Here is a 56118-nt window from a genome sequence, read left to right on the forward strand (position 1 = left end):
GCGATCCTGCAGGGCATGGTCGCCGCCGGCCTCGTCAACACGCTGACCTCGCTCATCCTGGTCTACACGGCTCAAGGGCTGCCGCTGGCGATCTTCATCCTGTCGGAATTCATGCGCACCGTTTCGGATGACCTGAAGAGCGCCGGCCGTATCGACGGCTTGTCCGAATATGCGATCTTCTTCCGCCTGGTGCTGCCGCTGGTGCGCCCCGCCATGGCGACGGTCGCGGTCTTCACCATGATCCCGATCTGGAACGACCTCTGGTTCCCGCTGATCTTGGCGCCAGGCGAATCGACCAAGACAGTGACCTTGGGCGCTCAGATGTTCATCGGCCAGTTCGTCACCAACTGGAACGCCGTGCTCTCGGCCCTGTCGCTGGCAATCCTGCCGGTCATGGTTCTGTACGTCATCTTCTCGCGGCAGCTGATCCGCGGGATTACGTCTGGGGCGGTGAAGTGATGGGTTTGAAATCCACAGAACCGTCGCTCCCCCTCATCCGCCCTTCGGGCACCTCCCCGAGGGGAGAAGAGGGTGGTGCGGCGAGGTCTCCGATCTTCCTCTCCCCTTGGGGAGAGGGTGGCCGAGCGAAGCGGAGGCCGGGTGAGGGGGCGATCCGGCACGCTGTCTCAAACAAGGAGACAAACACATGAATTCCACCCGCCCCATCCGCGTCCTCGTCGCCGGGCTCGGCAATATGGGTAGGAGCCACGCGCTCGCCTACCACGACAATCCGGGCTTCGAGATCGTCGGCCTCGTCAACCGCTCGCGGCGCGACCTGCCGGCCGGGCTCGAGGCCTATCCGATGTTTTCCGATTTCGAGCAGGCACTGCGCGAGACGAAGCCCGATCTCTGTTCGATCAACACCTATTCCGATACCCACGCCGACTATGCGGTCATGGCTTTCGAGGCCGGCTGCGACGTGTTCGTCGAAAAGCCGCTGGCGACCACTGTAGCCGATGCCGAACGCGTCGTGGCGGCGGCGAAAAAGCACGGCCGCAAACTCGTGGTCGGTTACATCCTCCGCCACCATCCCTCCTGGATGCGGTTGATCGCCGAAGCGCGAAAGCTTGGGCCCCCCTACGTCTTCCGCATGAATCTCAACCAGCAGTCCTCGGGGTCCAAGTGGGACGTCCACAAGGCGCTGATGCAGACCACCCCGCCGATCGTCGATTGCGGCGTCCATTATGTCGATGTCTGGTGCCAGATCACCGATGCGAAGGCCGTCGAAGTGCGTGGCATGGGCCTGCGGATGACCGACGAGGTCGCGCCGGACATGTACAATTACGGCCATATGCAGGTTCTGTTCGAGGACGGTTCGGTCGGCTGGTACGAGGCCGGCTGGGGACCGATGATGTCGGAAATGGCCTTCTTCGTGAAGGACGTGATGTCCCCGAAGGGGTCGGTGTCCATCCTCGTCGATGCCAAGGCGAAGTCCGACGATATCGATACCCACACCAAGACCTCGGTCATCCGCGTCCACTCGGCCGAGACCGGCCCGGACGGCCAGTTCGTCCGACGCGACGAGGACCTCGCCATGACCGGCGAGCCGGATCATCAGAAACTCTGCGATCTCGAACAGGCCTATGTGCTGAAAGCGATCCGCGAAGATATCGATCTCACTCGGCACATGGAAGACGCCGTCCAGTCGCTGCGCATCTGCCTTGCGGCGGACGAAAGCGTGCGCACCGGCGCACCCGTCCGCCTCTAGAAGTACGGTTTGTAAGGAAAACGCCCTTGGGTTCGCTTCAACTGAAATCCATCCGCAAGGCCTTCGGTCCTCACGAGGTACTGAAGGGCATCGATCTCGAGGTTCAGGACGGCGAGTTCGTGATCTTCGTCGGCCCGTCCGGCTGCGGCAAGTCCACGCTGCTCAGGGTCATCGCCGGCCTTGAGGATGCGACCAGCGGCAGCGTCAGGATCGATGGCGCGGAAGTCATCAATACACCGCCCGCCAAGCGTGGCATCGCAATGGTGTTCCAGTCCTACGCGCTTTACCCGCATCTGACGGTCAAGGACAATATGGGCCTCGGCCTCAAGCAGGCCGGTACCGAAAAGGCCGAGATCGACACCCGCGTCGCCAAGGCGTCCGGCATGCTGTCGCTCGATCCCTATCTCGCCCGCCGCCCGGCGGAACTTTCCGGCGGCCAGCGCCAGCGCGTCGCGATCGGCCGCGCCATCGTGCGCGAACCGAAACTCTTCCTGTTCGACGAACCGCTGTCGAACCTCGATGCGGCGCTGCGCGTCCAGACCCGCCTGGAAATCGCCGGCCTGCACCGGCGGCTCAAGGCGACGATGATCTACGTCACCCACGACCAGGTCGAAGCGATGACGCTGGCCGACAAGATCGTCGTGCTGAATGCCGGTGCGATCGAGCAGATCGGCTCGCCGATGGAACTCTATAACAAGCCGGCCAATGTCTTCGTTGCCGGTTTCATCGGCTCGCCGCAGATGAATTTCATCCCCGCCGAAAAGCTCAGCCAAATCGGCGCCAAGACGATCGGCGTCCGGCCCGAACACATCGCCCTCTCCCGCGAAAGCGGCGACTGGAAGGGCAAGGTCATCCATGTCGAACATCTCGGCGCCGACACGATCGTCTACCTGGAAACGGAGGCGACCGGCCTTCTGACCGTCCGCCTGTTCGGCGAACATGCCTATGCGCCCGACGACGTGGTGTTCGCGACACCGGACAGGGCGAGCCTGCACCGGTTCGACGCCAACGACCGCGCGATCGCCTGAAGGGCTTCATTCATTCGCAATTCCGGACGGAAAACCGCTCCACACTTTTCCTGGAATTGCTTAGTCGCCGCTTGCGAGCAGCTTGGCGCCGCCGGCTGCCTGGACGGCGCGGCTGCCGAACCGGATGCCGGCCCTCAGGCAGGCTTCATCCGATGCCTCGTTCAGCCAGGCATCGATAAAGCCGGCATTAAAGGCGTCGCCGGCGCCGGTCGTGTCGATCACCGGCACGGTCTCCGCTGGCGCATGCAGCATCCGGCCGTTCGACATCGCCCAAGCGCCCTTGGCACCGCCCTTCAGCAGGACCAGCGGAAAGGCCGGCGACAGCTTGGCAAGCGCGGCTTCAGGATCGGCCGAACCGGTGATCGCTTCCGCCTCTTCCAGATTGGGAAGGAAGAGATCGACGCCCTCGCAGGCGCGCAGCAGGCCGTGGTCATAGATCAGCGTTGCGTCCCAGCTCGGATCGAGCGAAACGGTGAGGCCCTTTTCCTTGGCGCGGGAAACGAGGTCCGGGATCTCGTGCAGCGTCGCATATTCGGCGATGTGCAGGTGGCGCGCTTCGTCCCAGTCGAGCGCGGTGTCGAGTGTCTCGGGCAGGGCAGGCCCGGCGCGGCGGGTGAGGAAGGCGCGGTCCTGGCCGACCACGGCCGCGACCGTCACCTGCGGTCCGGCATCGTCCGCATGTTCGATGAACCGCAGGTCGACGCCGCTGTCGCGGATCTGCTCCTCGACGCCCGTCGATAGCGAATCCGTGCCGAGCCGGGCGGCAAGCGCCACCTTGCGGCCCGCATGGGCAAGATGGGCGGCCGCGATGAAGGCGCCGCCGCCGGCGGCGATCTCCATGCCGCTGGCATAAATCTCACGCCCGAGTACCGGCAGGTGGCCGAGGCCCGTGAAAATCAGGTCGCAATAGATCCGCCCGATGCTGAGCACCGCGGATCTTTTCTCTGCATGCGTCATCATGAACGGCCCAGAAATCTCTCTGTGCTGGCATCGAAGAGGTAGAGGTCGCCGGGAGCGGCTTCGCAGGTGAGCGTGCTTCCGACAGTCGGCACGAATTTTTCGCGCACGGTGGCGATGATTGGGGTGTCGGCTACGTCCAGATGCACCAGCGTTTCCGGTCCCAACGGCTCGACGGCCGAGACCGTTCCGGTCACCGTGAAGCCGCTTCCACCGGTAACGGTCGCATGGGCAATCAGGTCATGCGGGCGCACGCCGATCAGGATATCGCCAACAGGCGCCATTACCGCACCCGAAGCGGTGCGACGGCCGCGCACGAGGTTCATCGACGGGCTGCCGATGAAGCGGGCGGTGAATACGTCGACCGGGCTGTCATAGAGTTCCGAAGGCGTGCCGACCTGCAGGATCACGCCGTCCTTCATCACCACGATACGGTCGGCCATGGTCATGGCCTCGATCTGGTCGTGGGTGACGTAGACGGTCGTGGTCTTCAGCTTTTGATGCAGCCGCTTGATTTCGATGCGCATCTGCGCACGAAGTTGGGCGTCGAGGTTGGAAAGGGGCTCGTCGAACAGGAAGGCTGAAGGGTCGCGTACCATGGCGCGGCCGATCGCGACGCGCTGACGCTGCCCGCCGGAAAGGGCGGCGGGCCGGCGGTCGAGCAGGGCTTCGAGGCCGAGTATCTTGCCGGCCGCCTCGATCCGCTTGTCCTTCTCAGCCTTGTCGAGCTTCGAGGTATATAGCCCGAAACCGATGTTCTGGCGCACGGTCATATGCGGATAGATCGCATAGTTCTGGAACACCATGGCGATGTTCCGCTGTTTCGGCTCGCGCTCGTTGACCACTTCCGAGCCGATCTTCAGCGTGCCGCCGGAGATTTCCTCAAGGCCGGCGATCATGCGCAGCGTCGTCGACTTGCCGCAGCCGGACGGGCCGACGAAGACGACGAATTCGCCGTCGGCAATCTGGAGGTCGATGCCCTTGACGGCCTCGACCTTGCCGTAGCGCTTCACCAGTTTTTCAAGTTCGATCGTCGCCATCAGCGGGCTCCCGTCAGGGCGGTGAATTTCTGGTTCAGTTCTGCGGCTGCCTTCGCCTCATGGTCCGCAGCCTTCTTGGCTTCGGCTTCGAAGGCGGCAAGCTTGTCGCGATAGGCAGCGATTGCAGCCTTCATGGGCTCAGGGGCGGGACCGCCGAAACGGGCGCGCACGGCGACGAAATGTTCGGGCGAAACGATCTCCTTGAACTTCTGGAGATCGACGGACGGCTTGCGACCGGCCGAATGTTCGAAAGCCTTGAGGAAGGGCTCGTAGCCGTCATTCGGAAGGTCGCCCTTCGACGCGACGACGCTCCTTGCCGTCGCTGCGGCAATCTCATGCGCCTCGCGGAACGAAAGCCCTTCGATGCGCACCAGCGAATCGGCAAGCTCGGTAATGGTGATGCAGGACCGGCGGATATTCTGGTCGACACGCTCCGGATCGATACTGATCTGGGCGATCAGCGCGGCGAGCAGGTCGAGCACGCGGGAGGCGGAGGCGAAGGCCTCGTAGCCCATGCTTTGAGTCTCGCCTTCGCTGTCGTTCATGTCGGTGAAGGGCGTGTTGTGCATCACGTCGAGCACCGTGCGGGCGCGGCCCATCGTCTGGCTGGCGAGATGGCGCAGATGCTCGATCGGCACCGGATTGCGCTTCTGCGGCATGATCGAGGAGATCTGCACCAGCGCGTTCGGCACGTAGATCTGGCCGACTTCGAAGCTCGTCCAGAACTGGAAATCCTGGATCAGGCGGCCGAGATGCAGGAACATCAACTCGATCGCCGAATAGGTCGAGGTCGTGTAGTCGACCGAGGCGATGCAGCTGTAGGAATTGCGAAGCGGTGCCGAGAAGCCGAGGAGGTGGGCCACGYGGGCGCGGTCGATCGGAAAACCGGACGTCGTGATCGCCGCCGCCCCCATGGGTGAAAGATCAACGATCTTGCGGGCTTCGGCAAACCGCTCGATATCGCGGATCAGAATTTCGATCGCGGCCGACAAGTAGTGGCCGAACGTCGTCGGCTGGGCCGGCTGGCCATGCGTATAGGCGACGATCAGGGTCGTCTTGTTGCGCTCGGCGGCATCGACCATCGCGGCCAGCAGCAGCCTAGCCTTGCCCATCAGCGCATCGATCTTGTCCTTCAGCCCGAGCTTGAAGAGCGTGTGGTCGATGTCGTTACGCGACCGGGCGGTGTGCAGGCGTCCGGCAATGTCGACGCCGATGCGGGCCTTCAGCTCCTTCTCGATCAGGAAGAAGAAGTCCTCGACCTCGCCGGTATAGACGAGCGTCGACGGATCGATTTCCGTGTCGATCGCCTCCAATGCGCCGGCAATCTTGGACGCGATTTCCTTGTCGAGGATTCCGGTCTCGACCAGCATCACGAGATGCGCCCGGTCGATTCGGCGGAAACCGTCCACATGGTGGCTCTTGGCGCCGTCGAAGAGCGGCCGGAGCACGGTTTCCTTGTAGACCGGATCGGGGAATTTGCTGGTGTCGGAAAGGCGCGGGTTGATGTCCGCCATGGCTTTATCCTTGCATTATCCCTTTAGGCCCGCCAGCATCACACCGCGGACGATGTAGCGCTGCAGGACGAGGAAGACGAGAAGCGTGGGAAGGGTGGCGATCGCCGCACCCGTCATGATCATTTCCCACTGGATGGATTGCTCGACCGCAAAGCTCGAAAGCCCGACCGGCAGCGTATAGAGTTCCTTGCTGGTGGTGACGATCAGCGGCCAGAAGAACGCCGTCCAGTTGCCGAGGAAGGTGAAGATCGCAAGCGCCGAAAGCGCCGGCGTCACCAGCGGCAGCGCCACTTTCCACCAGATCTGGAATTCGTTGAGCCCGTCGACGCGCGCCGCCTCGATGAAGTCGTTCGGTACGGTTTCGAAGAACTGCTTCATCAGGAAGGTGCCGAAGGCGGTCATCATGCCGGGAAACATGATACCCCAGTAGCTGTCCAGCCAGCCGAGCTGGCTCGACATCAGGTACCACGGGATGACCAGCATCTCGGTCGGGATCATCAGCGTCGAAAGGATCGCCAGGAAGATGAAATAACGGCCGCGGAACTCGAATTTCGCCAGCGTATAGCCGACAAGGCTGTCGAAGAAGCAGTTCGACAGGGTGACGATGACTGCGATCAGCGTCGAATTGAAGAACCAGCGCATGAACCGCCCGTCGGCGAGCACCGAGATATAGTTCGCAAGCGTCGGCGCGGCGGGAATGAGGCGCAGGTCGTAGATCTGGTCGGGGGTCTTCAGCGAGGTCGAAAACATGAAGGCGATCGGCGACACCATGATCAGGCCGCCGATGAACAGGATGGTCCAGGTGACGATCAGGCCGGGACGGACCTTGCCGTGGCTGAGGCGCGTGGCTTCGCTCATTTCTTTTCCCTCAGTATCCAGAGCTGCAGCAGCGATACGATCAAGAGGATGGTGAACAGCACCACCGTCTGCGCCGCGGCATAACCCATCGCATAGGAGTTGAAGGCGGTCTGGTAGATCATCAGAACCAGCGGCTTGGTCGATCCGAGCGGTCCGCCGGGATCGTTGGTGGTCATGTTGTAGACCTGGTCGAAGATGCGCAGGAAGCCGATCGACGAGAACACCACGAGGAAGACGGTGGTGGGCTTCAGAAGCGGCAGGGTGATCTTGCGCAGGATCGCCCATTCGCCGAGACCGTCGATGCGCGCGGCTTCGTAGAACGTGCCCGGAATGGCACGCAGACCGGCCATGAAGATGATGATCTGGAAGCCGAGGCCGGCCCAGATCGCCGTCACCATGATCGAGAACAGCGCTTGGTCGGTCGAGCGGATGAACGGCTGCTGCGGAATGCCGAGCATGCTGAACACGTCGTTGATGACGCCGATCGGCGGCGGCTGGTAGAACCAGCGCCAGACCCAGGCCATCGCCGCAGCCGTCGTCAGGAACGGCAGGAAATACAGCGCCCGGATGAAACTGTGCATGAAACGGACACGATCGAGAAAGAAGGCGATCGTAAACGCGGTGACGAGACTGATCGGCGTGCCGATGATCAGGTAGGTGAACGTGTTCTTGAACACCTTCAAGAACTGCGGGTCCTTGAAGAGCTTGATATAGTTGGCGAACCCGATGAATTTCGCCGGCCGCAGCAGGTCCCAGTTGGTAAACGACAGGTAGAAAGCCTGGAACGTCGGATAAAAGCGGATGATTGCGTAGAAGAGGATCGGCAGGGCAAGGAAACTCCAGACCCAGACGAGGCGCCGCGTTCGCATGGAAAAGCGGTCGCCAAAGGATGTCCCTGGAGATCCGCCGGGGCGGCCGGACGCCGCCCCCTGCTGTTCAATCGCTGCCATGACCGGCTCCGTATCTTACGGCTTGGCCGCGTCGATGATTTCCTGCTCGGCGGCGGCTGCCTGTTTGATCGAGTCCTCGACCGACTGACCTTGCAGGAGCACGCGGTTTGCCATGTCGATGGCGTTCTGGCGCTGGCCCTGCTCATCCATGAACAGCGTGGTGTGAGCGTATTCCAGACCCTTCAGGAACGGTGCGTAGATCGGGTCCTTCAGGTTGGTTTCGGTCAACGCTGCGGAACGGAGCGCCGGCAGTTCGCCGACGGTCCTCAGCCAGATGTCCATGGCCGCCGGCGAGGTGATGTAGGCCAGGAATTTCTTCGACGCTTCGAGCTTCTCGCCCTTCGCCTTGGCGCTGATGCCGTTGGCGAAATAGCTGGCATAGTTGGATCGCACGCCTTGAGCATTGGCCGGCAGTTCGGTCACGCCCCATTCGAAGTCCTTGATGCTCTTGAAGGCGCCGAGGCGGAAGGTGCCGTCGATGGTCATGCCGGCCTTGCCGCCGCGGAACGCCGCCTGGCCTTCGTCCATGAAGCCGGCGGCGCCGATCTTCTTTTCGAGCTGCAGGCTGGTGTAGAACTTCAACGCCTTGATGCCGGCTTCGCTGTTATAGGCAACCTTCTGGTCGTTGTCCGTATAGGGCACGCCGCCGAACTGGCGGATCAGCACTTCACGCCACCACTGGTGGTCCTGGCCGGCCATGTCGAGTGTCGAACCTTCGACGATGAGGTTGCCGGAAGCGTCGCGCTTGGCGATCTTCTGCGCGGCGGCGACATATTCGTCGAGCGTCTTCGGCGGGCTGTTCGGGTCGAGGCCGGCCTCGGTGAAGAGCTTCTTGTTGTAGAACAGGGCGAGCGAGCGCACGGCGGTCGGCAGGCCGTAATAATCGTCGCCGCGCTTCATCGCCTTGACGATCGGGAAGAACTCGCTTTCGATCTTGGCTTGCGGGAAGGCATCCTTCGGAAGCGGAGCGAGGAGGCCGCCGGCGACGAACTTGTCGAGCCAGCCATAGAACAGCTGCATGACGTCGGGACCATTGCCGGCCATGTTGGCGGCGATCACACGCGTCTGGTAGTCGGCATAGGGGAAGGTGACCTGCTTGACCGTGATGCCCGGATTGGCCTTCTGGAACTCGGTGATGAGCTGGTCCATCGCCTTCACACGCGTCTCGAAGACATACTGCCAGTATTCGATTTCGACCGCCTGGGCGGCATTAAATGCGAATGTGCTGAAACCGGCGACGAGACCGGCGAACAAAGTTGCCTTGCGCATGTGAGCCTCCATTTGCCCCGCCGGGTGCTCCGGTCTTGGGGTCTGATTGTTCCCTGCATTCGGATGCGACCTGCAGCCCGACGCGTTTATTGGTTTTCGGGAGGCGAGCCTCCCTTTGACGTGCTGCGGCGCTTTGCCCCAGCCCTGCCCCTTACGGTTTCCTGAGCGGGGTCGTTTGTCAATAAGATAATTTACTTGAATTATTCTATTGCAGCATGTCGCTTCCCGGCGTTATGAATTCTGCCAACCGAAGGTGGGCGAAATGACCATACACACGATCGGCACGCACCCGGTGGCTATCGGCAAGAACCCTGAACGCAGCCGTGAGCACAACCGTCGCGTCGTGCTGGATGTGGTGCGCCGCCACGGTTCGCTCGGCCGCGCCCATATTGCAAAGCTGACGCAACTGACGCCCCAGGCCGTTGCCAATATCGTCGACGAACTGGCGGGAGAGGGGCTGCTGATGGAAATGGGCCGGCTGAAATCCGGCCGCGGCCAGCCGCCTATCCAGTTCGCTGTCAATCCCGAGGGCGGCGCCACCATCGGCGTCGAAATCGCCGCCGACCATATGGTGACGGTGGCGCTCGACCTGTCTGGCGGACTTCGGGCAAAGCGCATCACGCCGCTCAAGGATACCACTCCCGGGCATATCCTTTCCGCATTTGCCGCGGAGCTTGCCGCCGTCACCGAACTGGTCGGTGCAAAGCTGCTCGGCACCGGCGTCGTCATGCCCGGTCCTTTCGAGATCGACGGCATGACCTCGGTCGGCCCGACGACGCTGCCGGGTTGGGCGGGGCTCGACGCCGCCCAGGCGCTCAGTGAAGCCTGCGGCCATACGGTGATCGTCGAAAACGACGCGACGGCGGCGGCCGTCGGCGAGCGGCTGTTCGGCGCAGGCCTGGCGATCTCCAATTTCTGTATGATCTATTTCGGTGTCGGTATCGGCCTCGGCATCATCCAGGACGGCGCGCCCTATCGCGGCGCCTTCGGCAATGCCGGCGAGATCGGCCATGTCACCGTCGTGCCGAAGGGCAGGCCCTGCCCCTCCTGCGGCCAACTCGGCTGCCTGGAAGGTTATGTTTCCGCCTATGTGTTGAAGGAAAAGCTGAGTTGCGTCGGTATTTCCGACACCGAGTTTTCCGATCTCGAGACGCTGCACGCGGATCGCCATCCGGTCGTCGAGGAATGGATCGACGAGGCGGCGACCTATCTCGGCCCGATGGTCGCCATGCTCGAAAACATCCTCGACCCACAGACCGTCATCCTCGGTGGAGCGCTGCCGGATGCGATCATCGAGGACATCGTCGCTCGCATGGGCAACCTGCCGACCTCGGTCGCCAGCCGCAGGCAGCGCGACCTGCCCCGCGTGCTGCGCGGYCAGACGGGACAATTGACGGCAGCGCTCGGCGCCGCCGCCCTTCCGCTTTTCGACATGGTGACGCCCAAGCTTGAAACCTCGCTTGCCGCGCTTGCCGATATTCCCGCATGACATATTGAGGAGAGTTTTCATGCTGACCGCCCGTGAACGCATCGAACGGCAGATGGCCGATCCCTCGCTCGTCCGGCTCCATCGCAAGCTTTCGCGGCTGAAGTCGACGGTCACGATGATGAACACCGGCGCCCATCCCGACGACGAGCAGAACGGCATGCTCGCCTGGTTCCGCCTTGGCCTCGGCATGCGTGTCATCATCGCCTGCTCGACACGCGGCGAGGGCGGCCAGAACGCGCTCGGCCCCGAACGTCTCGGCCCGCTCGGGGTGATCCGTTCCCGCGAACTGGAAGAGGCGGCCCGCGCGATCGACGGCGACGTCTCCTGGCTCGGCCACGGCCCCACCGATCCGGTGCACGATTTCGGCTTCTCCAAGGATGGCGACGCCACCTTCACCCGCTGGGGCGAGGCCCGCACGGTCGAGCGCCTGGTGCGCGCCTATCGCATGGAACGGCCCGATATCGTGATCCCGACCTTCCTCGACGTGCCCGGACAGCATGGTCATCACCGGGCCATGACCCGGGCCGCGGAGACCGCGATTACACTCGCCGCCGACCCCAATGCCTACCCCGAACATTTCGCCGAGGGCCTGAAGCCCTGGAAGGTCGCCAAATATTACCTGCCGGCCTGGTCGGGTGGCGGCGATACCTATGACGACGAAGTGCCGCCTCCGGATACGACGGTAACGGTCGTGGCCGAGGCGCGCGATCCCGCCACCGGCGCGGACTATGACCGGATCGGCGAATGGTCGCGTTATTATCACGCCTCCCAAGGCATGGGTCACTGGCCGAAACGTCCGGAGAAGGATTGGCAGCTGCACCTGAAGCTCTCCGCCACCGGCTCGCATGCCGAGCGATCCGTTCTGGAAAATCTGCCCGCATCGCTCGCGCTGCTTGCGGATATGCCTGACCTGACCGCCAATATCGCGGAAGCTCTGCGGTCCGCTGACGCCGCCATTTCCGTGGCCATCGCAGCCTTCCCGGACCGCGATGCGATCATCGAGGCGCTGACCGAAGTCGCCGGATGGCTGGATACGGTTGCGACCACCGCGACCCCGCGTTTCCAGGAACTGCATGGTCATCGGATCGCCCGCAAGCAGCGGGAAGTCGATGCCGCGATCATCGAGGCGGCTGCGATCTTCGAACGCGCCTATGCCGATCCCTCGGTCATCTCACCCGGAGGTTCCGCCACCCTCACCGTGGAGCTCGGGGAAGGCGCGTCGGATCATTGGGTGGGTATCCGCTCCGTCCTGCCGGCGGGCGTCTCGTCTTCCGTTCAGTCGCTTGCGGGCGACCGCGTGCTGTCGTTGACCGCGGCAGCGGATGCACCGCTCTCGAGCCTCTATCTGCCTGCATGGTCGGCGCTCGGCGGCAACGGCCATGCGCATATGGAGGTCTCGGCCGAGATCGGCGGGCGGATTGCCACCGCCGCTTTCGATCTCGAAGAGCCCTTTGCGGTGACGCCCGCCCAGTCGTTGACCCTGCTGCCGGATGCGTTGCTCGTGCCGCTCGGCACAAAGCAGACCGAATGGCCGATCAAGGCCAATGTTGCCGGCGCCAACGCACCGGTCTCCTTCAAGACGCCTCCAGGCTGGGTAATGAAGAAGACCGACGACGGCTGGATTGCCTCTCCGACCGATGCGGCCAAGCCCGGCCTCGTCGAGATCGAACCGCAGATCGATGGCCACCCGGCCTTCCAGGTCACGCCGATCGCCTACCGGCATATCGGCCGCACCAGTTTTCGCGCCCCCGCCACGCTGAAAATCCTGTCGGTTGACCTCAAGCTGCCCGAGGGCGCGCGGATCGGTTACGTCGGCGCCGGTGCCGACCGCGTCGGCCTGTGGCTCGCCCGCATGGGCCTCGACGTCACCGAACTCGACGCCCAGGCGCTATCCGGTGATCTGTCACGCTTCACCACCATCGTCGTCGGCATCTTCGCCTTCGGCATCCGCAGGGATCTTGCCGCTGCGACCGAGCGCCTGCACCGCTTCGTCGAAGAGGGCGGCCACCTCGTGACCCTGTACCACCGCCCGACGGATGGTTGGGACCCGAACGAGACCCCGGTTCGCCGCATCGAGATCGGCTCGCCGTCGCTGCGCTGGCGCGTGACCGATCCGAAGGCCGAAGTCACCGTGCTGGCGCCAGACCATATGCTGCTTAAAGGGCCGAACGTCACCGGCCCCGAAGACTGGCAGGGATGGGACAAGGAGCGCGGCCTCTATTTCGTCTCCCGCTGGGATGACGCCTATGAGCCGCTTCTGGCCATGCACGATGCCAACGAACAGCCGCTCAAGGGCGCGCTGATCTCCGCTGCCATCGGCCGCGGCCGCCACACCCATACCAGCCTCGTGCTGCACCACCAGCTCGACAAGCTCGTTCCCGGCGCCTTCCGGCTGATGGCGAACCTCGTACAGCCGGCGTGAGCACCGAGGCAGTCCCCGAAACGGATCGAGAGCGGGCTTCGAACGCGCGCATAGGCATCGGCTGGCTGCTTCTCGACATGACGCTGGTCTCCGGCGGCATGACGGCGCTGGTGAAGGCGCAAGGAGCGACCTATCCGGCCTTCCAGCTCGTCTTCATCCGGGCGATGATCGGGCTCCTGTTCATCCTGCCGCTGATCTGGCGGCATCGCGCCGAGATGCGCAGGGTCAAACATCCGTGGCGGAATATCTTTCGCATCTCCTGCAATGCGGTGGCGCTGACCAGCAATTTCCTCGCCATCACCATGCTGCCGCTCGCCATGGTCAATGCGGTCGGCTTCTCCCGGCCGCTGATCACCATGGCCATGGCGGTCGCCATGCTCGGCGAGACGGTGAGCCGCATCCGCTGGCTCGGCGCCGGCCTCGCCTTCATCGGCGTACTGATCGTCATGGCGCCCGGCACGTCGAGCTTCGATATCGAGGTGATCGTTGTGCTGGTTTCGGTCGTCTTCGGGTCGCTGGCGATCATCCAGACCCGGGCGCTGAAGGACGAGAACACCACCGTGATGATGGTCTTCTATACGGTCGGCCTCGCCATCATCACCGCCGTGCCCGCCGTCTTCACCTGGAAACCGGTCATGCCCTTCGACTGGATCCCGCTGCTCGGCATCGGCTTCCTCGCCCAGTTCGGACAATATTGTTTCCTGCGCGCCTATCGGATCGCCGATGCCAGCGTGCTCGCGCCCGTCGGTTACCTCTCGATCGTCTTCGTCACCATCACCGGCTACGTCTTCTTTGGCGAGGTGCCTGAGGTGAGGGTGGTGATCGGCGTGCTGATCATCCTGGCCGCACTGCAAGGCGCCGCCTGGCTCGACCGCCGCCGCCGCCGCGCCCGACTTTGATGGCGATATAGCGCAAATGCCGAGCAGGCGTTCTGGCCGGTCGATCTCTATATGTCTCGGAAAAAAATTGGTGGAGCTAAGCGGGATCGAACCGCTGACCTCTTGCATGCCATGCAAGCGCTCTCCCAGCTGAGCTATAGCCCCATCAGGGTGGTCCGGTATTTTCCGGTCCTGGGAAACTCCGCCGGGCGCCTGTAAGGGCTGCCCCGTTGGAGTGGCGGCTTATTACTTCCGGTTTACGGAGAGTGCAAGCCGTATTTTGTGCGCCCGGCAATTTTTATTGAATTGCCGGGCCTTAACTTCGATATCGGATCAGACTTCGTCGTCGTCGCCGGTCACGCCGATGATGCCCGACATGTCGTCATCATCTTCATCTTCGTCGGCTTCCAGGAAGGTATCGTCGTCGTCATCGCCGATATCGACATCGTCGTCATCGCCGATATCCGGGATATCGTCGCCGCTGGCGGCCTCGTCGCCCTCTTCGAGCGAGACGAGTTCGACTTCCGGATTTTCGGTATCGACTTCCTGGACGTCTTCTTCCTCGGCCTGTTCCATCTTCTTGGCGGCGCTGTGCTCCTCGAAGAAGGACAGCGGCCAGGATTTGCCGGAATAGGGGGAAACGACCGGATCGCGGTTCAGGTCGTAGAATTTCTTGCCGGTATCGGGGTCGGTCCGCTTGGTTCCGAGTTCCGCTTTTGCCACAGTCAGAGCCTCATGAGATGGCCGAATATTTCGGCGCGCCGCTTGGACAGCGGCCTTATAGGGTGAAAATCTAAGCCGGTCCCCATAAGGCCTGCGCTCTTTGATGTCAAAGACAAACTTTTCATGGACCTCATAAGAGCGAATACGGTGACCGGTGGCAGGCTTTATGTTAGTGACGACGGGAAAATTTTACCGCAAAGGGCCGGCCTGCCGTCTCTCCGGGCGGAAGCGACAAGAGGTTGAAAAACATGTGCCAGCCGCCGCATTTTCGCGAAAAGGATCTCGGAACTCAGCATGCGCTGATCGGGACCTATCCGATCGGTCTGCGGGTCACACCCGGGGCGATTCGGGAAGCATGAGTTTGACGTCCAAGCCAGCAATCGTCATCGCCATCGACGGTCCCGCAGCCGCCGGCAAGGGCACGCTGTCGCGGCTGATCGCCGACGCCTATGGTTTTCATCATCTCGACACCGGGCTGACCTATCGCGCCACCGCCAAGGCGCTGCTCGATGCAGGCCTGCCGCTCGACGACGAGAAGGTCGCCGGGAAGATGGCCCGTGAGGTTGAACTCGCAGGGCTCGATCGCGATATATTGTCCACCCACGCGATAGGCGAGGCGGCCTCGAAGATCGCGATCATGCCGTCCGTCCGCCGGGCTCTGGTGGAGGCACAGCGTGCCTTTTCCCTGAGGCAGCCGGGAACGGTGCTCGACGGCCGGGATATCGGTACTGTCGTCTGTCCCGATGCGCCGGTGAAGCTCTATGTGACTGCATCCGCGGATGTGAGGGCAAGGCGCCGTTACGACGAGATCGTCGGCAAGGGCGGCGAGGCGGATTACGAGGGCATCTTCGCCGACGTGAAGAAACGCGACGAGCGTGACATGGGCCGGGCCGACAGCCCCCTGAAGCCCGCCGACGATGCGCACTTGCTTGATACCTCGGAAATGAGTATAGAGGCCGCGTTTCGGGCAGCGAAGACCATCATCGACGCCGCCCTGCAGAGACAATCGAAATAGAATAGCCCGAGGTTCGGTCCCCGCGCCGGATTGCCTCCCCCGGATAACGCCGATGAGGGAGGCGGACCTGACCTTTGGGCATGTGCAACACGAACCACCGGCGCTGTATGGGCCCGTATCGGGTACCTCAGGAGATTTCATGGCAGTATCTAACCCCACGCGGGAGGACTTCGCAGCCCTTCTCGAAGAATCCTTCGCTTCCAACGATCTGGCGGAAGGCTATGTCACAAAGGGCATCGTCACCGGGATCGAAAAGGACATGGCCGTCGTTGACGTCGGCCTCAAGGTCGAAGGTCGCATCGCGCTCAAGGAATTCGGTGCCAAGGGCAAGGACGGTTCGCTGAAGGTCGGCGACGAGGTCGAAGTGTATGTCGAGCGCATCGAAAACGCGCTGGGCGAAGCAGTTCTGTCGCGCGAGAAGGCTCGCCGCGAAGAAAGCTGGGTCAAGCTCGAACTCAAGTTCGAAGCTGGCGAGCGCGTCGAAGGCGTCATCTTCAACCAGGTCAAGGGTGGCTTCACCGTCGATCTCGACGGCGCTGTTGCCTTCCTGCCGCGTAGCCAGGTCGACATCCGTCCGATCCGCGACGTCACTCCGCTCATGCACAACCCGCAGCCCTTCGAAATCCTCAAGATGGACAAGCGCCGCGGCAACATCGTGGTTTCGCGCCGCACGGTTCTCGAAGAGTCCCGCGCCGAGCAGCGTTCTGAAATCGTTCAGAACCTCGAAGAAGGCCAGGTTGTCGACGGCGTCGTCAAGAACATCACCGATTACGGTGCGTTCGTTGACCTCGGCGGCATCGACGGCCTGCTGCACGTCACCGACATGGCATGGCGCCGTGTGAACCATCCGTCGGAAATCCTGTCCATCGGCCAGCAGGTCAAGGTACAGATCATCCGCATCAACCAGGAAACCCACCGCATCTCGCTCGGCATGAAGCAGCTCGAGTCGGATCCGTGGGATGGCATTGCCGCCAAGTATCCGGTCGGCAAGAAGATTTCCGGTACCGTCACGAACATCACCGACTACGGTGCATTCGTCGAGCTGGAGCCGGGCATCGAAGGCCTCATCCACATTTCTGAAATGTCCTGGACCAAGAAGAACGTTCATCCCGGCAAGATTCTGTCCACGACGCAGGATGTTGACGTGGTCGTTCTCGAAGTCGATCCGTCCAAGCGCCGTATCTCGCTTGGCCTGAAGCAGACGCTCGAAAATCCGTGGCAGGCATTTGCCTACAGCCATCCGGCCGGCACTGAAGTCGAAGGCGAAGTCAAGAACAAGACCGAATTCGGCCTGTTCATCGGCCTCGAAGGCGATGTCGACGGCATGGTCCACCTCTCCGACCTCGACTGGAACCGTCCGGGCGAACAGGTCATCGAGGAGTTCAACAAGGGCGACGTCGTCAAGGCCGTCGTTCTCGATGTGGACGTCGACAAGGAGCGCATCTCGCTCGGCATCAAGCAGCTCGGCAAGGACTCGGTCGGTGAAGCCGCCGCTTCCGGTGACCTGCGCAAGAATGCCGTCGTTTCGTGCGAAGTCATCGCCGTCAACGATGGTGGTGTAGAGGTTCGTCTCGTCAACCACGAAGACATCACCTCCTTCATCCGCCGCAACGACCTGGCACGCGATCGCGACGATCAGCGTCCGGAGCGTTTCTCGGTTGGTCAGGTCTTCGATGCCCGCATCGTCAACTTCTCCAAGAAGGACCGCAAGGTCATGCTGTCGATCAAGGCTCTGGAGATCGCAGAAGAGAAGGAAGCCGTCGCTCAGTTCGGTTCGTCCGACTCTGGCGCTTCGCTCGGCGACATCCTCGGCGCGGCTCTGAAGAACCGCGGCAACAACGAGTAATCGACGCCTTTTAGAAATCGAAAACCGCCGGATGCAAGTCCGGCGGTTTTTTCATGCGCAGTTTTTGCGGGTCGAAATCAGGTCCAGCCGGCCATGCGCCAATAGAGGTCGTTTGCCCGGTCCGCATCGTCGGTGGCTTCCTTCGAAGCATCGTCGCCGGGGTGCTCCTGGGCGTGATCATCATCCGGACGTTCTTCGCTGAACGCCTGCTCGCCGGCGGAATGCTGCTGTTCGCCGTCCTCGTCGGTCTTTGAGATCGCCTTCGTCTTGCGCTCCTCGGGGTCCCGCTCGCGTTCTTCCGGCGGATAGGCGACATAGGGCAGGGCGACGCCTTCGCGAAACATCGGCGGCAGGGCGATCGGAAGAGCGAGCTGTTCGGCGACTTCCGTCGCACCCGTGGACGGACCGTTCGCGTTCGCAGAAGTACCGCCGGTGCGGCCCGTTGAACCTGTGCTTGACGGTTCGTCGGTGGCCGGCCGCGCAGGCTTTGCCATGGCGGCGCCCGCTGCCTCGCCCGCCTGCAGGGCCGATTTCCCGATAAGCTCCCTGTCGGTCAACTGCTGCAGCGCCTGTTGTTCCGGCAATTGTTTAGCCGCAACCGGCAGGCTGTCGAGAAGGTCGCTGGTGGCGTCGGCAAGCACGTCCGCAAGCCATATGGTCGTCGCGCCGTTCGCCATCTTCTCCGTATTGAGCGCACGCGCGCCGCCTTGCTGTTCTAGACCGCGCTGGGAAAGCCGGGCCAGCGCCGGCCCATCATAAAAGACGGGTTGAGAGCCGCGCCGATCGCCTGGAACGGCACTCGCGATCTGCCGACCTTCGTTGGCACGCGCCGCAGATGTGCTCTCCGGCGCATCTTCGGCCCGCACGGCAGCAAGCTCCGGGGTTTCGCTCTCGGCGACTTCGGCCGCTTCCTGCGCGGATGCCGAGACAGGTGCGGCGTCCGGATCTGTCTCGGCACTTACCGGCGAGGCATTCTCGTCGATGGGGCTCGGCAATGCGTCGATCTCGGCGGAAAGCATGGCCGGATCCTGAGCGGCGCCGGAAATTGTCGCCGCAACGGGCGCTGCTTCTGCATCCTGCGTAGCTGCTTCTGCGGCAATCGTCTGTGGCGAAGCTCCGCCGAGCGCGGCTTCGTCGCCGGTCAGCATGGCCTCCGCCTCAGCCGCCGCCGCGGGCACGGTTTCTGAAGGCGCTCCGGATGGCGCGGCATTCGCTGGCTGTGGCAACGGGCTCGGCGCCTGTTCCGCTCCGGCATTCTGCCGATAGGAGCTGACGACAGCCTTGGCGGCGAGATCGCGGTCGAGCAGCTGCGCGGTCTCCAGCTGTATGGCGATGCGGGCGGCTTCCGGACTTGTGGGATTGTTGAGGATTTCGACGAGCAGGCGCAGCGAGATGCCCTTGACGAGCTGGTTGAGCGTCCGTTCGAGGGCAGCCTTCTCGGCTGGGTTCATCGCCTTGACCGCGTCTGAGAGGCGCTGGGCATAATCCGCCAACGCTTCGCCTTCGCGGCGCGGCACCTTGATCAGCCGGCCGATGGTCTCGGCGAAGATGGAAAATCCCTGCGCGAGCTGAAGCTGTGCCGAGAGCGAAAGGATATCCAGCCGCCCCGCCGACATCGGCGAAGAACCGATCAACCCGCTGTTCGCCGCGGCATTGGCCACGTCGATCCGCTGACGCAGCATCGGTTGCTGCGAAGGTGTCTGGTAGTCGACGAATGAACTGGTACGAACCGGCGGCAGCATCGTCCGCTCCAATGTCTGATAGAGACGATAGGACAGCTCGGCCGAAGGGTTCTTGTCTTTTCGCAACGATACGGCGTTGCGACCGGAACGCCTCATGGCGTCGCCAGTGCCGATACACAGGATGACTGTGGGGCAAAAAGGTTAACAACTCGCTAACGCGATCCAGTCTTCGCTGAAAGGTCAGCGAAAATGATCCATTGCGATGCAGATGAGGGGGAGATTGGGGGTTATTACCGGATCAAGCAGCCAACTTCTTCTTCAGCAATTCATAAATGCCGATTTCGTCCAGCCGCACCGAAAAGATGTCGGCCTGGGATTTTTCGGCGCTGTCGGTGGCAAGCTCCTCGATTGCATTCGCCGCCATTTCATTGGTCGGCGCTTCATTGTCTGCCAGGGCTTCATCGGTAACGGAGTCGCCCTTGGCGGATTGATCGTCGGAAACGAGGCTGTCGGCCACATCGTCCGTATTGGTATTGGCGACCTGTTCGGCCGCCGCGGCGAAGAGGGCCAACAGTGCGGTGTCGCCGATGGCCGGCGTATCGCCGGTGCCATCGGCAGCCGGCGCGGCTGTCGCCTTGTCATTCGTCTTCTCGATGACGTCCTGAACCTTCTGAACGTCCTCGAGCTTCTTGCCGACCTCCGCCGCCGCGATGTCGTCCTGGCGCTCGGCGCGCGTCTCGGCATCTTCGACACGGGTCGGATCGTAGCCCTGCGGACCGAGCTTCAGTTCTTCGAGCGTCTTCGGATCGGCGACGTCTTCGAGCCGCTGCACGACGCGCTCGACTTCCGTGTCGAGCTTGCCGCCATTGGCCTTGCGGTTGAGGCCGTCCATCAAGCGCTGGTTGTCGTCGCCATAAGGGTTCTTGATCGCCGCCAGCAGCGTGTCCATGGAGACGCCGATGTCGTCGAGGCCGAGGTCTTCGGCGAGTTTGCCGACCTCGTCCGGCATCATCTCCTTCAGCGCATCTTCCAGCGCTTTCCCGAGCTTGTAGGAGGAGCGCGCCTCGTCGGTATCGATGCCGAGCTTGGTCGCCAGACGGTCGACGAGCTCGATCTTCAATTCGTTGGGATCGGTTTTGTTGACGCTGAAAAGGGCGGAGGCGATCTTGTCGCGGGCGCGCCGGGCGTCTTCGCTGGCGCTGATCCGTGCTTCGACAACCGGATCGCTCTTCTTGCCGGTCCGCTGCTCTTCGTCTTTCTTGCGCTGTTCCTCGATGCTGTCGAGCATCGACTGCATCATGTTGGTCGCGGCAAGCCCATAAGTCTGCTGGGTAGGAAGCAACATGGCCCGAAATCCGGTCTCGTCGAAAGGTGCACCGCCAAGCAAAACTAGATTTGAAGGGTTAACGAGACGTTACCGGGTGGCTAGAACCTATGTCACCCTTTATCTATTTAAGCGGCCGCGGCTTCGTTGCCTATCAGCTATGGGCGAAGATATCGGCTTCTTCCCAGCCCAGCAGGTCCAGCTTCGCCCGCGTCGGCAGGAATTCGAAACAGGCCTGGGCCAGTTCGGCGCGCTTGTCGCGCACCAGGCGGTAGGTCAGCTTGTCGCGCAGCGCATGCAGGTGGAGCACGTCGGAGGCCGCATATTCGAGTTGCGCCGGCGAAAGCACCTCCGCTGCCCAGTCGGATTGCTGCTGCGCCTTGGAAACGTCGACGTCGAGCATTTCCTTGAGATTGTCCTTGAGCCCGTGCCGGTCCGTGTAGGTGCGGGTCAGCCGCGAGGCGATCTTGGTGCAGAACACCGGCGTCGTGGTCACGCCGAACGTATGGAAGAGCACGGCGATGTCGAAGCGGCCGTAATGGAAGATCTTCTGGCGCGACGGATCGGCGAGCATGGCGACGAGATTGGGAGCTTCGTTCTGCCCGGCCGCGATGCGGATCACGTCTGCCGAACCGTCGCCCGGCGAAAGCTGCACGACGCAAAGCCGGTCACGACGGGGCACGAGGCCGAGCGTTTCCGTATCGATGGCGATCGCCCCGGTATATCGGGCTGCAGCGACTGCCGGAATATCGCCTTCATGATACCTGATCTCTGCCATGTCCGTCTCCGTCTGCCTGTCTGCAAAGATTCGCTATAAACCACGTTTTTCGTCAGGGATATGGGTGATCTTGGGAAGGCCGCACCGCCAGCGGTCAAATGTGTTTCATTACGCGACCGAATTCTGCGCGGGCATTAGCTCAGCCTTGCAGCTAATGCATTGCTGCATTGCAACCAAGTGGCTTGGCCTGCTTAAACGATTAGCCTATATCTTTGGGCATCGGGCGACGCACTCCTCCTCCCAGTGTTGCCTGATACGGATCGACAACATCCTCCTCCTCCCAGTTGTTGATCAAGTTTAAAGCCTGGCGCACCCTCCTCCCGCGCCAGGCTTTTTCCGTTTTTGGAGCAGGATTTCCTTCAAAACATTGCTTTTTGCCTTACGACAGCCGAGGTGCCGCGATCTGTGATTGGCGTCACGTAGGTGTCACGCACCGCCGATATACGAAACCTCGCCTTCCCTTTGAACTTTTCGTGAGGTTACTATGCGCAAGATTTTTGCCGCTCTGGTCGTTTCGACCGCGCTCGCCGGCGCCGCCCAGGCTGCCACCGTTTATCCGCTGGATCGCGCCACGATCCTCAGCGGCTCCCCCTTCGATTTCAAGGTCGAGTTCAACTCCGTCGTAAAGCCGGAAGACGTCAAGATCACCGTCAACGGCCAGGATTACAAGACTGTTCTCGGCAAGGAAGTCCAGTTCGTCGCGGAAGAAAAGAACAAGGACAAGATCCTCGGTTCTGCCGTCATCCTGCGCGGCCTGACCATCGCCACCGCCGGCGATTACAAGGTCGAGATTTCGGCCGGTTCCGAGACGAAGACCGTCACCTGGAATGTCTACGGCACGGGTTCTGCCCCGAAGGCCAAGAATATCATCTTCATGCTCGGCGATGGCCTTTCGGTCGCGCATCGCACAGCTGCCCGCATCATGTCCAAGGGCATGACCGAAGGCAAGGCCAACGGCCGTCTCGCCATGGACGACCTCGACCATATGGCCTTCGTCGGCACCTCGGCGACCAACGCTGTCGACACCGACTCGGCCAACACGATGTCGGCCTACATGACCGGTCACAAGACCGCCGTGAACGCGATCGGCGTTTATGCCGACCGCACGCCGGACTCGCTGGACGACCCCAAGGTCGAAACGATTGCTGAAGCACTTCGCCGCCAGACCGGCAAGTCGATCGGTATCGTCGCCACCTCCGAAATCGAGGACGCGACGCCTGCCGCCGTCGTCTCCCACACCCGTAACCGCAACGACAAGGCCGATGTCGTCGGCATGCTGCTAGGCGTCAAGCCGGACGTCCTGCTTGGCGGCGGTTCTGCGTATTTCCTGCCGCAGGCGACTGCCGGCTCGAAGCGCAAGGACGACAAGGATTATGTCAAGCTCTTCAAGGATGCCGGCTACACGCTGGCCACCGACAAGAACGAACTTGCAGCCGGCGCAAACGCCAATGGGTTGCTGCTCGGCCTCTTCCATCCTGGCAACATGGACGTCACGCTTGACCGCGAGTTCCTGAAGAAGGGCACCGTCGAGAAGTATCCGAACCAGCCGGGTCTGGTCGCCATGACCAAGGTAGCCCTCGATCGTCTCTCTAAGGATCAGGATGGTTTCTTCCTGATGGTCGAAGGATCCTCGATCGACAAGATGTCCCATCCGCTCGACTGGGACCGTGCCGTCATCGAAACCATCGAATTCGACCAGGCGATCGCGGTTGCCCGCGAATTCCAGAAGACCCATCCCGACACGCTGATCGTCGTCACCGGCGACCACACCCATGGCGTTTCGATCATCGGCACGGTTGACGACGACAAGCCGGGCACCGAGATGCGCGAAAAGGTCGGCACCTATGCCGAAGCCGGCTTCCCCAACTACAAGGACGAAAACGGCGACGGTTATCCGGACAAGATCGACGTTTCGCGCCGGCTCTTCCTTGCCGCCACCAACGGCCCGGACCACTACGAAACCTTCCGCCCGAAAATGGATGGCCCGTTCGTTCCGGCGATCCAGAACGAGAAGAAGGAATACATCGCCAACGAGCAATACAAGAACGTGCCTGGCGCGGTCTTCGTTCAGGGCAATCTCCCGAAGAGCAGCGACAGCGGCGTTCACTCCGTCGACGACGTCGTCCTGCAGTCGTCCGGCCCCGGTTCGGAAGGCTTCAAGGGCTATATGGAAGAAAGCGACATCTACAAGGTGCTCGCCGATACTTTCGCGCTCGGCACCAAGCAGACCAACTAAGGTCTGACGGCCTGCCGCACCCGTGGTAGAACAACGCTCCCGGCCGAGACGCGGCCGGGAATAGCGTTTCAGGAGGGTTTCATGGAAAAGCTCTTTTCAAAGGGTTTCAGCCGCCGCTCCGTGCTCGGCCTGGCCACCGCCGCAGCTCCGCTGCTTGCGGCAGCCCGTTCCGCCGCCGCTGCCGATGACCTCGGTTTTAACGAACTCTATGGCAAGTACAGCGTTCTCGGCCTGGAATTTTCCGACAAGGTGAAGAAGCTGGCGGGCCGTGAGGTGGCGATCCGCGGGTTCATGGCGCCGCCGCTGAAGGCGGAAGCGGCTTTCTTCGTGCTGACCGAAGTGCCGATGGCGCTTTGCCCCTTCTGCTCCTCCGACGCGGACTGGCCCGACAATATCGTCGTCATCTACCTCCACCGCAAGCAGACATTCACCCAGGCGAACGAAACGATCGAGGTGCGCGGCACCCTTGAGGTCGGCTCCTGGAGGGATCCAGATACCGGATTTGTCAGCCTCCTGAGGATCCGCGACGCGGCATATCAGGGCGCGTGAACATGCTTTCCCTGCGCATAGACAATCTGGCCATGTCGTTCCCCGGGCTGAACAGCCCGGTTTTGCAGGTCGATTTTCTGACGATCGCCGCCGGCGAGCGCGTTGCCGTCACCGGCGGCTCCGGTTCCGGCAAGAGCACCTTCATCAATGTGATCACCGGGCTTGAGCGCCCCACCTCCGGAAAGGTCGTCTGGAGCGGCGAGGATATCGCCCGGCTTTCCGAGACCGCGCGCGACCGCTGGCGGGCCGAACATGTCGGCCTCGTGATGCAGGATTTCCATCTTTTTCCCGGTCTCTCGGCGGTCGAGAACGTGCTTCTGCCGGCGCGGCTGGCCCGTGTCGCCGATGCGGCGCTGATCGCCCGCGCACACGACCTCCTCAAAAGCGTAGGCCTTTCCCGTCCGAGCCAGAAGATCGAGACCATGTCGCGCGGCGAGATGCAGCGTGTGGCGATCGCCCGCGCGGTGTTACGCAAGCCGGGCGTGATCGTTGCCGACGAACCGACCGCCAGCCTTGATGTGGAGGCCGGCGAGACGGTCGGCCGGCTGCTTCTGGACATGTCCGGCGAAACCGGAAGCACTCTGATCGTCGTTTCCCATGACCAGCGCCTGATCGACCGGCTCGATCGCCGCATCACGCTTAGCGCCGGCCGCATCGTTTCCGACAGTTTTCGCGAAGAGGTCGCGGCATGATCCGCTTCATCGCCGCCGATCTGCGCCGCCTCTGGCTTGGCGCTGTGGTCGTTGTGCTGCTGGTTGCGCTCGCCACCGCTCTCGGCGTCACCGTTACGCTGCAGGAACGCGCCCTGCGGCTCGGCAGCGCCCGCGCCGCCGACAAGTTCGACCTGGTGATCGGCGCGGCCGGCAGCGAAACCCAGCTCGTGCTCTCTTCGATCTTCCTGCAGCCGGCGCCGCTGCCGCTGATGCCGGGCGAGGTGCTGGCAAAACTCTCGAAGGATCCGCGTGTCGCCTGGGTGGCGCCGGTCGGGTTCGGCGATTCCTTTGCCGGCTACCCTTTGGTCGGGACGACCCGCGCGCTGATCGGCAGCACCGTTTCCGGCTTTGCCGCAGGCCGCATGTTCGAGAAAGAGGGCGAGGCGGTGGTCGGGGCGGCAGTGAAGCTGCCGGTCGGGGCCGAAATCAAGCCCATGCACGGCACGGCGGCGATGGGCGGCGAGACCCATACGGGCGTCGTATACCACGTCACCGGCAAGTTGCCGCCGACGGGGACGCCCTGGGATCGGGCCATTCTGGTGCCGATCCAGGCGGTCTGGCACGTCCATGGCCTCGGCCACGATCATGAGCATGAGGAAGAAGAGCACCACGAAGACAGAGCAGCACAGGTAACGCAGGCTGCGGCCGCCACGGATGAGCATGCTGACGAGGATCACGATCATCACGGTTCCATCGATGCGGATGCGGTGATCGATGAAAATTTCACAGCCGATGCGCAGGGCCTTCCGGCGGTCCTCGTAAAGCCCAAGACGATTGCCGATGCCTACAAGCTCCGCCAGGAATATCGCAACGGCAATACGCTCGCGGTTTTCCCGGGCGAGGTGCTCACCAGCCTCTATGCGACGCTCGGCGATGCCAAGATGGTGCTGAGCGCCGTGGCCGCCGGATCGCAGGGCCTGGTGGCGGCAGCCTTGGTCCTGGTCACCGTCACCCATATCGGCCAGCGGCGGCGCCAGATCGGTGCGCTACGGGCTTTTGGCGCGCCGCGGCTGTCGGTTTTCGCCATAGTCTGGTTCGAGCTCTTCCTGCTGGTCGCGCTCGGCATCGGTCTCGGCTTCCTGACCGGCCTCGCCGCTGCCCGGCTGATCGCCAACGCCTTCACCGTCAAGAGTGGCATCATCCTGCCGGTCGGCTTTGTCGGCGAGGACCTGCGCATGGCGCTGATCCTGCTCGCCGCATCGGCGGCTCTGTCCGCCGTGCCGGCCATTCTCGCCTACCGCCAGTCGCCGGCGGCAGCCCTGCGGGCCTAAACCAGCGCCTTGATCGTCGAAATCACCTCGTCGTCGACGTCGAGCCCCTGCTCGATCGCCTTCCGGCGCGCGTTCTGGCCGCGCCGCCCTGGCAGGCGAACGCCCTCTTCGGAGGCCATCTCGAGGGCAAGTTCGGCGATCCGCTCTGCAGCCGAGGCCGTGCTTGCGGAAGGGTCGATGACAATAAGCGTCTGACCGACCGAGGGCGGCGAACCTTTCTCGTCCATGAACGAGCTTGCCTCGTAGGAGAAGTTCGATCCGGTCAGGCCGGCCGACAGGATCTCCACCATCAGCGCCAGCGCCGCACCCTTGGCGCCGCCCGAGGGCGCCATCAGACCCTTGTGGGCCGCGTGCGGATCGGTGGTCGGCTTGCCGTTGGCATCGAAGGCCCAGCCTTCCGGAATGCTCTCGCCCTTCTGGCGCGCGGCCATGATCTTGCCAGCCGCGACGGTCGAAAGCGCCAGATCGATGACCAGCGGATCCTCGCCGGCAACCGGTGTCGCAAAGGCGATCGGGTTGGTGCCGAACAGCCGCTTCCTGCCGCCCCAGGCGGCCATCGAGGCCGGCGCATTGGCAAACATCAGCGCCACGAGGCCTTGTTCGGCAAACCGCTCCACGGTCAGCGCCATGACGCCCGCATGGTGAGAGCGATGGATGGCACCGAGCGCGATGCCTTGTTCCCGGGCGATTTTCGGAAGCTCGGCGACTGCGATATCGAAGGCCGGATAGGCGTAACCGAATGCCGCATCGACGACAAGCACCGCCGGACGCGGCCGGGTGGCGACGGGTCTCGCCTTGCCATCGACCTTGCCGGAGCGTGCCTGGCCGATATAGGCGGGAACGCGGCGGAGGCCATGGCCGTACTGCCCGGCAGCTTCCGCATGCACGAGCGCATGGGCGACGGAGCGGGCGGTATCGGCAAGAACGCCGTTGGCTTCGAATACGCTCTGAACGAGCGTTTCGGCGTCATAGAGAGTGATGTGCATGCTGGAGATCCAGATTGGTTCGGGGACGAACGCCGCGAGAAAATCAGGCGGTTATTCGCACTTTACCGGCTGGCTGAGTGAACTTGCAACACCGGAAGGCGGCGCAGGGATGGGCGAAGCGCGTCGGACAGCCGAAGCGACATAGTCGTCGATAGACGCGTTGCCCGATGACCCCGCGACCGAGACATTGCCGATGTTGCCGCTGCCGTCGAAGCTGAAGCGGACCGTAACGATGCCGGTTCCGTTGCCGGGGCATTTGCGGGCGTAGCGAGCAATCTTCGTTCTCACGCGCGTCATCCACTGCTGCGGCGAAACCGACGACGAAAATAAGCTGGTGGAATTTTGGCTGGCGGCCGTGCGGTCCGATTGCTTGGCCTGGATCTTTGCCTCGGCCATGTCCGGCCGGGCCTGCTGTTGCTGTTGCTTCGGTTTCTGGACCTTCTTCACCGGTTCCTTTTTGGGCTCCGGCTTTTTCGGCTGTTCCGGCGGCTTTTCCGCGACCGGCGGCAGGGGCCGCACTAACGGCAGCGGCGCTTCGACATTTTCGAGCGCCGCCGTCATCTGTTCCTCGACCGGCTTGATCTCCTCGATCGGCTCCGGCGGGGGTTCCACCACGGGCGGCTGCACCGGTTCAGGCTCGACCGGCTCGGCGACTTCCTGCAGCGGTGGTTCCACCGGCTGCTCGACAGGTTCTGCAACGGGCTCGGGCGTCGGTTCGGGTCTCGGCTGCTCAACGGGCTCCGGCTGCGGTTCCTCGACAGGCTCCGCCTGCTCGCTCATCACCTGTTCCTGCTCCTGCATGTCAGGAGAGATCTGCTCTTCCTCGGTGTTGGCGGCTTCCGGCTCTGGCGCAAGCTCGATCATGATCGCCGCCGGCGGTGCGTTGTCGGCGGGCACATCCGGTTGTTCCCGCATCAGATAGGCCGCGGCGCTGAAATGTACTGTCAGCATCAGCAGTCCGGCAGCGCCCCATAGCGCCAGTTCGCCGACGCGTCCGCCCGGACTTGTCTGCGAGATGACGAGGCTCATGGATTGCCTCCCGTTGCCGGAACGGCGGGTGCGGCCGCAGGAGCATTCCCAGCGGGCGCCGGCACCGCCGGTGCCGGCAGCGTCTCAAGCCCAACCAGCGCGATTTTGAGATAGCCGGAATCGCGCAACAGGTTCATGACCTCCATGAACTGGCCGTAATCGACCGCCTTGTCCGCGCGCAGGAACACGCGGGTGTCCTTCTTGCCCTCCGTGACGCGGTCGAGGGTTGCGGCAAGCTGCTCGCGCTGCACGGCGTCGTTGCCGATATTGAGGCTCAGATCTTCCTTGACCGTCAGGTAGAGCGGCTCGTCCGGCCGCTCAGCCGGCTTCGCGGTCGAGGCGGGAAGATCGACATTGATGTCCACGGTCGCCAGCGGCGCCGCCACCATGAAGATGATCAGCAGCACCAGCATGACGTCGATGAACGGCGTCACGTTGATCTCGTGGTTTTCGGAAAGCTCGTCGCCGTGCTGTTCGCGGATGCCGCCGGCCATGGTCGATCAGCCTCCTGCCACCAGCGAGACCGGCGCCTTGCGGCCGCCCGGGGGAACCTTGCGGAAATCGAGGTCGCGGCTCACCAGCCGTTCCACACCCGCTGCGGCATCCGCCAGCAGCTGCCGGTAACCGGTGATGGAGCGGGCGAAGACGTTGTAGATGACAACCGCCGGAATGGCCGCGACGAGGCCGATCGCGGTCGCCAACAGCGCTTCGGCAATGCCGGGCGCGACGACGGCGAGGTTGGTGGTCTGTGATTCCGAAATGCCGATGAAGGCGTTCATGATGCCCCAGACGGTGCCGAACAGGCCGACGAACGGGGCGGTGGAGCCGATCGTCGCGAGCACGCCAGTGCCGCGCGACATGCGCCGGCCGGCATAGGCCTCGATGCGGGAAAGCGCCGAGCCAACCCGCTCCTTCACGCCGTCACCATGGGCATGGTCGAGAGCCGCTTCTGAAAGCTGCATTTCTTCTGCCGCGGACCGCAGCATCAGCGCCGCGGGACCGCCGCGGCCGGCGGCGGCGCCGACGGCCTCCGAAAGCGTGCGGGAAGTGCGGATGACCTTCAGCGTGCGTGCCGCGCGAGTGCGGGCGCCTGCAAGCTCCAGCGTCTTCGCGAGCCAGACGGTCCAGGTGATCAGCGACGCGAACGCGAGCCCGATCATCACGCTTTTGACGACCCAATCGGCCGCCATGAACATGCCCCAGGGCGAAAGGTTGTGCGGCAGGTCCGAACGCCGTCCAGGCTCCAGGAACTGGGTGAGCATGTCGATCGGCTGGCGCGCCGGCGGCGGCTGGGCCGGGGTCTGTTGCGGGCTGGCAGGCGTTGGCTGGGCAGCATTGCTCGCCGGTGCTCCCGTCGGAACGGCGGGTTGCGGGGCGGAAGCTGCCGGCTCATTCGGCACCGTGCGGGAGGTTGTAGGCGCTGCCTGCACGGCAGGAGCGGGAGCCGCCTGCGTCGGGTGGGCACCAGAAGGTGAGGTCGTCTGCGGTGGCGGCGGCGCTTGCGTTGACGCATCCGGAGCAGGCGTCTGTGCCATCACCGTCGAAGCCGTCATTGCCAGTGCCGCGAGGGCCATCGGAAACCGGCTCCTCATCGGTTGGCGCATCGAAAAGGCGGGCTTCAGGGCAGCGGTCATGGCAGGCGATACTCCGGACTGTTCGTCATCGCGGACAGCGCCGGAGCGCCAGGTCGACGATGACGGAAACGGGCATCCGAACGCCGCCGGCCACTGCCGCCGGGTTCGCGATGTTGCAGCTACCGGATAATAAACATGAGTAGAAATGGCAACTAATAAATCTTGAGAATGCCGATCACATTAATGCGGGACGGGATCATTACCCCATTTGCGCTGGATCGGCATTCCCTGTGCCGGAAAATTGGCTGACGGACGCCTACCGCGCCAGCCAGCCGCCGTCGACCGGCAGCACGATGCCATGGATATAGTCGGAGGCCGGCGAGGCGAGGAATACGGCGGCCCCGCCGAGTTCTTCCGGCTGGCCCCAGTGTCCGGCCGGAATACGGCTGAGGATTGCCGCGTTGCGATCCGGGTCGTTGCGCAGTGCCTCGGTATTGTTGGTCGAGAAATAACCCGGTGCAATGGCGTTGACGTTGATGCCCTTGCCTGCCCATTCGCAGGCGAGCAACCGGGTCAGGCCGGCAAGGCCGCTCTTCGAGGCCGTATAGGAAGGGATGCGGATGCCGCCCTGGAAGGAGAGCAGCGAGGCGATATTGACGATCTTGCCGCCCTTGCCCTCGGTGATCAGCCGGCGTGCAAACGCCTGGGAGAGGAAGAACACGGTCTTCAGGTTGACGTCCATCACCGCATCCCAGTCGGCCTCGCTGAAATCGATCGCGTCGGCCCGGCGGATGATCCCGGCATTGTTGACGAGGATGTCGGCCCGCCCCGTCCATGCGACCGTTTCGCTAATGATCCGATCGACCGGCTCGAGCGTCGAAAGGTCCGCCTGGATCGACAGACTGCGCCCACCCGCCGCGCTGACTGCGGCTTCCGTCTCGGCCATGGAGGAGCGTCCGACCAGCGCCACGTCAGCGCCGGCCTGCGCCAGCGCCACGGATATCGCCTGGCCAAGGCCCGTATTGGCGCCGGTAACGATCGCCGTCTTGCCCGTCAGGTCGAATGAAATCGGCATGTTGTCCTCCTCGGAAACTGGAAATGCGGATATAGGGTAGATGCTTACCGTCGCGAGCTCTCCGGTTGAAGCTGAAAATTTTTGCCATATCGAGGCCGGGCCTCGACGGGGGGAGATGGATTGACATCTTTTATGCGTCCATCCGGACTCGTGGCGCTCCAACGGATGCGCCACGGGCGGCGGATCAAGCCGCGAACAAAGAGTATGAATTTGTTTGGGGCCTCGTCGCGGCCAGTTCCTCACGAGAAACCGAATACCCAAAATGCCAGGAGCCGCCCGTGAAGGTCACGGGCGGCTCCTTTAATTGTTCGGGCTGTTCGCCGGAGGTCACAGCGAGCGCGTGATATGCTCCACGCGGAAGCATTCGATGACGTCGCCTGCGCGCATGTCTTCGTAATTCTCGAACGCCATACCGCATTCCTGGCCCATCGGCACTTCGCTGACTTCGTCCTTGAAGCGCTTGAGCGTCTTGAGCTTGCCTTCGTGGACAACGACGTTGTCGCGGATAAGGCGGACGCCCGCTCCACGCTCGACCTTGCCCTCGACGACACGGCAACCGGCGACCTTGCCGACCTTGGTGATGTTGAACACTTCGAGGATCTCGGCATTGCCGATGAAGGTTTCGCGGCGTTCCGGAGAGAGAAGGCCCGACATCGCCTGCTTCACGTCATCCACCAGATCGTAGATGATGTTGTAGTAGCGGATCTCGAGACCTTCGCGTTCAGCGGCTGTTCGTGCCTGCGGATTGGCGCGGACGTTGAAGCCGATGATGGCCGCATTGGATGCCTCGGCAAGCGAGATATCCGATTCGGTGATGCCGCCGGCACCCGAATGAACGATGCGGGCACGCACTTCGTCGGTGCCGAGCTTGTCCAGTGCGCCGATGATCGCTTCGATCGAACCCTGCACGTCACCCTTGATGACCAGCGGGAATTCCTTCAAGCCGGTATTCTGGAGCTGGCTCATCATCTGTTCGAGCGAACCGCGCTGGCCGGACTGGCGGGCAGCCGCCTTGTCGCGGGCAAGCCGCTGGCGATATTCGGAAATCTCGCGGGCACGGCTTTCGCTCTCGACCACGGCGAACCTGTCGCCGGCGGCCGGAGTGGCAGAAAGACCGAGCACCTCGACCGGCATGGCCGGACCGGCTTCCTTCACATGGTCGCCCTTGTCGTTGACGAGCGCGCGAACGCGACCCCACTGATCGCCGGCGACGATGATCTGGCCCGGCTTCAGCGTGCCCTTCTGGACGAGCACGGTCGCAACCGCGCCGCGGCCACGGTCGAGCTGGGCTTCGATGACGATGCCTTCGGCCGTCCGGCTCGGATCGGCCTTGAGGTCGAGGATTTCGGCCTGCAGCAGGATGGCTTCGAGCAGCTTGTCGAGATTGACCTTGTTCTTGGCCGACACTTCGACGTCGAGCACTTCACCGCCGAGCGATTCCACGAACACTTCGTGCTGCAGAAGCTGCTGGCGAACCTTGTCCGGGTTGGCTTCGTGCTTGTCGATCTTATTGATCGCCACGATGATCGGAACACCCGCTGCCTTGGCATGGGCGATCGATTCGATCGTCTGCGGCATCACGCTGTCGTCGGCTGCAACAACCAGGATTGCGATATCCGTCGCCTGAGCACCACGGGCACGCATGGCCGTGAAGGCGGCGTGGCCGGGGGTATCGATGAAGGTGATCTTCTGGCCGTTCTGTTCCACCTGATAGGCGCCGATATGCTGGGTAATGCCGCCGGCTTCGCCGGAGACCACGTTGGCATGGCGGATGGCGTCGAGCAGCGAGGTCTTGCCGTGGTCGACGTGGCCCATGATGGTGACGACCGGCGGGCGCGAAACCATTTCGCCTTCGTCGTCGGCAACGTTGAAGATGCCTTCTTCGACGTCGGATTCGGAAACACGCTTGACGGTATGGCCGAATTCGCCGGCGATGATCTCGGCGAGGTCGGCGTCGATGACGTCGCCCGGCTTCATCATCTGGCCTTCCTTCATCAGGTACTTGATGACGTCGACGGCGCGTTCGGACATGCGCTGCGACAGTTCCTGAATGGTGATGGTTTCCGGCAGGATGACTTCGCGCATGACCTTTTCGCGCGTTTCCTGCATCTGGCTGCGGCGGAACTTCTCCTGCCGGCGGCGGGTGGCGGCCATCGAACGGCCACGGGCATTGCCGTCGTCGTCCGTGCTGACCGTGGTCACCGTCAGCTTGCCGCGGCGGCGTTCGTCTTCGGTCTTCGGGCGGGCCGGAACCTTGGCGGGAGCAGCGACGGGGACTCGGCCACGGCCGGGTGCGCCACGCGGCGGGCCGCGATCCTCATCTTCTTCGTCAGCGCCCTTGCGGCGACCGGCAACCGGCAGTGCCGCAGGTGCGGCGCCGGGTGCTGCGGGCCGCGGAGCCTGCGGACGTGTTTCGCCCGGACGGGCGGTAGCGGCTCCAGCAGCGCGCTCGGCCGGCTTTTCGGCAACCGCGGGTGCAGGCGTCTCGGCCGGGGCAGGAGCCTCGACCGGTTCGACCTTGGGTTCGGCAGCGCGGCGGGCAGCCTCGGCGGCTTCCTCTATTTTGCGGCGTTCTTCCTCGACCTTGCGGCGTTCCTCGTCTTCGGCGCGCTGCTTGGCCTCGATGACCTCGCGTGCCTGCGCTTCCATCAGCGCACGGCGACGGGCTTCCATCTCGCCGGCCGAAAGATCATGCAGGACCGCGCCGCCCTGACGCTGCTGTGGACGCTGCGGTTGGCCGGACTGCTGCGGACGCTGCGGCTGGTTGGGCTGCTGCGGGCGCTGCGGTTGATTGGATTGCTGCGGACGCTGGTTCTGCTGCGGCCGTGCGTTCTGCGAGCCCGGCTGATGGACGCGCGCTGCCGGAGCGGCCGGCTGCTGCGGTGCTGGGCGCTGGGGAGCGGCCGGCTGTGCGACAGCCTCTACCACCCGCGGCGCGGGCGCCGGGGCTGCGGGTGTGATTACCGGCTTTTCGTCCAGTGGCCGGGTTGGCCGCCGCTTCACTGTCTCGACGACGACGGCCTTGGTACGGCCGCGACCCATGTCCTGGCGGACGGTACCCTGGCTCATCCCGGATGGCTTCAGTGTAAGGGTCTTCTTTACGCCGAGTGTCTTATCGTCTTTGCTATCGGTCATTCCGTTCCTGTTCCTTCGGACAGGAACGGATGGAAGCCATCAGAACCCGTCGTTTAATCCGTATATATCGATGTGCGTCCGGCTAAAGCCGGTGACCGCGTCATTGTTTCGGCATGTCAGCGACACCTTTTGTCTGGGACAGACCGCCCATGCGGTACTGTTCAAGTAGGTTTGCGCGCTTCACTACACCCTCACCCGCCTGCCCCGCAAGCGCGCAGGCATGGATAAAAGCATTCTGGCCCATCACTTCGTCCAATTCCGCGCTGGTAAAGAGCGAAAAGGACGGAATGTCTTCCCCGGTATTTGAACCGAGCTTCCAGGCCTTGCGGGCCTGGTCTATTTTCCTCACTCCATCGGCGGCCGCATCGGCCGCATGGAACACCGCGAGCGCAGCACCTGAGCGCACGGCAGCATCAACTTTCGTTGCGCCGGTGACGAATTGGCTCGCCTTGCGCGCCATGTTCATCATGCCGACGAGATCGGCGGCGAGCAGGCGATCCACCAGCGCGCCGAGATCCGCATCCGCCTTCGCCTCGGCCTTGAGGGCCCGGGCGAAGAGCTTTTTCTGAACTGCCCGATCGACGAGCGACCGTTCAGCCTTGATCCAGCAGCCACGGCCCGGAAGCTGACGCTTCAGATCGGGCACGACCTGACCATTCGGGCCAGCCACAAAGCGGATCAGCGTTTCCGGTGATCCCGCCTCGCGGGTGACGATGCAGGTACGGTCGTTCACGACGATCTCGCCCAGGTCATCATCGACAGGTCCGTCATCATTGTGGTCCGGCTCATTCGCGAGCGGGATCATTCCTGCTCAACGGCGTCCGCCTCCTCCGCTTCGGCTTCCGGCTCGGGGGCACCCTTTGCGAGATCTTCCTCGGTGATCCAGCCTGCCGACAGGCGGGCCTGGACGATCATGTTTTCAGCTTCGACGCGGGAAATGTCGAACTTCGAGAACAGGCCTTCGAACTTCTTCGTCACGCCGTCCTTGCGTTCGCTCCAGCCAACGAGGTCGTCGGCGGCGCAGCCGGCAAAGTCCTCGATCGTCTTGATGCCGTCTTCGCCGAGCGCGACGAGCATCTGGCCGTTCAGGCCGTTGATCTGCCGCAGTTCGTCTTCTACGCCGAGCTCCTTGCGCTTGGCGTCCATCTCGGCTTCGATCCGCTCCAGGTATTCGCGGGCGCGGGTCTGGATTTCGGTCGCGGTGTCTTCGTCGAAACCGTCGATCGAGGAGATTTCGTCGAGATCGACGTAAGCCAGTTCCTCGACCTGGGCAAAGCCTTCCGAAGCCAGCACCTGGCCGACCATTTCGTCGACGTCGAGGGCGTCCATGAAGAGGTTGGTGCGCTCGTTGAATTCCTTCTGGCGGCGTTCCGACTCTTCGGCTTCCGTCATGATGTCGATATCCCAGCCGGTCAGCTGCGAGGCGAGGCGGACGTTCTGGCCGCGGCGGCCGATGGCAAGCGACAGCTGCTCGTCCGGAACCACGACTTCGATGCGCTCGGCATCCTCGTCGAGAACCACCTTGGCGACTTCGGCCGGCTGCAGCGCGTTGACGATGAACGACGCCGGATCCTGAGACCACGGAATGATGTCGATCTTCTCGCCCTGCAACTCGCCGACAACCGCCTGAACGCGGGAACCACGCATACCGACGCAGGCGCCGACCGGATCGATCGAGCTATCGTTCGAGATCACGGCGATCTTGGCGCGCGAGCCCGGATCGCGGGCGACCGACTTGATCTGGATGATGCCGTCGTAGATTTCCGGCACTTCCATGGTGAACAGCTTCACCATGAACTGCGGATGGGTACGCGACAGGAAGATCTGCGGGCCGCGCTGTTCGCGACGGACATCATAGACGTATGCGCGGACGCGATCGCCATAACGCATGTTCTCGCGCGGGATCATTTCGTCGCGGCGGATGATGCCTTCGCCGCGGCCGAGATCGACGATGACGTTGCCGTATTCGACACGCTTGACGGTGCCGTTGATGATTTCGCCGACGCGGTCCTTGAACTCGTCGAATTGGCGATCACGCTCGGCTTCACGCACCTTCTGGACGATGACCTGCTTGGCCGACTGGGCGGCGATACGGCCGAAATCCATCGGCGGCAGCGGGTCGGCGATGAAGTCGCCGATCTTGGCATCGACGTTGCGGTCGAGCGCCAGCGCCAGCGGGATCTGCGTGCCGTAGTCTTCGGCGTGCTCGACGACTTCCAGCAGGCGCTGGAGCCGGATTTCGCCGGTCTTGGAATTGATGTCGGCACGGATATTGGTTTCCGAGCCGTAGCGGGAGCGGGCAGCCTTCTGGATGGCGTCGGCCATCGCAGCCAGCACGATCTCGCGGTCGATGACCTTTTCGCGCGCCACTGCATCCGCGATCTGCAGAAGTTCAAGCCGGTTCGCACTCACTGCCATTGTCGTTGGTCTCCGTAGGTCAAAAGATGAGGCCTTTCCGGGGGAAAGGCACAAGTCTCTGTTCGGTTTATTCGTCTTCTGCTTCTTCGTTCTGGTTCGCGGCCTGCGCCTTGGCGAGCTTGTCGGCCCGAAGTGCGTCGCGGATCAGATCGTCGGTCAGAATGAGCTTTGCCTCGGCCAGTGCCGAAAACGGGATCGTTACCCGTGGTTCCTCGCCATAGGCGACCTGGTCCCGCTCGATCGTGAAACCGTCCGCATCGCTTTCGGTGATCCTGCCGCGGAACCGCTTGCGATTGTCGATCATGATCGACGTTTCGCATTTGACCAGATGGTTCAGCCAGCGGGTGAAATCCGACTTGCGAACCATCGGGCGGTCGATGCCCGGCGAGGACACTTCGAGATGATACTCCCGATCGATGGGATCTTCTACATCCAGAACCGGCGAAATCGCCACGGATACGGCTTCGCAGCCTTCCACATCCATGGTGCCGTCGTTGCGCTCGGCCATGATCTGCAGCGTCGCGCCGTTCTGGTTCAGCATCCTCACACGCACCAGACGATAGTCCATGGCGGTCAGCACGGGCTCGATGATTTCGGCGACCCTGAGGTCAAGCCCGGTCTCGATGATGAGCCGCGGCTCGTATTCGGTTTGCGGCATAAGCTCTCCGGCAATCATTGCCCCATAGCTGGGCCCAATGTCTGGGTTACAGTGATCGCCTAACAAAAAAGAGCGGGTCCGGTGGGGCCCACTCTTCATCGGACGATCAAGAATATGGGGTGCATATACGCTTTCGGCCTTGCGATTGCAAGAGTCGCATATTCTCCGGCCCTAGCGACTGGAATTTGGTTCTGCCGGGTCTATAACCGTTTGGTACGACGCATGAAAGAACGAGGATAAAAGTGCCCGATCGGATATCGACCCTGGCTCCGTTCAGGCATCCAACGTTCAGAACCATCTGGATCGCCAGCCTCGCTTCCAATTTCGGCAGCCTCATCCAGGCCGTCGGCGCGGCGTGGATGATGACCTCGATCACCGATTCCGAGGACATGGTTGCGCTGGTCCAGGCCTCGACCGCGCTGCCGATCATGCTCTTTTCGCTGATTGCCGGCGCGCTTGCCGACAACGTCAACCGCCGCAGCCTGATGCTGACGGCGCAGTTCTTCATGCTCACCGTCTCGCTCACCCTGACGGTTTTTGCCTATCTCGACCTGCTGACGCCCTGGCTGCTTTTGACATTCACCTTTCTGCTCGGCTGTGGCGTGGCGCTCAACAACCCGGCCTGGCAGGCTTCTGTCGGTGATATGGTACCTCGCGAGGTGCTGCCGGCGGCGGTGACGATCAACAGCGTCGGCTTCAACATCACCCGCAGCGTCGGCCCCGCGATCGGCGGCGCGATCGTAGCGGCTGCCGGCGCCGCCGCGGCGTTCGCCGTCAATTCGATGAGCTATTTCGCGCTCATCTATGCCTTGATCCGCTGGAAACCGGAAAGCCGCGACAACGCGCTGCCGCGCGAGACGCTGCTGCGGGCGCTTTCGGCGGGCCTCGGTTACGTCGTTATGTCGCCCAACATTCTCAACGTGCTGTTCCGTGGCCTTGTCTTCGGTCTTTCGGCGAGCGCCGTCCTGGCGCTTCTGCCGATCGTCGCCCGCGACCTGGTTTCCGGCGGCCCGTTGACCTACGGCATCATGCTTGGCGCCTTCGGGGTCGGTGCCATCGCCGGTGCCATGGCAAATTCGCGACTGCGTGAAAAGCTGACCAGCGAATCGATCGTCCGCCTGTCCTTCCTGGGTTTCGCCGCGAGCGCCGCGATCATAGGCCTGAGTTCAAGCACGGCGCTGACGGCGATCGTCCTCCTCGTGCCCGGCGCCTGTTGGGTGCTGGCTTTGTCGCTGTTCAACACGACGGTGCAGCTTTCGACGCCGCGTTGGGTGGTCGCGCGCGCGCTTTCATTCTACCAGACGGCGACGTTCGGCGGCATTGCCGGCGGAAGCTGGGTGTGGGGGATACTGTCCGACACGTTCGGGGTGTCGATCGCGCTCACATTGTCGAGCCTCGTCATGCTGCTTGGCGCCGTGATCGGCATGCGCCTGCCGCTGCCCCAGTTCAGCGATGCCAATCTCGATCCGCTCAACCGGTTCAACGTGCCGCTGCTGAGCCTCGACCTGCAGCCGCGCAGCGGCCCGATCGTTTCCCTGGTGGATTACACCATCGCCGACGAGGATGTGCCGGAATTCCTGGCACTGATGTCGCAGCGACGCCGTATTCGCATTCGCGACGGTGCGCGGCAATGGGCGCTGATGCGCGATCTGGAACATCCGGAAATCTGGACGGAGACATACCATACCGCGACCTGGGCCGATTACGTGCGCCATAACCAGCGCCGCACCCAGGCGGATGCCGAGGCCTGGGATGCGATCCGCAGTCTTCATCGCGGCGAAGAAGGCCCCCGCGTCCACCGGATGATCGAGCGTCAGGCGATCCCGCCGGGCGACGACATATTCCATAAATCGCCCCCCGACCTGCACCACTAGATCCGATGTTTTCCTTCCGAAAAGCCCGCCGCTCCGATCTCCTCGCCATTGTCGAACTGCTCGCGGACGATGCGCTTGGGCAGGCTCGCGAAGTCGTGTCCGATCCGGTCGATCCCCGCTACGAGCAGGCCTTTGCAGCGATCGAGGCTGACGGAAACCAGCTTCTTGCAGTCGCGGTGAACCGGAAAGACAAGGTGGTAGGCTGCCTGCAGCTTTCCTTCATTCCGGGCCTGTCACGCACCGGCCTGTGGCGCGGCCAGATCGAAAGCGTGCGGATCGCTGCAAGCGAGCGCGGCAGTGGGCTGGGATCGCAGTTCATCGAATGGGCAGTGGAAAAGTGTGTCGAGCGCGGCTGCAAGCTGGTGCAGCTCACCTCCGACAAGGCGCGGCCGGATGCGATCCGCTTCTATGAGAAGCTCGGCTTCACCCCGAGCCACGAAGGCCTGAAACGCAGCCTCTGACTATCTGATCTTTCCCTTGAGCGACGGATCGGGAAAACACGTTGGAGCAAGGCCGTTCTTTGCCTGCCAGTCGCCGAGCGCACGGCGGGTCTTGTAACCCGGCAGGCCGTCGACATTGCCCACGTCATAACCCTTGGCGACCAGCGCCTTCTGCATGGCGAGCACGTCTGAGCGCAGCATCTTGCCGACATCGCCCCAGGGTGCCTGGAACGGTCCTGCACCCGAGGCGATCCGGTCGGCGAGATTGCCGATGAACAGCGCATAGAGGTCGGAATTGTTGTATTCCTTGATCACGTAGAAATTCGGCGTGACGACAAATTCCGGTCCGTTGCGCCCCGCCGGCACCAGCATCATGCCGTCCGCCTTGAGGTCTGCCGCGGGAAAAGCCTTGCCGGAAATGCGGGTGATGCCGGTTGCCGCCCAGGCGGAGATCGGCTTGGCGAGATCCGGCCCTTCCTGCGCGCAGGACACTTTCGCGGGGATCGTCACTTCGAACCCCCAGTCGCGGCCGCGCTGCCAGCCTTCCTTCTGCAGGTAGTGGGCGATCGAGGCAAGCGCATCCGGCACCGAATTCCAGATGTCCGGGCGACCGTCACCGTCGAAGTCGACGGCATATTTCAGGTAGCTCGACGGCATGAACTGCGGCTGGCCGAGCGCCCCCGCCCAGGAACCCTTCATCGTCGCCGCATCGACATCGCCCCGCTCGATCATCTTCAGCGCCGCAATCAGCTCCTCGCGGAACATGTCCTTGCGGGTCGACATGAAGGCCTTGGTCGCCAGAACCTGCACGGCGGAATAGGGCATCCGCGCTTTGCCGAAGCCGGATTCACGCCCCCAGATGGCGACGACGATCTCGCCCGGCACGCCATAGGCCGCTTCGATCTTCTTCAGCGTCGCCGAATAGGTGGAGGCAAGCCCGCGGCCGGTCTCGGCGAGCCCCTGCAGCCGCTTTTCGGAAAAGTAGGCGCCGGGAGAGGAAAACTCCGCCTGGCTCTGGTCCTGCTGCTTCGGCGGTTCCGAACCCGGCGGTACCAGGTCCGGCAGGTCCCAGTTGAGCGTCACGCCCTGGAAGGCGGTCTTCAACGTCTTCTCGGAGATACCGGACTTCTTGGCCACCGGAGCCAGATCGCCGGCGATCCACCGCTGGAACTGCTTTTCGACGTCGGGACGGTTTTGGGCGAGCGCGGGGAGGGGGAGGAGGGTTGTGAATATGGCGAAAGCCAATGCTACCGCTCGTCTGGAGGCACCCCGCCCGGCGGCACCCCCCTCTGCCCTGCCGGGCATCTCCCCCTCAAGGGGGGAGATTGAATCGTTGCGAGGTCCCGGCCACCCTGAACGACGCGATTGGAGCGACGTCGGCGCGACTTGCCGATCTCCCTCCTTGAGGGGGAGATGGCCGGCAGGCCAGAGGGGGGCGAGCTTGCTCATCGTTATCCTCTTCAAACGCTAAATCACCGTCCGCGCCCGAAGCGCCGCCGTCAGCGTGCCCTCGTCGAGATAATCGAGCTCTCCGCCGACCGGCACGCCATGCGCCAGCCTCGTGATCTTCACGTCGATGCCGGAGAGCTGGTCGGTAATATAGTGGGCCGTGGTCTGCCCCTCGACCGTCGCGTTGACGGCGATGATGATCTCGCGGACGATGCCCTCGTTGACCCGGTCGATCAGCCCGCGGATGTTGAGGTCGTCGGGGCCGATGCCGTCGAGCGGCGAAAGCGTGCCGCCGAGCACGTGATAGGCGGTGTTCATCGCGCCCGTCCGCTCCAGCGCCCAGAGGTCGGAGACGTCTTCGACGACGATCAGCATCGTCTGGTCGCGGTGGATATCGGTGCAGACCGTGCAGGGATCGACGGTATCGACATTGCCGCAGCGCGAGCAGATCTTCACCTTGTCATAGGCCTCGCCCATCGCGCTCGAAAGCGGCCCGAGCAGCTGCTCCTTCTTCTTGATCAGATGCAGCGCCGCCCGGCGCGCCGAGCGCGGCCCGAGACCCGGGACCTTTGCCAGAAGCTGGATGAGTTTTTCGATTTCGGGGCCGGTGACTCGCTTTGCCATTTTCTCCCTTTAGCCCATATGCCTTAAAAACGGAATCGCGGAAGGACCGCTTATGAAACTTCTCGCCGTCTGCCTCGGACATCCGGAAAGGCTGCCGGGCAAGAGCTTCAAGACCGGCATCTACAAACACGCCGTCAACGGCGCCGTCATGATCGATAGCCTCGGCCTCGTCGGCGATGCGGTCTGCAACACGAAACACCACGGCGGCGAGGATCAGGCGATCCTGCTCGAAGGCTCGCTGACGTTGGACTGGTGGGCGGCCGAACTCGGCCGCGATTTTTCGCCCGGCACGTTTGGCGAGAACCTGATCGTCGAAGGCCTCGACAACCGCGATGTCGCCGTCGGCGACCGTTTTCATATAGGCGAGGTCGTACTGGAAGCCAGCTGCGCCCGCTCTCCCTGCAACACGCTCGCGGTAAAGATGGGCGATCCGAAATTCCTGAAGACCTATACCAAAGCCGGCCGCCCCGGCATCTATTGCCGCGTCGTCAAGCCTGGCATGGTCACGCCCGGCGATTCCGTCCGCCACGAACTCTATGCCGGCGAACGCGTCATGATCGCGGAAATGCTGGCGGCCGTCGGCAAGGCCTTGTCGGAAACCGAAAGAGCCCGCTTCCTGGCCGCACCCATCGGCAGCCGCTGGAGGCCGACATTCGAGACCTAGCGCGTCGCGATCGCCGCTGCCGCACTGGCCATCGCGCCGGCCGAAACCCGGTTGGCGATCCTCACGGCCCGAGGGCTTTTCAGGAACTGGCGGGCCTTGGCGGCGAGCAGCACCCAGGCAAGATCGACGACCACGAGCACCAGGAACATCGCGACGACCAGTTCCAGCCACCCGGTCAGCGTCACGCCGCCGAGATCGATGATCGAAGGCAGCAGCGCCACATAGAACATCATGATCTTCGGGTTGCCGAGCGTCACGGTGAGGCCGGCGAAAAACATCTTCGGCACGGAGCGATTTTCCGGAAGCTCTTCGCCGGAGCCGGCGGGTTCGGTGAACCACATCTTCCAAGCGAGATAGAGGAGGTAGGCGACGCCGATCCACTTGATGGCCACGAAGACGGCATGGAAGCTTTCGGCGATGGCGGCAAGACCTGCGACCGCAAACGAAAGCCATATGGCCTCGCCGATCCACATCGCCGCAAGAAACGGCAGTACGTCGCGATAACCCTTGGACAGGACCCGCGCCACGAGCGCGGCTATGCTGGGACCGGGCGAACCTGCGGCGACGAAAAGTGCCGCTGCGAAAACCAGAAGCGATGCAAGCGTCATCGGAACCTCCCTATTCCATCAGACCAGGATCAGAACGGCATCTTGAAGCCGGGCGGGATCGGCAGGCCGGCGGTCAGTTCCTTGGTCTTCTCGGCGGTGATCGTCTCGGCGCGCTCCTTGGCGGCCTTGTGGGCGGCGACGATCAGGTCCTCGAGGATCTCGACATCGTCTTCCTTGAACAGCGACGGATCGATCTTGAGGCCGAGCATGTCGCCCTTGCCGTTGAGACGCACGGTCACCAGCCCGCCACCGGATGTGCCTTCGACGTCGAGAGCGGCGATTTCCGCCTGCATCTGCTCCATCTTGGCCTGCATTTCCTTGACCTTGCCCATCATGCCCATGATGTCGCGCATCTGTCTCGTCCTCTTCTCTTATAGCTCGATGTCGTCGCCGGGCAGGATGTCGCCCTCTTCGGATTCCGCGGTCGCCGGTGCCGGCAGGTCCTCGGTCTCGCTTTCATCCTCTTCGCTGGCGCGAATGCGCACGTCGGTGATCCGAGCGCCGGGGAACTGGGCGAGGATCGCCGCCACGTCAGGATCGGCGCGGGCGTCGGTGAACTGCGCCTCCCGCACGCTCTTTTCGGATTCGACCAGCGTCGGCTCTCCGGCCTCGTTGCTGAGCGTCACCCACCAGGTAATCCCGGTCCATTCCTCCAGCCGCGCCTTCAGGTCGCCGGCAATGGTTTTCGGCGCGTCACCGGAAAGGTTGATCTCCAGCCGGCCCGGCTCGATCTTCACCAGCCGCACGAAATTGCGCAGCAGCGCCTTCAGCCGCGGATCGCGGTTCTTGGAGCAGAGATCGGCGATATCCTGGATCGAATTGACGGGTACCTTCGGCACCGGCTTTTCGGCCGGCTGTTCTTCCGCGCGGCCGACGGGCATTTCGCGCGGTGTCGTATTCGGCACGGCCTGCAGCATCGCGGTCGGCCCGCCAGCCGGAATCCGCGGGCCCGACATTTCGGTGCCGCGGGCATTGACAGGCGATTGCGGCGGCGAAACGGGCCGTCCACCGCCATTGCCGTTCGGAGCCGGCGCCCGCTGGCCGTCGCCATTGGAAAAATCGGCAAGCCGGCGGGCGGCATCTTCCGGCGAGGGAAGATGGGCCGCGTGCGTCAGCCGGATCAGCACCATTTCGGCGGCACCCGCCGGGCGCGAGGAATTTTCCGCTTCCGGAATGCCCTTCAGCAGCATCTGCCAGATGCGCGACAGCGTGCTGACCGCCACGCCGTCTGCAAATTCCCGGCCGCGCACGCGCTCCACTTCGCTGATCGAGGGGTCGTTGGCGGCGTCCGGGATATATTTGAAACGGGTGGTCAGATGGGTGAAATCGGCCAAATCGGTCAAGACCACGACCGGATTGGCGCCGGCCTCGTATTGCGCCGTGAATTCCGAAAGCGCCGCCGTCACGTCACCGCGCACGATATGCTCGAACAGGTCGACGATGCGGGCGCGGTCGGCAAGCCCCAGCATGCCGCGCACGGTCTCGGCGATCACCTGGCCGCCGCCATGGGCGATCGCCTGGTCGAGCAGCGACAGCCCGTCGCGCGCCGACCCTTCTGCTGCACGGGCGACCATGGCAAGCGCTTCCGGCTCGGCCGGAATGCCTTCCTTTTCCAATATTGAGGTGAACAGGTGAACCAGGTCCGCGGCGCTGATGCGGCGCAGGTCGAACCGCTGGCAGCGCGACAGCACCGTGATCGGAACCTTGCGGATTTCGGTCGTCGCGAAGATGAATTTCACGTGCTCCGGCGGCTCTTCGAGCGTCTTCAACAGGCCGTTGAAGGCCTGTGTCGAGAGCATGTGCACTTCGTCGATGATATAGACTTTGTAACGCGCCGAGACCGGACGGTAGCGCACCTGCTCGATGATCTCTCTTATATCGTCGATGCCGGTATGGGAGGCGGCGTCCATCTCGATCACGTCGACATGCCGGCCTTCCATGATCGCCTGGCAATGTTCGCCGGGGATGCGAAGGTCGATGGTCGGTTTGTCGATGTCTGGCGTCTTGTAGTTCAGCGCGCGGGCGAGGATGCGGGCGGTCGTCGTCTTGCCCACCCCACGAACGCCGGTCAGCATATAGGCCTGGGCGATGCGGCCGGTCTCGAACGCGTTGGTCAGCGTGCGGACCATCGGCTCCTGGCCGACCATCAGGTCCGAGAAATCCTTAGGTCGGTATTTGCGGGCGAGCACCCGGTATCCGCTGCCTGTGGCGGGATTGGCGGCGGAAGTGCTTGAAGATGTGGGCCCGGTATCGCTCATTCAGTCCTGCCAGCCTGCGCGGGCCAATCCTGAGCACGGTCTTGACCGGGCCGGAAGCTGACCAAGATGGTAGTACAAGTAAAAGGGTGGGAGGCTGGCACGGCGACCCGTGCCTGGCTCGTTAGGGCTGCTTCCTTCCGGACCTGACCCGGTTGGCGAGTGGCTCGTCCACCACCAACCTCCCACCGTCCATATCGTCAATAACGCTTCCAAATGCAAGCCAACCCTGTAAAAAACTGCTATCGAACAGAAAAACAAGGGAGGAAAGTTTGAGCGAATTCGAACTGGACGCGAGGATAACCCGCGATTCCGATCTTGTGACGGTGCTGGGCCTCTGCCAGCTGCGTATCCAGAACGACCGCCGCTGGCCCTGGCTGGTCATGGTGCCGCAACGCGCAGGTATGACCGAGATCTTCGATCTCTCGCCCGCGGAACAGGCGCTGCTCTCGGTCGAGGTGAACAGGGTGGCAGCAGCCCTGAAGACGGTGACGGGCGCCACCAAGGTCAATGTCGGCGCACTCGGCAATATCGTCCGCCAGCTGCATGTTCATGTCATCGCCCGGTTCGAGGGCGACCCGAACTGGCCCGGCCCGATCTGGGGCTTCGGGCAGCCGGTGCCCTATGAAGAGCAACAAAAGCAAGATTTTCTCAACAAACTGGTTGAAGCCCTTTCATGACAGCGAACCTTTTCGACACCGACGCACCCCATCCCGAACCGAGCAAGCTGACGGCTTTTTCCGGCAACAAGCTGGACCGCCGCGCCGAATACCGTGAGGACGATTGCGTCGAGAAGGCGCTCGCCGTCGAAGGCGCCCATATCCTCGCCTTCACCGGTAGCCGGCTGATCCTGAAGCACGACAGCCAGATCCTCGACCCGCTGTTCTCGCCTTACGAGCTTGCCGGACTGAAGCCGGATTTCGACAATGCCGTCCTGCTCGGTTACCACGAGACGGGTGAACCGCGCATCGCCGTGCCGATGCTGATCCCGGCGGAAGAACTGGCAAGCCACTACAAGCCAACCGAGGCGCGGGCGCTCTTTCGCGACCAGCTTATCGAGGGCGAATTGCAGGGCGAGGTCGCACAGGCGGTCGCGCTGCTCAATTGGAACGCGGCCAACAAGTTCTGCGGCAAATGCGGATCGCCGACCGAAACCAGGATCGGCGGCTACAAGCGCATCTGCACCCAATGCCAGCACATGATGTTCCCGCGCACCGATCCGGTCGTCATCATGCTCACCGTAGACACGGAGCGCGACCGCTGCCTGCTCGGCCGCAGCCACCATTTCCAGGAGGGCATGTATTCCTGCCTCGCCGGTTTCGTGGAACCGGGCGAGACGATCGAGGATGCGGTGCGCCGCGAAACCTTCGAGGAATCCGGCATCGAGACCGGGCGGGTGCGCTACCACGCCTCGCAGCCCTGGCCGATGCCGCATTCGCTGATGATCGGCTGTTACGCCGAGGCGAAATCGACCGAGATCAAGATCGATCCGCAGGAAATGGCCGATGTCCGCTGGTTCGAGCGGGCCGAGGCCGAGGCCATGCTCGATGCCGGCCCGGACGCTCCGGTTTTCGCTCCGGTCAAGGGGGCGATCGCCCATCGCCTGCTGCGCGACTGGATCGAGTGGAGCAGGTAGAACCATGACCGTCGCGCGGTCGGAGCGCCTGCTGGCTCTTCTCCAGACGCTCCGGCGCTACCGCCAGCCTGTCAGCGGCGCCAAGCTCGCCGCCGAGACCGGCGTCAGCCTGCGCACGCTCTACCGCGATATCGCCAGCCTCCAGGCCCAAGGTGCCTTCATCGAAGGCGAGGCGGGTCTCGGCTACGTGCTGCGGCCCGGCTTCATGCTGCCGCCGATGATGTTTTCGCAAGAAGAGATCGAGGCGCTGGTGCTCGGCTCCCGCTGGGTGGCGAAGACCGCCGATTCGCGGCTGGCCGCCGGCGCCGTCGATGCGCTCGCCAAGATCGCCGCCGTGCTGCCGCCGGATCTGAAACAGGACCTCGACAATTCGACGCTGCTTGTCGCTTCACCGCGGCGAGGTGAGGACAGGACCGATCTCGGTCTGATCCGAAGGGCGATCCGCGCCGAGCATATCCTTGAACTCGCATACGAAGATGAAAAGGGGGCTCTGACCCATCGAAAAGTCTGGCCATTCGCCCTCGGCTTCTTCGACAGCGTCAGGGTGATGGTTGCCTGGTGTGAACTCAGGCAGGATTTCCGGCATTTCCGCACCGACCGCATTTCCTCTGCGGCTTGGACGGAAACGCGTTATCCGCGCCGCCGGCCGGTCTTGCTCAAGGAGTGGCGAGAGGCTGAAGGAATTCCGGCTCAGCCGTGAACGCTACTGCCATTATCTGACAGTAGGCTGCGATAATCTCCGGTCAGTCCCAACCAAGAGCAATTCCCGGCAGAGGGAATTGCGTCACAAGGAGAACTGACATGGTCCACCCCGATTTCACCATCCTCTTCGTCGACAATCCGCTGACCAGTGCGGATTTTTATCAGGCCCTCTTCGGCGCCGAACCCGTGGAAAAGTCCCCGACCTTTGCCCTCTTCGTGTTGAACACCGGCATGAAGCTCGGCCTGTGGTCACGCCACACGGCTGAACCGTCTGTGAAGGGCGGGTGCGGCGGCGGCTCGGAAATCTGCTTCCGGCACGATGATGCCGCCGGCGTCGACAAGATCTATGCCGACTGGTCGGGCCGTGGCCTGCGCGTGCTGCAGACGCCGGTCGAGATGGATTTCGGCTACACGTTCGTTGTGACCGATCCGGACGGGCATCGGCTGCGGGTCTATGCGATGAGCGCCGAGTAAGCGCGAAAGGCGGCGGTGGGCGTGGCACCCCCTCTGCCCTGCCGGSCATCTCCCCCTCAAGGGGGGAGATCACAAGCGGCACGACCGTTGCTTCCAGATAGGCATCATGCAGCCAGATAACGCAGAATGAGACGTGGGATAGGAAGCGGTGAGCAAGCCCCCAGCCGATCTCCCCACCTGAGGGGGAGATGCCCGGCAGGGCAGAGGGGGGCTTGCTTAGGCAAATCAGTCGCTTGAGAAACAAAATCACAAAAATCGGCCCTCTTTCATCCCCGCCCACCAAGCCCATGCCTACAATCTACCCGTCCCGTTTCGGCTACACCGGCCCGCATAACCGGCGAGACGGGACCGGTGCCCTGGTGGTCTGCCGTCATGCAGGCGGATTGCCAGGGGCTGCGCAGAAAATGGTCTCCCTCTCGCCCTGAGGCGGGGCGTGCGTGTGTCGCACACAACCCGGTATGGCACTCCGCAAGGACGTAAGACCATGCCGCCGCAGAGGGACCGGAGTTGTGCGGAAAAACAGACCGAACGGGACACGTCGCGTGTCATTATTAAAATTTCAATTCGAGGCACACGACGTGTCCCGGCCGAACTGAAAACCGCAAACACCAAGGGGTTATTATGCCCAGCTGTCAGCTTCCAGGCCGATTGCATCTCCTCCGGCATGGTGCACTCCCGGCACTTCGCTTTTGCTCAGCGCGTTCGAGGCTCAAAACGCTCCACCGGAGCGTTTTGCCGGCTAAACGCCGTCGCCCCTCACCCCTTCTGCAGCGCGCCCCGCATCGGGTGGCCCTTATACGTGCCGAGAACCCGCACCTTTTCCGAAAAGAACCGCAGCTCTTCCAGCGCCCGGCGCACCGGGGCGTCGTCCGGGTGGCCTTCGATATCCGCATAGAATTGGGTTGCCACGAACTTGCCGCCGAGCTGGTAGCTTTCGAGCTTGGTCATGTTGATGCCGTTGGTCGCAAAGCCGCCCATTGCCTTGTAGAGCGCAGCCGGGATGTTGCGGACGTTGAATACGAAAGTGGTGACCAGCACCTCGTCTGGATCGTTCCGCTGCACCCATTTTTCGTCGCGGGAGAGCACCACGAAACGGGTGACGTTGTCGTCCCGGTCCTCGACATTCTCCGCCAGGATCTCAAGCCCGTAAAGATCGGCCGCAAGCCGGGGTGCGAGCGCCGCCATCGTGCGGTCGCCCTTTTCGGCCACCATCTTGGCCGAACCCGCCGTGTCGCCGGCAACGACGGCCTTCCAGCCGTTCGAGCGGATGATCTTGCGGCACTGGCCGAGCGCATGGATATGGCTGTGGACGGTGCGGATTTCCTCGCGGGTCACGCCGGGCAGCACCATCAGCTGGAAGCGGATCGGCATGAAATATTCGCCGATGATATGCAGCCGCGATTCCGGCAGCAGGTGATGAATATCGGCGACGCGGCCGGCGATCGTGTTCTCGATCGGGATCATCGCCAGGTCCGCATCGCCGTTTTCGAGCGCTTGGAAGGCGTCCTCGAACGTCGGGCAGGGAAGCGGTTCCATGGTCGGGAACATGTCGCGGCAGGCCATGTCGGAATTGGCGCCGAAATCGCCCTGGAAGGCGATGCGATTCGTAAGTGCATTCATGGGATTATCCGTTACGAGGAGGCACGGGCGAACAGGATCGCACGGGCCTTTTCAAGGTCGGCGGGAGTATCGACGCCTAATGGAACCGAGTCAACGATCTCGGCATCGATGCGCATGCCGGCTTCGAGCGCCCGAAGCTGTTCGAGTGATTCGCGCTTTTCGAGCGCGGAAGGCCCGAGCGACACGAATTTTTCGAGCGCCGCGCGGCGATAGGCGTAGAGCCCGATATGGTGATAGAGCGGCCCGTTGCCATAAGGTGCGGTGGCGCGGGTAAAATAGAGCGCCTTCAGCCGCGTCGCCGAGAGCGGCGAACCGACGATCTTCACCACGTTCGGATTGGTCTTCTCGTGTTCGTCGGTAATCACGACGGTCAACGTCGCGATATCGGTCGAGGGATTGTCGAGCGGCCTCAGCGAAGCGCGCACCGCTTCCGGCTCGATCGTCGGCAGGTCGCCCTGGATGTTGATCACGAAATCCATTTTCGCATCCGGATCGGCCTTCTGCACCGCCTCGAAAATGCGATCCGAGCCGGATTGATGGTCCTGCCGGGTCATCACCACGTCGAAGCCTGCGGCGGCCACGGCGTCGTAGACATCCTGGTGGTCGACGGCGACGATGATTCGCCCGACCTGCGCTTCCCCGGCTCGTTTTGCTACCTGCACGATCATCGGCAGGCCGGCAATATCAGCCAAAGGTTTCCCCGGCAGGCGTGTCGAGGCCATTCGTGCCGGGATCAACACCAGCGTCCGGTCAAAAGCCGAATTCTTCATGGAAAGACCCTTCTATTCCCGCGTAAACAGTGTCAAAAAGTCTCACGCGCGGAACGATAATCGTGTTGCAACAACCATGCAAAAGACATAGGTTCCGCGCGATTTCAAGATGGTCCGCTTTCTCATGAGGCGGTTGCGAAGGAGCATTTGCGGATGAACCCCAATGTCAACATGGCGGCAGGTGCCCTGCTTGCTACTGTTTTCGTCATGATGTCGGTGTCCATTGCCTCGGAAGGGATTTTCCATTCGGAGGTACCCGAGAAGGCAGGTTTTGCCATCATCGCCGCCGAAGAGCCCGCAGCCGGTGAAGCCGCAGCACCCGCTGCCGCCGCCGTTCCGATCGCGCAGCTTTTGGTGAAGGCCGACGCCAAGGCCGGCGAAGCCACATTCAAGAAGTGTCAGAGCTGTCATTCCGGCGAGAAGGGCGGACCGAACAAGGTCGGCCCGGATCTCTGGGGCGTTGTCGATCGTCCGGTCGGCGAACATGAAGGTTTCGCCTATTCGGCCGGCATGAAGGAATTCTCCAAGGGCGGTGCCGAGCACTGGACCTTCGACAATCTCAACCACTTCCTCACCGCTCCGAAGGCCTTCGTGAAGGGCACGGCGATGGGCTTTGCCGGTATCAAGAACGATTCCGAGCGCGCCAACCTGATCGCTTATCTGCGCACGCTGGCTGATTCGCCGGTTCCGCTCCCGGACCCGAACGCCGCACCGGCGCCCGCCACCAACTGATCGGCGGCTTTTTAGAGTTCCCAAATGAAAATGCCCGGCGTCAGTCGGGCATTTTCATTTCCAGCAGTCGATCCGGCGCGGAAATTCAGCCGAGAAGCCAGGCCCAGAAGCCGACAGTGAAGACCCCGAATGCGGTGGTCATGCTGATCACCGATGCTGCAAGGCTATGTCCCGAACGGAAACGCTGGGCGATCAGCCAGGCATTGATGCCGGTCGGCACCGACGCGGTCAGCACCAGCGCTGTCGCCCAGTCTTTCGGCAGGGCAAACAGATGGCTCATCAGGAAGACGAGTGTCGGGAGCAGCATCAGCTTGAGTACGGCCGCGGTGCCCGAAAGGCCGATATCGCCCCGGATCGGATATCGCGTCAGAGCCATGCCGATCGATATCAGCGCGACCGGACTTGCCGCGGCGGAAATCTGATCGACGACAATGGCGATCGCCGATGGGAAATGCAGGCCGAGGAAGTTGAAGGCGACGCCGATGATAAGCGCAATCACCAGGGGATTGCGGGCAAGGTTGGAGCCCACCTGCTTGAGCACCGCAGCAATGCCGCGCTTTTCGCCGCCGTCGACCTTGGCGGCCGCACCCTCCATCAGGATCGTGCCGGCCACCATCATCAGCGGCAGGTGGATCGCAAGCAGGATCGAGATCGCCACCAGTCCGTCCTTGCCGACCACATGCGCGACCAGCGGCAGGCCGATGAAGACGTTGTTGGCAAACGAGCCGGACATGCCGGCGATCACGCCGATCTTCGCATCCCGGCCAAAAACGCGGGTGGTGAGAACATGACCGATCGCCCAGGTCATGGCGACACCGAGAAAATAGACGGTCCACAGTCGGAACGGCGAGGCGCCTTCGAAATGTGCGTCCGCCAGCGTTCGGAAGATCAGCATGGGCACGGCGATCTTGAAGACGAATTCGCCGAGCGCGTCGCCGGTCTCCTCCTTCAATATCCCGGTTTTCGCTGCCATCCAGCCGATCAGGATCAGGATGAAGAGGGGCACGACATTCAGGAACACGGAGGACAAGAGGCAGGCTTTCTGTGGGGACGGTTTTATGCGTCTAACCCATGTCGCGGCTTGCCACAAATGCGTTGATGGAGAAAAGCCGCTTGAAAGCGAGGCGTGGCGATCGGCGCCGAACAAAAAAGCGGGGCAATCCCCGCTTTCCCTCCTGGTCTCGTCCAAGACATCCGATGGTCGGCCGCCAGTTCATCCGTGGTCGGCAACACAACCGGATCGCCAATTCTATAACCTGTGATCGTGACAGCAGAGTGACGGCCCAAAATGCCCTGGATAGCCGGTATCGCGGTTATTTTCCCTTCCAATCAGTGGAAAACCCGAATACCGGTTTTCGCGACAAACTGTTTCCCAAGAGGATCAAGACCGGATGCCCAAGTTCGACGTGCTCACCATCGGCAATGCTATCGTGGATATTCTCGCCCGCTGCGACGACGATTTCCTGAGCGAGAATGCGATCACCAAGGGTGCGATGAACCTGATCGATGCCGAACGCGCCGAGCTCCTTTATTCGAAGATGGGCCCGGCTGTGGAAGCGTCCGGCGGGTCGGCGGGCAACACGGCGGCCGGCATTGCCGGTTTCGGCGGCAAGGCGGCCTATTTCGGCAAGGTTGCGGAAGACCAGCTCGGCAACATCTTCCAGCACGACATCCGCGCCCAGGGCGTTCATTATCGGACCAGGCCGGAAGGCACCAATCCGCCGACCGCCCGCTCGATGATCTTCGTGACGCCGGATGGCGAGCGTTCGATGAACACCTATCTCGGTGCCTGCGTCGATCTCGGCCCGGAACATGTGGAAGAGGACGTCGTCGCCGAAGCCAAGGTCACCTATTTCGAAGGTTACCTCTGGGATCCGCCGCGCGCCAAGGAAGCGATCCGCGAATCGGCCCGCATCGCCCATGAGCATGGCCGGGAAGTGTCGATGACGCTGTCCGACCCCTTCTGCGTCGGCCGCTACCGCGCCGAGTTCCTCGACCTGATGCGCTCCGGCACCGTCGACATCGTGTTTGCCAACAAACAGGAAGCGCTGTCGCTCTACGAGACCGAGGATTTCGAACTGGCGCTGAAGAAGATCTCGCAGGATTGCAAGCTGGCGGCGGTGACGCTCAGCGAGGAAGGCGCGATCATCGTTCGCGGCGACGAACGCGTGAAGGTCGCGGCCTATCCGATCAGGGAACTGGTCGATACGACCGGCGCCGGCGATCTGTTCGCGGCCGGTTTCCTGTTCGGTTACACCCAGGATCGTTCGCTGGAGGATTGCGGCAAGCTCGGCTGCCTGGCGGCTGCCATCTGCATCCAGCAGATCGGCCCGCGCCCGATGGCGTCGCTCACCGAAGCTGCGGCGCGCGAAGGCCTCATCTGAGACCTCGCAGGAAAAATCTTATTTGAACGCTTCGCCCGGATAAGCGCCCCAGACTTCGGCCTGGGCGACCCAGCCCTCGGAGCCGTTGGTCTCGACCCGGCACCAGTCGCCGTTGCATTCCTTGATCTGCAGCACGACGCCCGGCTCCAGCTTGGCGAGGATGGCGGCGGTGCCTTGCGGGTCGCGGCGCATGTTGACGTAGATATCCTTGCCCTTGCCACGCATCCACGGAGCGGCCACCGCAGTCCGCTCGCCTGAAAGCAGGGCCTGGTTCACCCAGCCCTCGGTGCCCTCGGCATCGCGAACCCGCCGCCAGTTTTCGTACTCCTGGATGATTTCCATCGGCGTGCCGGACTTCATATACATCCAGGACACCGCATAGTCTGTGCTCGGACCGATGCGGATATTGACCTTCCTCGACTTGAGGCTGACGAAACGCGGCAGCGGCAGGCCGCTCGGGCCTTTTGCCGCGCCCTGCGCAAAACTCGGAGCGGTTGCAGAAAGGGAGGCGACAAGCCCGAAGGAAAGAGCGATGAAGGAAGAGAGAATGGCGCGACGCATGTGTTTGGTTCCGGCTGAGCGATCTCGGGCTTTCGGGAACCTCGCGAGGTTTTGTTTGTCTTCGCTGACGGGTCTGGTAGAAAACGCCCTGGATGAACTGAATATCGCGCGACTTGGTTAAGGACCTCCTAAAGCAGGCCGCCCGAAAGCGGGTACCGGTTTCGGGATAACGACAAGCGTCGAACAAAAGCTTGAAGCACGAAACCCGGATACGTTCAGGTTTCGCGCTTCAGGGCGTCAGGCAGAGAGTTTCATGACGGCGAAGAAGAAACCCAAGGTCTATATCACCCGTAAGCTGCCGGATGCGGTGGAAACCCGCATGCGCGAGCTGTTCGAGGCCGAGCTCAATATCGACGACACGCCCCGTACCCGCGACGAGCTGGCGGCGGCGATGAAATCGGCCGACGTGCTGGTGCCGACGGTGACCGACCGTATCGACGAGGCGCTGATCGAAGAGGCCGGCCCGCAGCTGAAGCTGATCGCCAGCTTCTCCAACGGCTTCGACCATATCGATGTCGATGCGGCCGCCAGGAAAGGCATCACCGTCACCAATACGCCGAACGTGCTGACCGAGGACACGGCCGACATGACCGTGGCGCTGATCCTTGCCGTCAACCGGCGGCTCGCGGAGGGCTCGCGCATCCTGACCGACAAGCCGGGCGAGTGGACCGGCTGGAGCCCGACCTGGATGCTCGGTCGGCGGATCTGGGGCAAACGTATCGGCATCGTCGGTATGGGCCGCATCGGCACCGCCGTCGCCCGCCGTGCCAAGGCTTTCGGCCTGTCGATCCACTATCACAACCGCAAGCGCGTCAGCCCGGCGACCGAAGAGGAGCTCGAGGCGACCTATTGGGACAGCCTCGACCAGATGCTCGCCCGCGTCGATATCGTCTCGGTCAATTGTCCCTCGACGCCGGCGACCTTCCATCTTCTGTCGGCGCGACGGCTGGCGCTGATGCAGCCGAGTTCGATCATCGTCAACACCGCCCGCGGTGACATCATCGACGAGGCGGCGATGATCCAGCTTTTGCGCGACAACAAGATCGCCGGCGCCGGGCTGGACGTCTACCAGAACGAGCCGGCGGTGAACCCGAAACTGGTCAAGCTCGCTCATCAGGGCCGGGTCGTGCTGCTGCCGCATATGGGCTCGGCGACGATCGAGGGCCGGATCGACATGGGCGACAAGGTGATCATCAACATCCGCACCTTCTTCGACGGCCACCGCCCGCCGAACCGGGTGCTCCCGGGTCGCAACTGATCAGTCGAGACGCTTCTGCATCTCGATGGAGGTGATGCGGGTGAAGCCCGGATGGGAGTTTTCCGCCGTCCTGGCGAAACCCCATCTTGCGAAGGTCGCATGATTGTCGGTGAGCTCGATGCGGGTTTCGAGCCGCAGGGCGGGCAGGCCTTTTTCCCGGGCAATCCCTTCCGCGACGGTCAACAGCCGGCGGCCTATGCCCTTGCTCTGGCTCGCCGGGGCGATGGCGAGCTTGCCGATATAGAGGAAGCCCGGCTCCGGTTTGCAGAAGACGCAGCCGGTGAGCCTGCCGCCTTCGATTGCCGCAAACGCGATCTCGTCGCGAGCCTTCTGGGCGAGCGACGCCAGCGTCAGCCGATGTGCCGAGGAGGGCGGATCGACGATGTCGTCCATGTAGGCGAAGGAAGACAGGATAAGCGCCAGAAGTTCGTCCCAGCGCCCGAAAGCCTCGTCTATGCGGGCAATCTCGATTACTGGCTCAATCGCTGGCGGCTCGATCACTCGGCGGCTGCCTTGGCCGTGCGGCGCTTGTATTTGATCGTGTCGAAACGGGCAGACAGCGAATCGTAGAGCATCAGCCGTCCCACCAGCGGCTCGCCGATGCCGGTGACGAGCTTGATCGCCTCCATCGCCATCAGCGTGCCGATGACCCCCGTCAGTGCACCCACGACGCCGGTCTCGGCGCAGGAAGGGATCAGCCCCGCTGGCGGCTTTTCCGGAAACAGATCGCGATAGCCGGGGTTGAGAACGCCGTCCGGCCCCGTCTCATAGGGTTTCATCACCGTCACCGACCCGTCGAACCGGCCGACCGCGCCTGTCACCAGCGGTATCCGCGTGAGTTCCGCGGCATCGGCCGCCGCGTAGCGGGTATCAAAATTGTCGGATCCGTCGATCAGCAGGTCGAAAAGGGCGAGCTTGCGTGCTGCCCATTCGGCGGAAAAA

Annotated in this window: 52 protein-coding genes, 1 tRNA gene and 1 other RNA gene (2 of these 54 running past the window's edge); 22 read left to right on the forward strand and 32 right to left on the reverse strand. The window is 63.0% G+C overall.

Annotated elements, in window-relative coordinates; translation table 11 throughout:
- From AC1D3C_RS19945 to AC1D3C_RS19955, 3 genes are all read left to right on the forward strand, one after another.
- On the forward strand, positions 1-459 hold the 3' portion of the coding sequence (locus AC1D3C_RS19945) for a carbohydrate ABC transporter permease (protein WP_247031937.1). The gene continues 381 nt to the left of window position 1, outside the view; only the last 459 of its 840 coding nucleotides appear in the window; its start codon lies beyond the left edge, outside the window; its stop codon occupies positions 457-459.
- A 187-nt stretch (positions 460-646) separates the two neighbouring features.
- Positions 647-1708, forward strand: coding sequence for a Gfo/Idh/MocA family protein (locus tag AC1D3C_RS19950; protein ID WP_477484067.1), 1062 nt, complete (start codon positions 647-649; stop codon positions 1706-1708).
- A gap of 26 nt (positions 1709-1734) precedes the next feature.
- Positions 1735-2736 (forward strand): ABC transporter ATP-binding protein, encoded by a 1002-nt coding sequence (locus AC1D3C_RS19955; RefSeq protein ID WP_477484068.1) that lies wholly within the window; start codon positions 1735-1737, stop codon positions 2734-2736.
- A gap of 60 nt (positions 2737-2796) precedes the next feature.
- Here AC1D3C_RS19955 and AC1D3C_RS19960 read toward each other — a convergent pair whose 3' ends face one another.
- From AC1D3C_RS19960 to AC1D3C_RS19985, 6 genes are read right to left on the reverse strand one after another with little or no spacing between them, the layout of a single operon-like run.
- Positions 2797-3696: a carbohydrate kinase family protein gene (locus AC1D3C_RS19960; protein ID WP_477484069.1), complete on the reverse strand. Its 900-nt coding sequence runs from the start codon at positions 3694-3696 to the stop codon at positions 2797-2799.
- The gene (locus AC1D3C_RS19965; protein ID WP_477484070.1) at positions 3693-4733 is read right to left on the reverse strand and encodes an ABC transporter ATP-binding protein; all 1041 of its coding nucleotides are present in this window, start codon (positions 4731-4733) and stop codon (positions 3693-3695) included. Before AC1D3C_RS19965 ends, AC1D3C_RS19960 begins: the two co-directional genes overlap by 4 nt.
- Complete coding sequence (argH, locus tag AC1D3C_RS19970; RefSeq protein WP_477484071.1) at positions 4733-6247, reverse strand: argininosuccinate lyase; 1515 nt, start codon at positions 6245-6247, stop codon at positions 4733-4735. The genes AC1D3C_RS19965 and argH overlap by 1 nt, the downstream gene beginning before the upstream one ends.
- 15 nt (positions 6248-6262) lie before the next feature.
- Positions 6263-7105, reverse strand: a complete 843-nt coding sequence (locus AC1D3C_RS19975) for a carbohydrate ABC transporter permease (protein ID WP_038547810.1) — start codon at positions 7103-7105, stop codon at positions 6263-6265.
- On the reverse strand, positions 7102-8055 hold the full coding sequence (locus AC1D3C_RS19980) for a carbohydrate ABC transporter permease (protein ID WP_477484072.1): 954 nt from the start codon (positions 8053-8055) through the stop codon (positions 7102-7104). The genes AC1D3C_RS19975 and AC1D3C_RS19980 overlap by 4 nt, the downstream gene beginning before the upstream one ends.
- 15 nt (positions 8056-8070) lie before the next feature.
- On the reverse strand, positions 8071-9336 hold the full coding sequence (locus AC1D3C_RS19985) for an extracellular solute-binding protein (RefSeq protein WP_477484073.1): 1266 nt from the start codon (positions 9334-9336) through the stop codon (positions 8071-8073).
- A gap of 250 nt (positions 9337-9586) precedes the next feature.
- On the opposite strand from AC1D3C_RS19985, the gene AC1D3C_RS19990 reads away from it, so the two are divergent.
- The 3 genes from AC1D3C_RS19990 to AC1D3C_RS20000 are packed head-to-tail and all read left to right on the forward strand — an operon-like array spanning position 9587 to position 14134.
- Positions 9587-10813 (forward strand): ROK family protein, encoded by a 1227-nt coding sequence (locus tag AC1D3C_RS19990; protein WP_038547820.1) that lies wholly within the window; start codon positions 9587-9589, stop codon positions 10811-10813.
- A gap of 19 nt (positions 10814-10832) precedes the next feature.
- Positions 10833-13235, forward strand: a complete 2403-nt coding sequence (locus AC1D3C_RS19995; RefSeq protein ID WP_477484074.1) for a PIG-L family deacetylase — start codon at positions 10833-10835, stop codon at positions 13233-13235.
- Positions 13232-14134 carry a DMT family transporter gene (locus AC1D3C_RS20000; RefSeq protein ID WP_477484075.1) on the forward strand — a complete coding sequence of 301 codons (903 nt, stop codon included), beginning with the start codon at positions 13232-13234 and terminating at the stop codon, positions 14132-14134. The genes AC1D3C_RS19995 and AC1D3C_RS20000 overlap by 4 nt, the downstream gene beginning before the upstream one ends.
- A gap of 68 nt (positions 14135-14202) precedes the next feature.
- Here the strand turns inward: AC1D3C_RS20000 and AC1D3C_RS20005 are convergent.
- A tRNA-Ala gene (locus AC1D3C_RS20005) sits at positions 14203-14278 on the reverse strand.
- A 168-nt stretch (positions 14279-14446) separates the two neighbouring features.
- Positions 14447-14836, reverse strand: coding sequence for a TIGR02300 family protein (locus AC1D3C_RS20010; RefSeq protein ID WP_037080075.1), 390 nt, complete (start codon positions 14834-14836; stop codon positions 14447-14449).
- Between the two features lie 355 nt (positions 14837-15191).
- On the opposite strand from AC1D3C_RS20010, the gene cmk reads away from it, so the two are divergent.
- A complete protein-coding gene (gene cmk / locus AC1D3C_RS20015) occupies positions 15192-15851 on the forward strand; it encodes a (d)CMP kinase (RefSeq protein ID WP_477484076.1) in 660 nt (219 codons plus the stop codon).
- Between the two features lie 139 nt (positions 15852-15990).
- On the forward strand, positions 15991-17697 hold the full coding sequence (gene rpsA, locus AC1D3C_RS20020) for a 30S ribosomal protein S1 (protein WP_038547850.1): 1707 nt from the start codon (positions 15991-15993) through the stop codon (positions 17695-17697).
- A gap of 77 nt (positions 17698-17774) precedes the next feature.
- Here the strand turns inward: rpsA and AC1D3C_RS20025 are convergent, their stop codons facing one another.
- The 3 genes from AC1D3C_RS20025 to AC1D3C_RS20035 form a co-directional block, all read right to left on the reverse strand.
- The gene (locus AC1D3C_RS20025; protein WP_477484077.1) at positions 17775-19535 is read right to left on the reverse strand and encodes a hypothetical protein; all 1761 of its coding nucleotides are present in this window, start codon (positions 19533-19535) and stop codon (positions 17775-17777) included.
- Positions 19536-19677: 142 nt separating this feature from the next.
- Positions 19678-20724, reverse strand: a complete 1047-nt coding sequence (locus AC1D3C_RS20030; protein WP_477484078.1) for a hypothetical protein — start codon at positions 20722-20724, stop codon at positions 19678-19680.
- A 133-nt stretch (positions 20725-20857) separates the two neighbouring features.
- Complete coding sequence (locus tag AC1D3C_RS20035) at positions 20858-21481, reverse strand: ribonuclease D (protein ID WP_247038185.1); 624 nt, start codon at positions 21479-21481, stop codon at positions 20858-20860.
- A gap of 484 nt (positions 21482-21965) precedes the next feature.
- Between AC1D3C_RS20035 and AC1D3C_RS20040 the strand changes: the two genes are divergently transcribed.
- From AC1D3C_RS20040 to AC1D3C_RS20055, 4 genes are all read left to right on the forward strand, one after another.
- A complete protein-coding gene (locus AC1D3C_RS20040) occupies positions 21966-23717 on the forward strand; it encodes an alkaline phosphatase (protein WP_477484079.1) in 1752 nt (583 codons plus the stop codon).
- 81 nt (positions 23718-23798) lie between these two features.
- On the forward strand, positions 23799-24266 hold the full coding sequence (locus tag AC1D3C_RS20045) for a hypothetical protein (protein WP_477484080.1): 468 nt from the start codon (positions 23799-23801) through the stop codon (positions 24264-24266).
- Between the two features lie 2 nt (positions 24267-24268).
- Entirely contained in the window at positions 24269-24958 is a 690-nt protein-coding gene (locus AC1D3C_RS20050) for an ABC transporter ATP-binding protein (RefSeq protein WP_477484189.1), read from the forward strand.
- Positions 24955-26250 carry an FtsX-like permease family protein gene (locus tag AC1D3C_RS20055; protein WP_477484081.1) on the forward strand — a complete coding sequence of 432 codons (1296 nt, stop codon included), beginning with the start codon at positions 24955-24957 and terminating at the stop codon, positions 26248-26250. The genes AC1D3C_RS20050 and AC1D3C_RS20055 overlap by 4 nt, the downstream gene beginning before the upstream one ends.
- Here AC1D3C_RS20055 and AC1D3C_RS20060 read toward each other — a convergent pair.
- The 9 genes from AC1D3C_RS20060 to rimP all read right to left on the reverse strand — a co-directional run bounded on the left by AC1D3C_RS20060 (position 26247) and on the right by rimP (position 37125).
- Positions 26247-27236: an Ldh family oxidoreductase gene (locus AC1D3C_RS20060; protein ID WP_477484082.1), complete on the reverse strand. Its 990-nt coding sequence runs from the start codon at positions 27234-27236 to the stop codon at positions 26247-26249. The genes AC1D3C_RS20055 and AC1D3C_RS20060 overlap by 4 nt on opposite strands.
- 51 nt (positions 27237-27287) lie before the next feature.
- The gene (gene tolA / locus AC1D3C_RS20065) at positions 27288-28265 is read right to left on the reverse strand and encodes a cell envelope integrity protein TolA (protein WP_477484083.1); all 978 of its coding nucleotides are present in this window, start codon (positions 28263-28265) and stop codon (positions 27288-27290) included.
- Complete coding sequence (exbD, locus tag AC1D3C_RS20070; RefSeq protein ID WP_477484084.1) at positions 28262-28759, reverse strand: TonB system transport protein ExbD; 498 nt, start codon at positions 28757-28759, stop codon at positions 28262-28264. The genes tolA and exbD overlap by 4 nt, the downstream gene beginning before the upstream one ends.
- Positions 28760-28765: 6 nt before the next feature.
- Entirely contained in the window at positions 28766-29899 is a 1134-nt protein-coding gene (exbB, locus tag AC1D3C_RS20075; protein WP_477484085.1) for a tonB-system energizer ExbB, read from the reverse strand.
- Between the two features lie 256 nt (positions 29900-30155).
- Entirely contained in the window at positions 30156-30914 is a 759-nt protein-coding gene (kduD, locus tag AC1D3C_RS20080; protein WP_477484086.1) for a 2-dehydro-3-deoxy-D-gluconate 5-dehydrogenase KduD, read from the reverse strand.
- Positions 30915-31241: 327 nt separating this feature from the next.
- Positions 31242-34049, reverse strand: coding sequence for a translation initiation factor IF-2 (gene infB, locus AC1D3C_RS20085; RefSeq protein WP_477484087.1), 2808 nt, complete (start codon positions 34047-34049; stop codon positions 31242-31244).
- Positions 34050-34149: 100 nt separating this feature from the next.
- Positions 34150-34854: an RNA-binding protein gene (locus AC1D3C_RS20090; protein WP_038547893.1), complete on the reverse strand. Its 705-nt coding sequence runs from the start codon at positions 34852-34854 to the stop codon at positions 34150-34152.
- On the reverse strand, positions 34851-36467 hold the full coding sequence (nusA, locus tag AC1D3C_RS20095; protein WP_477484088.1) for a transcription termination factor NusA: 1617 nt from the start codon (positions 36465-36467) through the stop codon (positions 34851-34853). Before nusA ends, AC1D3C_RS20090 begins: the two co-directional genes overlap by 4 nt.
- 67 nt (positions 36468-36534) lie before the next feature.
- On the reverse strand, positions 36535-37125 hold the full coding sequence (gene rimP, locus AC1D3C_RS20100; protein WP_038592094.1) for a ribosome maturation factor RimP: 591 nt from the start codon (positions 37123-37125) through the stop codon (positions 36535-36537).
- 242 nt (positions 37126-37367) lie between these two features.
- Here rimP and AC1D3C_RS20105 point away from each other — a divergent pair, with 242 nt between their 5' ends.
- Complete coding sequence (locus tag AC1D3C_RS20105) at positions 37368-38999, forward strand: MFS transporter (protein ID WP_477484089.1); 1632 nt, start codon at positions 37368-37370, stop codon at positions 38997-38999.
- A 5-nt stretch (positions 39000-39004) separates the two neighbouring features.
- Entirely contained in the window at positions 39005-39460 is a 456-nt protein-coding gene (locus AC1D3C_RS20110) for an N-acetyltransferase family protein (RefSeq protein ID WP_477484090.1), read from the forward strand.
- Here AC1D3C_RS20110 and AC1D3C_RS20115 read toward each other — a convergent pair whose 3' ends face one another.
- Positions 39461-40744 (reverse strand): lytic murein transglycosylase, encoded by a 1284-nt coding sequence (locus tag AC1D3C_RS20115; RefSeq protein WP_477484091.1) that lies wholly within the window; start codon positions 40742-40744, stop codon positions 39461-39463.
- Positions 40745-40906: 162 nt separating this feature from the next.
- Positions 40907-41512: a recombination mediator RecR gene (recR, locus tag AC1D3C_RS20120; RefSeq protein WP_477484092.1), complete on the reverse strand. Its 606-nt coding sequence runs from the start codon at positions 41510-41512 to the stop codon at positions 40907-40909.
- Between the two features lie 52 nt (positions 41513-41564).
- Here recR and AC1D3C_RS20125 point away from each other — a divergent pair, with 52 nt between their 5' ends.
- Positions 41565-42176: an MOSC domain-containing protein gene (locus AC1D3C_RS20125; protein ID WP_477484093.1), complete on the forward strand. Its 612-nt coding sequence runs from the start codon at positions 41565-41567 to the stop codon at positions 42174-42176.
- On the opposite strand, the gene AC1D3C_RS20130 is transcribed toward AC1D3C_RS20125, so the two are convergent.
- The 4 genes from AC1D3C_RS20130 to ffs all read right to left on the reverse strand — a co-directional run bounded on the left by AC1D3C_RS20130 (position 42173) and on the right by ffs (position 45225).
- Complete coding sequence (locus AC1D3C_RS20130) at positions 42173-42784, reverse strand: LysE family translocator (RefSeq protein ID WP_477484094.1); 612 nt, start codon at positions 42782-42784, stop codon at positions 42173-42175. The two genes, AC1D3C_RS20125 and AC1D3C_RS20130, sit on opposite strands and share 4 nt — an antisense overlap.
- A 29-nt stretch (positions 42785-42813) precedes the next feature.
- Positions 42814-43137 carry a YbaB/EbfC family nucleoid-associated protein gene (locus AC1D3C_RS20135; RefSeq protein WP_477484095.1) on the reverse strand — a complete coding sequence of 108 codons (324 nt, stop codon included), beginning with the start codon at positions 43135-43137 and terminating at the stop codon, positions 42814-42816.
- 18 nt (positions 43138-43155) lie between these two features.
- Positions 43156-45042: a DNA polymerase III subunit gamma/tau gene (locus AC1D3C_RS20140; RefSeq protein WP_477484096.1), complete on the reverse strand. Its 1887-nt coding sequence runs from the start codon at positions 45040-45042 to the stop codon at positions 43156-43158.
- 86 nt (positions 45043-45128) lie between these two features.
- An RNA gene (ffs, locus tag AC1D3C_RS20145) (signal recognition particle sRNA small type) lies at positions 45129-45225 on the reverse strand.
- A gap of 86 nt (positions 45226-45311) precedes the next feature.
- On the opposite strand from ffs, the gene AC1D3C_RS20150 reads away from it, so the two are divergent.
- From AC1D3C_RS20150 to AC1D3C_RS20165, 4 genes are all read left to right on the forward strand, one after another.
- Positions 45312-45719 (forward strand): HIT family protein, encoded by a 408-nt coding sequence (locus AC1D3C_RS20150; RefSeq protein ID WP_477484097.1) that lies wholly within the window; start codon positions 45312-45314, stop codon positions 45717-45719.
- Positions 45716-46675, forward strand: a complete 960-nt coding sequence (gene nudC, locus AC1D3C_RS20155; protein WP_477484098.1) for an NAD(+) diphosphatase — start codon at positions 45716-45718, stop codon at positions 46673-46675. The genes AC1D3C_RS20150 and nudC overlap by 4 nt, the downstream gene beginning before the upstream one ends.
- A gap of 4 nt (positions 46676-46679) precedes the next feature.
- Positions 46680-47375: a helix-turn-helix transcriptional regulator gene (locus AC1D3C_RS20160; RefSeq protein WP_477484099.1), complete on the forward strand. Its 696-nt coding sequence runs from the start codon at positions 46680-46682 to the stop codon at positions 47373-47375.
- 101 nt (positions 47376-47476) lie between these two features.
- The gene (locus tag AC1D3C_RS20165) at positions 47477-47851 is read left to right on the forward strand and encodes a VOC family protein (protein ID WP_477484100.1); all 375 of its coding nucleotides are present in this window, start codon (positions 47477-47479) and stop codon (positions 47849-47851) included.
- A 756-nt stretch (positions 47852-48607) separates the two neighbouring features.
- On the opposite strand, the gene AC1D3C_RS20170 is transcribed toward AC1D3C_RS20165, so the two are convergent.
- Together AC1D3C_RS20170 and AC1D3C_RS20175 are read right to left on the reverse strand one after the other, a co-directional pair.
- Complete coding sequence (locus tag AC1D3C_RS20170; protein ID WP_247138265.1) at positions 48608-49471, reverse strand: prephenate dehydratase; 864 nt, start codon at positions 49469-49471, stop codon at positions 48608-48610.
- 11 nt (positions 49472-49482) lie between these two features.
- Positions 49483-50241 carry a 3-deoxy-manno-octulosonate cytidylyltransferase gene (locus tag AC1D3C_RS20175; RefSeq protein ID WP_477484101.1) on the reverse strand — a complete coding sequence of 253 codons (759 nt, stop codon included), beginning with the start codon at positions 50239-50241 and terminating at the stop codon, positions 49483-49485.
- A gap of 153 nt (positions 50242-50394) precedes the next feature.
- Here AC1D3C_RS20175 and AC1D3C_RS20180 point away from each other — a divergent pair, with 153 nt between their 5' ends.
- Positions 50395-50973, forward strand: coding sequence for a c-type cytochrome (locus AC1D3C_RS20180; RefSeq protein WP_038547936.1), 579 nt, complete (start codon positions 50395-50397; stop codon positions 50971-50973).
- A gap of 85 nt (positions 50974-51058) precedes the next feature.
- Here the strand turns inward: AC1D3C_RS20180 and AC1D3C_RS20185 are convergent, their stop codons facing one another.
- Positions 51059-52003 carry an AEC family transporter gene (locus AC1D3C_RS20185; RefSeq protein WP_247037477.1) on the reverse strand — a complete coding sequence of 315 codons (945 nt, stop codon included), beginning with the start codon at positions 52001-52003 and terminating at the stop codon, positions 51059-51061.
- A gap of 361 nt (positions 52004-52364) precedes the next feature.
- Between AC1D3C_RS20185 and AC1D3C_RS20190 the strand changes: the two genes are divergently transcribed.
- A complete protein-coding gene (locus AC1D3C_RS20190; RefSeq protein ID WP_038547941.1) occupies positions 52365-53357 on the forward strand; it encodes an adenosine kinase in 993 nt (330 codons plus the stop codon).
- Positions 53358-53375: 18 nt separating this feature from the next.
- Here the strand turns inward: AC1D3C_RS20190 and AC1D3C_RS20195 are convergent, their stop codons facing one another.
- Positions 53376-53918, reverse strand: coding sequence for an SH3 domain-containing protein (locus AC1D3C_RS20195; protein WP_247037486.1), 543 nt, complete (start codon positions 53916-53918; stop codon positions 53376-53378).
- Positions 53919-54171: 253 nt separating this feature from the next.
- Here AC1D3C_RS20195 and AC1D3C_RS20200 point away from each other — a divergent pair, with 253 nt between their 5' ends.
- Entirely contained in the window at positions 54172-55176 is a 1005-nt protein-coding gene (locus AC1D3C_RS20200) for a 2-hydroxyacid dehydrogenase (protein WP_477484102.1), read from the forward strand.
- On the opposite strand, the gene AC1D3C_RS20205 is transcribed toward AC1D3C_RS20200, so the two are convergent.
- Both AC1D3C_RS20205 and AC1D3C_RS20210 read right to left on the reverse strand, forming a co-directional pair.
- Entirely contained in the window at positions 55177-55647 is a 471-nt protein-coding gene (locus AC1D3C_RS20205; protein WP_477484190.1) for a GNAT family N-acetyltransferase, read from the reverse strand.
- A gap of 26 nt (positions 55648-55673) precedes the next feature.
- Positions 55674-56118: the 3' portion of a molybdopterin-synthase adenylyltransferase MoeB gene (locus AC1D3C_RS20210; RefSeq protein ID WP_247037488.1), read on the reverse strand. The gene runs 341 nt beyond the window's last position; the window shows 445 of its 786 coding nt (coding positions 342-786); its start codon lies beyond the right edge, outside the window; its stop codon occupies positions 55674-55676.

This window comes from Neorhizobium sp. P1_A6, assembly GCF_056406795.1.

Excerpts from the sequence above, each read along its gene's own strand:
- AC1D3C_RS19950 (WP_477484067.1), top strand. The coding sequence starts at position 647 with ATGAATTCCACCCGCCCCATCCGCGTCCTCGTCGCCGGGCTCGGCAAT.
- AC1D3C_RS19960 (WP_477484069.1), bottom strand. The coding sequence starts at position 3,696 with ATGATGACGCATGCAGAGAAAAGATCCGCGGTGCTCAGCATCGGGCGG.
- AC1D3C_RS19965 (WP_477484070.1), bottom strand. The coding sequence starts at position 4,733 with ATGGCGACGATCGAACTTGAAAAACTGGTGAAGCGCTACGGCAAGGTC.
- AC1D3C_RS19975 (WP_038547810.1), bottom strand. The coding sequence starts at position 7,105 with ATGAGCGAAGCCACGCGCCTCAGCCACGGCAAGGTCCGTCCCGGCCTG.
- AC1D3C_RS19980 (WP_477484072.1), bottom strand. The coding sequence starts at position 8,055 with ATGGCAGCGATTGAACAGCAGGGGGCGGCGTCCGGCCGCCCCGGCGGA.
- AC1D3C_RS19985 (WP_477484073.1), bottom strand. The coding sequence starts at position 9,336 with ATGGAGGCTCACATGCGCAAGGCAACTTTGTTCGCCGGTCTCGTCGCC.
- AC1D3C_RS19995 (WP_477484074.1), top strand. The coding sequence starts at position 10,833 with ATGCTGACCGCCCGTGAACGCATCGAACGGCAGATGGCCGATCCCTCG.
- cmk (WP_477484076.1), top strand. The coding sequence starts at position 15,192 with ATGAGTTTGACGTCCAAGCCAGCAATCGTCATCGCCATCGACGGTCCC.
- rpsA (WP_038547850.1), top strand. The coding sequence starts at position 15,991 with ATGGCAGTATCTAACCCCACGCGGGAGGACTTCGCAGCCCTTCTCGAA.
- AC1D3C_RS20025 (WP_477484077.1), bottom strand. The coding sequence starts at position 19,535 with ATGAGGCGTTCCGGTCGCAACGCCGTATCGTTGCGAAAAGACAAGAAC.
- AC1D3C_RS20030 (WP_477484078.1), bottom strand. The coding sequence starts at position 20,724 with ATGTTGCTTCCTACCCAGCAGACTTATGGGCTTGCCGCGACCAACATG.
- AC1D3C_RS20035 (WP_247038185.1), bottom strand. The coding sequence starts at position 21,481 with ATGGCAGAGATCAGGTATCATGAAGGCGATATTCCGGCAGTCGCTGCA.
- AC1D3C_RS20040 (WP_477484079.1), top strand. The coding sequence starts at position 21,966 with ATGCGCAAGATTTTTGCCGCTCTGGTCGTTTCGACCGCGCTCGCCGGC.
- AC1D3C_RS20045 (WP_477484080.1), top strand. The coding sequence starts at position 23,799 with ATGGAAAAGCTCTTTTCAAAGGGTTTCAGCCGCCGCTCCGTGCTCGGC.
- AC1D3C_RS20050 (WP_477484189.1), top strand. The coding sequence starts at position 24,269 with ATGCTTTCCCTGCGCATAGACAATCTGGCCATGTCGTTCCCCGGGCTG.
- AC1D3C_RS20055 (WP_477484081.1), top strand. The coding sequence starts at position 24,955 with ATGATCCGCTTCATCGCCGCCGATCTGCGCCGCCTCTGGCTTGGCGCT.
- AC1D3C_RS20060 (WP_477484082.1), bottom strand. The coding sequence starts at position 27,236 with ATGCACATCACTCTCTATGACGCCGAAACGCTCGTTCAGAGCGTATTC.
- tolA (WP_477484083.1), bottom strand. The coding sequence starts at position 28,265 with ATGAGCCTCGTCATCTCGCAGACAAGTCCGGGCGGACGCGTCGGCGAA.
- exbD (WP_477484084.1), bottom strand. The coding sequence starts at position 28,759 with ATGGCCGGCGGCATCCGCGAACAGCACGGCGACGAGCTTTCCGAAAAC.
- exbB (WP_477484085.1), bottom strand. The coding sequence starts at position 29,899 with ATGACCGCTGCCCTGAAGCCCGCCTTTTCGATGCGCCAACCGATGAGG.
- kduD (WP_477484086.1), bottom strand. The coding sequence starts at position 30,914 with ATGCCGATTTCATTCGACCTGACGGGCAAGACGGCGATCGTTACCGGC.
- infB (WP_477484087.1), bottom strand. The coding sequence starts at position 34,049 with ATGACCGATAGCAAAGACGATAAGACACTCGGCGTAAAGAAGACCCTT.
- AC1D3C_RS20090 (WP_038547893.1), bottom strand. The coding sequence starts at position 34,854 with ATGATCCCGCTCGCGAATGAGCCGGACCACAATGATGACGGACCTGTC.
- nusA (WP_477484088.1), bottom strand. The coding sequence starts at position 36,467 with ATGGCAGTGAGTGCGAACCGGCTTGAACTTCTGCAGATCGCGGATGCA.
- rimP (WP_038592094.1), bottom strand. The coding sequence starts at position 37,125 with ATGCCGCAAACCGAATACGAGCCGCGGCTCATCATCGAGACCGGGCTT.
- AC1D3C_RS20110 (WP_477484090.1), top strand. The coding sequence starts at position 39,005 with ATGTTTTCCTTCCGAAAAGCCCGCCGCTCCGATCTCCTCGCCATTGTC.
- AC1D3C_RS20115 (WP_477484091.1), bottom strand. The coding sequence starts at position 40,744 with ATGCCCGGCAGGGCAGAGGGGGGTGCCGCCGGGCGGGGTGCCTCCAGA.
- recR (WP_477484092.1), bottom strand. The coding sequence starts at position 41,512 with ATGGCAAAGCGAGTCACCGGCCCCGAAATCGAAAAACTCATCCAGCTT.
- AC1D3C_RS20125 (WP_477484093.1), top strand. The coding sequence starts at position 41,565 with ATGAAACTTCTCGCCGTCTGCCTCGGACATCCGGAAAGGCTGCCGGGC.
- AC1D3C_RS20130 (WP_477484094.1), bottom strand. The coding sequence starts at position 42,784 with ATGACGCTTGCATCGCTTCTGGTTTTCGCAGCGGCACTTTTCGTCGCC.
- AC1D3C_RS20135 (WP_477484095.1), bottom strand. The coding sequence starts at position 43,137 with ATGCGCGACATCATGGGCATGATGGGCAAGGTCAAGGAAATGCAGGCC.
- AC1D3C_RS20140 (WP_477484096.1), bottom strand. The coding sequence starts at position 45,042 with ATGAGCGATACCGGGCCCACATCTTCAAGCACTTCCGCCGCCAATCCC.
- nudC (WP_477484098.1), top strand. The coding sequence starts at position 45,716 with ATGACAGCGAACCTTTTCGACACCGACGCACCCCATCCCGAACCGAGC.
- AC1D3C_RS20160 (WP_477484099.1), top strand. The coding sequence starts at position 46,680 with ATGACCGTCGCGCGGTCGGAGCGCCTGCTGGCTCTTCTCCAGACGCTC.
- AC1D3C_RS20165 (WP_477484100.1), top strand. The coding sequence starts at position 47,477 with ATGGTCCACCCCGATTTCACCATCCTCTTCGTCGACAATCCGCTGACC.
- AC1D3C_RS20170 (WP_247138265.1), bottom strand. The coding sequence starts at position 49,471 with ATGAATGCACTTACGAATCGCATCGCCTTCCAGGGCGATTTCGGCGCC.
- AC1D3C_RS20175 (WP_477484101.1), bottom strand. The coding sequence starts at position 50,241 with ATGAAGAATTCGGCTTTTGACCGGACGCTGGTGTTGATCCCGGCACGA.
- AC1D3C_RS20180 (WP_038547936.1), top strand. The coding sequence starts at position 50,395 with ATGAACCCCAATGTCAACATGGCGGCAGGTGCCCTGCTTGCTACTGTT.
- AC1D3C_RS20190 (WP_038547941.1), top strand. The coding sequence starts at position 52,365 with ATGCCCAAGTTCGACGTGCTCACCATCGGCAATGCTATCGTGGATATT.
- AC1D3C_RS20195 (WP_247037486.1), bottom strand. The coding sequence starts at position 53,918 with ATGCGTCGCGCCATTCTCTCTTCCTTCATCGCTCTTTCCTTCGGGCTT.
- AC1D3C_RS20200 (WP_477484102.1), top strand. The coding sequence starts at position 54,172 with ATGACGGCGAAGAAGAAACCCAAGGTCTATATCACCCGTAAGCTGCCG.